The organism is Plebeiibacterium sediminum (assembly GCF_026013605.1).
Taxonomy (GTDB): domain Bacteria; phylum Bacteroidota; class Bacteroidia; order Bacteroidales; family Marinilabiliaceae; genus Saccharicrinis; species Saccharicrinis sediminus.
Map to the genome: position 1 here is coordinate 1 of NZ_JAPDPJ010000016.1, position 57671 is coordinate 57671.

Below are 57671 nucleotides of genomic sequence, written 5' to 3' on the forward strand. Positions count from 1 at the left end.
TGCAATATATTCTGGGGATTCTTTTTTCTTTTCTGCCATAAGTCACAATATTAATAATTTGTTGCTTACAGACAGTGTTTATTTTACATCCTCATTATTTTAACTTAACACCCTTATTATTATCCATTTCCACTTTAGATTCTTTTGTACCAGTAACTTTAAAGTTTTCAAAACTCCAGTCTTTTGCATATGATATTTTACCTGCATTTTCGCCGGTAAAGCTTACATCTTTAAAACGGAATTGATCAATTGTACTTTCTTCTAATCCTGTAACTTTTATACATGTTTTAGCATTAATTGCTTCCACATTTTCAAAATGAATATTCTTAAATTTAGGTAGTCCATCTTTTGGATCTACTTTTTCCAGAAGCTTTTTCCAATGAACGGGTAATTCCTCATAAACATAACCATCGGGCAATAATGAGTTGCTATATGTTGGATGCCAATTTAGGTTTACTACAAAAGGATCTCTGACTCCATCCATTTTAACATTATAGATGTAGATATTTTCAATGGTTCCACCTCGTTGTGATGTACTTTTAAAACGTAATCCATATTTGGTTCCTAAACCTTGCATATTATAGATTAATACATTTTTAATTCCTCCCGATGTTTCACTACCGCAAGTAAACAGACCATCTCCATGTCCAGCAACACAATCTCGAATAACAATATACTGACACGGCTTATTGACTCTTAAACCATCTGCATCGCGGCCAGCTTTTAAGCAAAAATTATCATCGTTACAATTGATATAACAATTTTGTACCAAAATTCTTTCAGAAGAATCAATATCAATACCATCAGTACTTGGTCCGCGAGCCTCAATATTATTATTAATTGTCATTCCTTCAACTGTAATATATTCTGAGTAAAGAATATGTACCGACCAAAATCCAGGACGATAAAGTACAAAATCCTGTAAAGTAACATCCTTTGAATTTTCAATAATAATTCCTCGCGGACGTTTGCAGTCATAATCAACTACCCAACGTAAACCTTTTGGATCATACTCCTTACGCATAGCCCGGTATTTATCCCAAAAAACTTTACCATCACCATCAACAACTCCCTCTCCTGTTATGGCCACATTCTGTTGGTCGATAATATTTATTAATGCAGCTGGCCACTCCATTTCAATTCCAGCTACTCTACCAGGAATTTCAGGATAATCCTTAATATCCTGACTACCTATTATTCTAACCCCTTTGGGAATATCCAGAATCACATTTGATTTTAAAAAGATTGATCCCGTTAAATAAATCCCTGTATTAAACCGAACTACACCACCGCCATTTTTCGCACACTGATCAATTGCATCCTGAATGAATTCTGTACACATGGTGATTCCGTCTCCAACTGCACCAAAATCTGAAGGATTATAGTCCAGACCTCTTGATGAAGGCATAGTACGTGCACCAACATCTTTAATCCACGTACAAGAAGTAAGATCAGGTTCAAAGCTTTTCTTCTGGGCAAAACTCGTTACAAAAACAAAGCTCCACAAAGCCAATAAAAAAAATATATTTCTGTTATTCATTTTTAATATCATTAATTCATTTACAATACCGTTTCAAGATGAAATTGCATAAACAATCATTATTCAATTTCTATCTTATCCTTTGGAAAACTATCTTCATATCCTGTCACATCTGATAGATCGCTGCCAATAATTTGTAATGCTGTTTTTACATTATTTGGATAAGAAATATTTGATAGTTTTATATTTTCTGCATTTTTTATGGTTATAACAGGTTCTTCTTCCGAAGTAAGTTTTACATTTTCTATTGTGATATTTTTTGATTCACAAAACTCTGCTCCTAACCTGGAAGTCATATTAATGTTCTCCAGATAAATTCCGTCGATTTTCATCTCCGGCAAACCATTAAAATACATTGACCTCCGTGAATTGCTCGATATTATGTCCTTAAAATGGATATTGCGAAAGCACGGTGTTTCTTCCGTTACAGGTAAAAGTTCCCTCTCCTTTGTCTTTTTATCACCCATAAGCAATTCTTCAGATACCGAACGTCCTCCATAATATAAATTGAAAGTTACTGCATCAGTTACAATGCCTTCCATAGTTACATTTGACACATAGATATTTTCAACCACGCCCCCTCGGCCTCTTTTACTTTTAAAACGTAGTCCTACATCTGTTCCTAAAAAGGCACAATGACTAACCTTAATATTTTTTACACCTCCAGACATTTCACTTCCAACAACAAATCCTCCATGTCCTTTGTAAACAATGCAATTATCAACAATTACATTTTTTGTAGGCCTACCTCTTTTTCGTCCATCCTCATCTTTTCCTGATTTAATACAAATACCATCATCACCAACATCAAACTGACTGTTGATAACCAACGCATTTTCACATGATTCAAGATCTAAACCATCACCATTTTGAGCAAAATTTGGATTGCGCACTTTAATATTATCAATAATAATATTTTTACACATTAAAGGATGTATATTCCAACTTGGTGAGTTTGAAAATCCAACTCCTTGCAGCAATACGTTTTCACATTCAATAAGACTAATCATTACTGGTCGAAGAAAATCTTTTACAGACTGCCAATCCTCTTCTGTTTTAAGATTCCGAGGCACATTCATATCACTAATAGTATCGCCTTTAAGTGCTTTGGGTGATGGAAACCAATAATCATCTCTTTTGAAAACACCACCTCGAGCAAGGAATTTTTTCCACTGACTTTCTGTTACTTTCTGTCTTTTAACCGGACGCCAAAAATCTCCTGACCCATCAATATAACCTTCTCCTGTAATGGCAATATTCTTTAAATTTCTTCCTGAAATTGGTGATTGACAACGACGAGTATCCAAACCTTCAAATATGGTTTCTACCAATGGATAATCATCATAATCCCGTGTAAACAATATTAAAGCACCTTTTTCAAGATGTAAATTCAGATGACTTGTTAATACAATTGGCCCGGTAAGCCAAACTCCCTGAGGAATAATTAATGTTCCACCACCTTTACTTTCCAAAGCTTTAATGGCTTTTGCAAAAGCCCCTGTATTTTTAAACTCCCCATTACCTTTGCCTCCAAACTCAGTTATATCAACTGTATATTCTGGTATTGTCGGTTCATTAACTTTCTCCATTTTAAAAGGAAGATCTTTGTATAAATAGGCGTATTTATAATCTTCGTTTTGAGAAGTATTGCAACTTATTACTAGTCCAAGTAACAAACTAAGACCAATATTCTTCAATAAGTTCTTCATAATAATCTAATTCTATTAAGCTATTTATAACTGGCTTCTATTTCTCTAACTCCAAACATCCCATAATAAAAGGACCTGTTGCTTTGGCATCATTATCCCGGATACGTTCATTCACATAATACTCAAAACTACCATCTCTATAAGGATTACCTCCTAATCCCGCAACGGCACAACATTTTGTCAAGGTCAATGTTCCATCTTCGTTTTCTACTATCAGATGATCCATTAATCCCTTGTATGCATCTAATGCCACTTTTTTATACTTTTTATCTATATATCCTTTGTTTACTGCTTTTGCATAACCATACATATACATTGAAGAAGCTGAAGCTTCAAGATAATTACCATCTCGATCACCCAGATCAATTACCTGGTACCATAAACCAGTTTTATCCTGATATTTAAGTAATCCTTCTGCAACTTGATTAATCATTTTTACTAAAGCAGGTCTTTGAGGATGTTCTTCAGGAACATAATCCATTACATCAACCAAGGCCATAAACCACCATCCAATACTTCTCCCCCAAAAATTTGGAGATTGTCCGGTTTCCTTATTAGCCCATTTTTGTTTTTTGCTTTCATCCCAAGCATGGTAGAATAAACCAGATTCCTCATCATACGTATGTTTTGCACAAACAATAAATTGATTGATAGCATCATCTAGCATTTCAGGATGATTAAAAGTTACCGCATATTCTGCATAAAAAGGAGCTCCCATATATAATCCATCTAACCAGACCTGGTGCTGATATATGAGTTTGTGCCAAAATGCGCCTTCATGAGTTCGTGGATGATGTTTTAACTGATCAATTAAACGATCCATTGCCAGCTTATATTTCTCATCACCAGTTTCTTTATAAACATCAAATAAAACCTTACCAGGATTGATGTAATCAATATTATAAGTCTCAACTTTATATTTATGTATTTCTCCTTGATCATTGATAATAGTATCTGCCCAATCAATAACATAATCCAAATACTTTTTATCGTTGGTCTGTTTCCAGACCTTTAGCATTGCTAAACAACCTAACCCCTGGGAATATCCAAAATACAACCTTTTCCCATGATCCAGTTGCCATGCTTCAGGAAAGCGTTTCATTTCTGAATCAGCAAATTTAACTGCTGTAGACTGAGCTTTTAATAAAGGTATGGCTAATAATAATATGCTAACAAAAAGTAATAGTCTCATCTTAATATCCTTTCTTTTATTAATGTTTAATATCTGACCTAAAAGGTGATGCCGGGAAACCAGCCCCATTAAATAAATTCACATTACAATACTTATCCCATCCATACCTTACATATTTAATTTGATGGACTTGATTGGAGGTTAACACCACTTTATTTCCTTTAATAGAAGCATAAGCCGGATAAAATTTTCCATCTTCTGCAGCAACAGTAAATCCTCTTATCGTCTTATCCGGACAATATAACCCTCCATGCGTATAAGCAAAAGAAAGTATAACATTACTGTCATTAACTTTCATCGACTTAAATAATGGTCCTGAATAAGTCACTTTTTTACCATAATCATTAGATAAAGCCCAGGCGGCTAGTCTTTCTCCCGGAACCTGTTTATTTCGGGGATGAATATTTGTAGAATCGCCAACATCAGTTATCACAACCATTCCTGTATGATCTAAAGTTTTCCATGTGTTAAACTGTGCTTCACGAATTTCTGGAGGTTGCTTATAATGTGGGGCTATTTGAACAAAGTAAAAAGGCAAATCCGGTTGCTCAAACTCTGTACGCCAACTCTCTATCATTTTAGTAAACACATGCTGATAATCCTGATGACGAACTGAATTAGATTCGCCCTGATACCAGATCACACCTTTAATTGAATAATCAACAATTGGGTTAATCATTGCATTCCATAAAGTTGAAAGTGCCTTTTTGTGATTAATCCCTTTAGGTTTTGAAGGTTTCTTAAATTGTTTTAGTTCTTCTTTCGATAAGCCTTCAACCTGCTTATCATATTCTTGTTTGAGAACGTTGTATTTTATTAAATCAGCATCATAGTTGTCTTTAGATGCATAAAACTCAGCAAGCAGTTCTTTATAAACAGAGTCATTATTCATCACATCTCTTTTAGTCCATGACTCTGCATGCGTTCCGCCATAAGCTGATTCAATAAGCCCCACCGGTGTATTTAATTCCTGAAAAAGTTTTCTTCCAAAATAATAACCTACTCCAGAAAATGTTTCAATTGTTTCAGGAGTACAAACTTCCCAATGCCCCTGGCAATCATATAATTCTTCTTCGGGCGACATGTTTTTTTCAACCTTAAATAGATGAATGTCGGGATAATTTGCTTTTTGTATTTCTTCTTCATAGTTGATTACTCCATTGTAATGTCGGGTCATATAACCAACTCCAAACTCCATATTTGATTGACCCGAACATAACCAGACTTCGCCAATCAGCACATTTTTAATTTCAATCTTATTTTCTCCTTCAAAAACAATAGTCTGATTTTTTAAAGCTTTAGGAGTTTTGATTTTTACAATCCACTTCCCATTATTATTAGCTGAAGTTTGATATGATTTTCCCCAACTTGTTTTGATGGAAACAGACTCATTAACACTTGCTTTACCCCAAAGTTTAACTTCCATGTTTTGTTGCAAAACCATATTATCGGAAATAATAGAAGGTAAAGAAATCTCTGCACAGATATATTGTGCAAAAAACAATAGTATAAATATATACGGTAAATAATATTTCATTTTACTTCATTAAGGTTAAACTCATTAAACCTACAACTACATCATTAGCTACACTTTCAACACAAATTGACTGGAGTTCTTTGGTCGAATTTAAAGGCATATCAATAATAATTCCTGCCCCGCCGTCAATCTCTCTGCCATAAACTTCTTCAGGATCAATGCCTAAATCTTTACCTAAATCCAGACTTATGGTGCCTGATTTAAAAGCTACCCGATAAGGAGCTGGTCTATCCAATTTAAAGGCATAATGATCTGTGTATAAATCTTGCTCTATAGGTACCCAATTTTCGGGATTAACCAGATTTAAAGAGTCTGTAGATCCATCCTCATAGGTAACAATCACTCTACCATTAGGAATATGACATTGCATATGATTCGTACTTCCTGCCATTAATAAATAAGCATGTTGTGCTTTACCATATAATGGAATTTCTACTTTATCAGGAAAATTATCCCATAACGTAGTATATGCTATATTAGACTTAGTTGTATCTCCTGTTGTTTTAAAAGGAATATTAAATGGTGTATTTAAAACTTCATTTTTCACACTCGCTCTTAATCCTGAATCATCAATATTTGCAGTATGAAGAGGATGACACCACTCACCAATGCCTTGCGTTGGAATTTGTAATGTAGTATATGGTGACCTTGGGAATAAATACTCTTGCTTAAAGATATCTGAAACAGATGCATTAAAATAAGAATCCAGAGACACCATTTCATATTCTGCATTTTGATTAAGAATATTCCAATTTGTTACACTTGGTTCAACTTTAAAAGTTTCATCAGCATTATGAATTTGAATTAAATTAGTTCCAAAAACAGATTTATTTTGAGGAACTTCAATCCAAACACTTGTTTCTGCTGCTGCTAATTTCAATGACTTGGAATAGTTATCGTTTACAACTACTTTTCCTACAAAAGGAATATTTTGATTATTCTGAATTTTAAATTTCAGTTGTTCTGTTTCCTGAGAATCAATTACGGTAAATGGCTGATTTATTTTAATATTTATTGCTTCCCACCATTTCATCTGGTCTTGTTTTAACTGAACAAACAATGTATGAAAGCCTGTTTCTCCATTTATTACACCCGATAATTTATTATTTGTTAATGACTGTTTTTTCAGAAGATTTTGTGGATCATAAATCTTTATAATGGAATTAGGAGAATTTAATTCCCATGTATTACCTCTTACTCCTGAATTTAGATACTCAGAAGCCTTCAGCGGGTTTCCTCCCCAAATAATTTGAATATCCGCAGCATTTGCTTTGCTACAAATAATTTGAATTAGAGGACTTCCTACATTTTCAATTAAATTCCATTTATGCGATTTCCCATTGACAAGAACATCTTTTATTTCGGACTTCTCTGCTTTAATTCTTAAATCAATATCAATATTTTCTTTTAATCGATTTTCGATTTTATAAACACTTGTTTTATCATCTTTTGAAAATTGATACAATATATCTGATGTTTCCAATTTGGCATGGTCCCATTCTGAAGGAAACCCAGGCTGTATTACCAATTTATCATTCAATAAATCTGGTATTATGCCATATAATCCCTGAATAATAACACGGGAATACATGCCTACCGGATCACCAAAATCACGATAGCACTCGCCTCTGGCTTTATCGTAATAACTAATCTGACCAATATTACCCGGACTGCTACCCAAATACATTCCATCAAGGACAGAACTTTTAAATAACTTATAAGCCTCGTCATAGCGACCTGCTTGCCAATAAGCCAAAGCTGTATGTGCCACTTCGGCAAACGCAACATTATTAATGGACCATGAATAAGGAAACCAATGTGTAGTTGAAATCGTTTCGTAACAGTCATCCTCTAATCCTTTAGCTTTTACGGGAATATGAGGAATTTGTGTATCTACATAATGAGTTGCCTGATAAGCCTGAAAAATATCTGCAATATCCGAATCTATTGAATGATAAATCGTCCATATACCAGCATCAGGATGGACATTTCCTGGTCCCATAAAATCAATATACTCTGCCCAATGCCCCTTATCCGACAACCACAATTTTGAATTAATAGCTTTTAATATCTTATCGGCCTGCTGTGCATAAGGTTCAGCATCCACCCCTATTTTAGTTGCTATTAATGCGGCCAATTTATTTGCCCTGTAATTATATGCAGAAGCATGAGTTACGGCTCCGCTATTGTAATACAAAGCGTCGCTGGCCCAAATACTTGCATAGGCATCATATAAACCATCATCATTAGGATCGTAATTTCGTTTTTCCCACTGAAGATGACGCTCAATAACAGGCCATACTTTTTTAGCATAATCCCAATCGCCGGTCCAGTTTAAATGCCACAACAGTTCATCGATATAACATTGATTCATATCGTAATGGTGCATTTTCGTATTTTGGTTTGGGTTGCGACAAATGTATCCATTACTGTACATCTGAGTTCCCCATATTTTTGCAGCCCTGGCAAAATGACGGGAAGTATCCTGTGCGGGGTGAGGAATAACCGGCTCCACTTCTGTAACCTGAGATGCAGCATAATTATCAAAATGCGTTCTGGCACGATCATGCCAACCAACACAATCTCCGGTATAAGCTGCACGCCAACCATTAAGCGGCATACGCCAACCAATAGCTCCATGAACCCAACAATCATCCCAAATAGCATCTGCTGCCGTACTTAACACTCCTCCCAACGGATTCATATACGCATCAGGAGTTTCGATTTTAACGGTATTGGCAATCTCACTTCTTCTTACCTCAGCTTCATTAAATACTTTTGTCAACTCATTTACCTGAAATTGATTTTCGCCTTTTAATTGGATAGCTACATAAGTATCTTTATCATTTTTCAATGTTACTCTAACTGCTAAAACAGGTTTTTCATCAACAACTTTTGAATTCCATACAGCAATAGGGGAATTCAAATTTAATGGTGAGCTTAATTTTAGTTCAGAACCTTTCGGAAAAACACCTTCTAAACTTCGCGGATTTTTAGTTGTTTGTCCATAATCCAAAACAAAAGTATTTTTATTGATATGGTAAACATTTCCCAGACAGGCATCCTCATGCAAATCAAAGCAATCAGGCTTATCGACTCCTAAATCTCCATTACGAGAAAAACGTTTATTACTGGCACCTCCATACATACAGAATAGTTCGGTGCCTTTAGGTAAATTCTTAGATGCAATTTGCATTACAGCTCCATCTGCATCACTCATTGCAAGAACTTTGATGTTAATTACACCATCTTGGATGAATGGATCTTTTATTTCGTAAACTCTTGTTCCTGGATAATAAGTTGATTTAATACTCTTGGCATCATTGAGCCATAAACTTTTATCATTTAGAATTAAACCCAATTGCAAATTTCCGCCCATATTTGGCATAAAGAAACCAAACTCCGGCATATCACCAGTTTCTAATCGAAAAGCAGTATTTGTTCCATACAAAGCCCGGGTAAATCTACTGTCACCATTCTCTATTATAAAACCTCCATTATGAGGTTTGTAACGCAACACTCTAATATTTTTATCATTTGCGGGTGCCTTTAGTTGAGCAAAAGCACCTACAACACACATCAATAATAAACCTGATATTAAAAATCTCATTATTTATTCTTAAAATTAAGCAAGATGTAAATCACCCCTTTACCGTTGTATCTTTTTCCTTGAATCCTTTTATTAAGGCATTGGTTTTAAATCTTCCCACATTACGTCCCATGTTCCGTCGTTAGGAAATCCCGGAGTGTCCACAGTATTTCCATCCCATCCGGCACACATCATAGCCACTGCTGTTAACAGACCACCATTTCCTGGTAAGTAAACTCTTAAGCGACTATCCTGATAATTATGTCCGTTTACCAAATAAGTATTGGTTCTTTTATCCATTAGTAATGCGCCAACAGCTTTATCAGGCTCTCCCAAACGAGCAGCACACATGGCTGTCATTGGATAATCCCATCCCCAGGTTTTACCCCAGTTCCAATTATCCCATATCCAATGCAAAGTATTTTTCATATAATCAGGACGAACCAATTTACATTGTGGCAGAATACCCATTGCTCCCAAAACAGCCGGATGATCAGACGTAAATCGAATATCTTTATAAGTATCCACAGCATCTTCCGCGGCAAGATATAATCCATCTTTTGAGGCCAATGGCGACAATTTATCTATCAACTCATCCCATTGCACATTTCGTTCTTTCCCTGCACGTTCTCTCCACTTTTGAGCCACTTCCATAGCATAATGCCAGTATGATAATTCAAAAGGTGGATTAACGGTTTCTGAAGCTCTTAAGGTTTCCTGAGCAGGAATTAACCCTTTTAGCACATAACGGATTTCCATCTCATCATAAGTAGCAAATGAAGCCATAAATTTTGCAGTTTCTTCAACCAACTTACCATATTTCTCGATGACTTCCTCTGATGGATGATCGCGATAAACCAACTCAGCCATATAAATAAAGTGAGGCTGTTGCCAAATTAAGAAAGAACCTGTTGATGAAGGCGCCTCTAGACCTGAAGGATCAGTCATTTTCATCCATCTTACACCATCAAATCCCTGACGCTTAGCTATAGATTTTGCCACCGGATAAGCCTTTGAATACCAATCTAAACTACGCTCTAATAAATCGATATGATTCCATAATGCAAAATGTACTGCATGCCACCAATGCATTTCAAGGTGAAATTTACCAAACCAACTGTTATAAGTTAATCCGGTTTCCTGTGGAGGTGTACTTCCTGCACATTGTATAGCCATTAAATACTGTGATAAAACAATTCTACGCTCCAATTCTGCAGCTCTTTCATCAGTACATTTTGAAAAATCAATAGCTCCACCTTCTTTCCAGAATGATTGCCAATAATTCGATGCATTTTGTATTACATCAGCCATCATTGATTTATTGTTGATTGGCATATCTTTAGAAAACTCACAAGTAAATTCAAACTGATCTGATTCCGGATCTAAAATAAAATAATGTGCAGCCTTTTCTTTTACTGAGGCTTTACCTGTCCATTGAAGTTTTACAAAATATATATCGTTATCCAATGTTCTTTTCAGAATGCAATAATCTTCACCGTTTTCTACAATCTCAGTTTTATGCTTTTCTGGAGAATTCCAATCCGTGGCATAATCTGCATGCTTACCTGTTGCATAAGGAAATCGAAGATTTATATTTAATTGATCTTTGGCGATAAGAGGAGATGAAATTTCAGCTTTAATCTCGTCAATTTTTGGATCACATGCTGTTTTTACAGATACAGAATCTCCTTCAATTGTATATTTAGTTTCAATGATACCATCCCAAAGCCTTAGTTTCTGATTGATTCCGGAAATATCACTTTGATCAACCAATTGACCATCTGCTGCTGTTAGTTCTAAACCAACATATCCTAAATGTAAACGATGTGGATTGCTTCTGTACCAATTCGCAGCATCATGATTTCTGTTTTCACCTTTAAACTGAACTGCATAAACTTCATCCTTACCCCTAAAGTCATATGTTTTTAAAGTTTCTTCAAACTTATAATTATTTGGATTAGTAAAACTATGCCATCCCCATTGCGACTGTGTTCCCAATGGCACTCCATTTTTATACGCTTCGGGAAAAGTCTGCAAACCAGTTGCATCAATAGTCATAGCAAAGTTTCCATTACCAACAGATAATGAACTTAATGAATCAAACTGAGTTACAATTGGACTATTTCTATTAACAACTTCAAATCGGTTGATTTTTTCTGGTACTTTAGTTTTACATGCGAATAATGCAGCGCATAATATCGCCAGAGCAGTGAGATTTTTTATCATAACATTTTGGTTTATCATCAAATATTCTATTTCTGTTCTTCATTTATTTTAAATACAAAACCCGTTGATGTTTCATATTTTCCACCTTGCATGGCATTAAACAAATATGCAGGCTTGCCATCTTTTAATAGGACTTGAGGTCTTTCAAATCTACCATATCTTTTCAGGTGTTTAGGTGCAGGAGGTTCTTCTAAATAAGCTTCAGCCTCGAACCATGCAATTTCAGGTTCAGACCAGGATATTCCATCTTTTGATGTAAAGATTAATCCAACATCATGATTAAAATATCCCATATCTCTCATCAACATTTTAAACTCCCCATTTTCGATGAATACATTGGCATCTTCAACTTGCTTATTATCCCCATGTAAGGAAAAATCAATAATTGGATTTTCTTTATACTTTTTAAATTTGCTATCTATATTTTTTGCGATTGCTAAACCATATTTTCTATTTCCTCTAATGAATCCTTTCTCTGATTTATAATTACCTGTATTCCATGATTTATAATACAAATAACATTCTCCAGAAGATGGAAAAACAACTGCTGGATTGGTTGTACAACAGTCATCCCAATTTCCTTCTTTTCCTGCTTCCAAAATGGGTTTATCTGATCGAATCCATGGACCATTTAACGATGTTGCAGTAGCCAGCCCTATACGTTTTGTAAAAACTGTTTTATCTGAATTACCCATATAAAACAGGTAATATTTACCATCTCTATATTTAATATGTGGATTATGACAGGTAGTGGCATCAAAATAACCATCTCTTGGTGCAATTACCGTTTCTACATATTGATAAGGACCTTCCGGTTGATCAGCTACAGCATGAGCTACTTCGCTCTGATGTATCCAACCTCCCATTCCGTATTTTTTAGGCCAGCGAGAATAAAAGACATGAACTTTACCATCCTTGTCAAATATGGGTGCACAACCCCATACATAGTATTCTGAAGTTTCTAATATTCTGCCTTTAGCTTCAAGCCGTTTACTAAAATTTGAAATTTTTTCTTTCGGATAGTGGTTGGTTACGACTGTATCAGTGCAGGATTTTAAAATAGTTTTATTGGGTTCCTTATCTGTTATAATTGAATTTAAATATACTTCTACATTTGTGTAATATTTACTTAGTGAAAATACACTTCCATCAAGATTTGAATTGGCATTTAAGCCATGTTCTTTTTCCCATTCATCAGGCATTCCATCTTTATCGGTATCTTCTGGTGCTTTACCTTTTTTTAATAATGGCCAACCTCCTACTTCTTCCTGTGAATCTATAATTCCTTTATTTCCTCCACCAAATATTTCTCCTCCTGAAACTTTTCCAGAAGCCACGTCTTTAATAATGCGAGCATCGTAGCTATCTCTATTTAAACTACATCCAGCAAATTTTAATACTTTTGCATAAGCTTCTTCCGGCTTATCTTGTTTTATTTTAATGAGCTCAAATGGAGAATCCATTTTTATAACAGGGTCTTTAGTTCCCACTCCTAACCAATTATTCCTACTTACAGAATCATTCCAAATCATTACATTATCTGAAATAAATAAGGATGTTGAACCATCTTCAGCAGGTTCGTAGAATGTAGAATTTATATTTTCAGATGTGGCTGGACCTGGTTTATAATAATTAGCCACAAAGTTTATTTTGCCTCCACGACCACCGCCATATGCAGCTTTATATCCCCAATTAAAAACTACATTATTTGTAAAATCAACTGGGCCATAACCATCTGAGGCAAACCTTGGATTACGACTACTGTGATGAGCTAATAAGTTATGGTGAAAAGAAGCATTGGAGCCACCCCATATTCCACCGAAACCATGCGCCCCCTTTGAATGTGATGATTTTGAAAGACTCTGTGTAATCATGCACCATTGCACCGTGATATTTTTTGATCGATAAACAGATAGGCACTCATCTACTGACCATGATACTGAACAGTGATCGATGATTAATTGCTCTATATCACGTCCACCCATCGCATCATCTTCAATTTTATTAATGTCTCCCAAGCGAGCACGTATATATCGAATAATTACATTATTTGCCTTAATATATAATGGATATCCTTTAATACAAATGCCATCTCCAGGCGCAGATTGACCGGCAATGGTAATACTATCATTATCTATAACTAACTTTGAGTTTAATTCAATGGTTCCGTCTACTGAGAATACCACAATTCGGGCACCCTGCTGCATTAATGCATCTCGTAAACTTCCTGGGCCTGAATCATTGAGATTATTTACATAAATAACCCTTCCTCCTCTTCCTCCACTAGTATATTTTCCACAACCTTCAGCTGCAGGAAATGATGGAGATTGACCAAGTAAATGGCTATTTATTAATAATAAAAATATGGGTAGGAATAAACGCATTATTGAAATAATATTGAATTTTTATGGAACTTGAGTAAGTATGATTTCTGCTTTGTGGTTACATTTTCTAAATTAACTATCTCTTCCAAATTTACTTTTCATGCCAATTATACAAATGTCTACACGTTCAAATTAATACAATTTTGTACATACAATATAATTCATCCACATGTAAAACACTAAATTAAAAGGCTTTAAAAATTATTGTCAGGAATGAATTTCAAACAAAAGATAATTTTATTAATCCTTTATTGGACAATAAATTTCCCACAGCATTTAGCTGTGGGAGTAATAATAATCACTTCTTATGCTAACAATTAATATCTATATTGTATGAATAAATAAAAACCATAATTACATTTAGTAAAGTGGATGTTGTTGACCTTCTAATCCTGGATTTACATCGATCATTTTCTGATTTAAAGGCAACAACTCTACCTTCTCTTTTTCTAAACCACGGAATAAAGATTCAATCCAAACCTGATCTGGTGTATATGCTTTTCCATTGGAAAGATCATCTGCACTAAACATATCTAAAACAACATATCCCTGAGCCTCTAAATCTGCTATTTCAGTTTCTGATAACTCAGTTTTGTAACTTATATAATCTACAGCAACAAGAGCGTCTTCAAAATCGGTTGCAGCAACTGGTAAATAAGCTCTATATAAATCAACATTTGTATAATTACCTGTATGATTAGCTATATCAATAACCTTTTGTTTTGCACCTGTTAATGTTTCATAATGAATACCCCAACGTATCAAATCTGTTCTTCTTAATGTTTCAAAACCAAGTTCCAGTTTACGTTCTTTTATTATGGCATCTTTAAAATTTGAATATGCTGTTGGAATAGTTCCTACTTTAGCCTCATCATTATTAAAAGCTCTCATTCTCACCTCTTTTAAAGCTTCTACAGCTTCATTACTAGGCGCACCATTTATTTCATTTTCAGCCTCAGCATACATTAAAAGCACATCTGAATAACGTAAAACAGGCCAGTTAATATCGCGTTTATTAACCTTTACTCCTAGTTCAGATGTCCAGTCAACTCTGAATTTACCAATAGTTAAACCTGAGAAAGTACTTAACTTTCGTATATTATCTGAACTGATATCATAATTACAAATCGTAACATCTCTACGTACATCACCTTCCTCAAAATCAAAATAGTATGATGGAATAGCCTGCATTGCTGGTTTTGCTTTTTGATACATACAATTTGGATGTGCATAAATTCCATTGGTATAACCAATACTGTAATCATTTACATTGGCTCCATACTGACCTAATTCTAAAATCGATTCATCATTATATCTGCCATTCATCAAATCTCTAAATACATCTTCATAATTTTCAACTAAATGATTCTGTCCATGCTGAATAATTTGATAGCAAGCATTTGATGCAATTTGATATAATTCTGCAATTCTATTTTGATCTTCTCTTTGTGCCAACCTGACAGAAGCTGGATCGTATGTATTCAAATCAAAACGCAAAGAATAACCTGCTGCATAAAGAGCGGTACGAGCTAAGATTCCATAAGCAGCATTTTTTGTAAATCGCTCAGGAGTTGTATAAACACCTTCATCTAACCAAGGTAATAATTCGGTTGCTGCTTGTAAATCTTTAATGATACCATCATAAATAGTATCTCGGGGTACTCTTGATGAAGTAAAAGTATCCATATCTTCAACCGGTTTTGTTGGATATGGAACATCACCAAAAAATCTAACAATATTAAGATAGTTCATCCCTCTTACTGCGTAAGACTCACCTAAAAGATAATCAATCTTTTGCTGATCCGCTTCACTACTACCAGTTTTCATTGCTGTTAACTTTTTTATACACACATTTGCATACTCAATTCCTGCATACAATGCATTATATGTTGAAGTTGGAATATTTGATGTAGTGTAAACATAATTTGCCATCTGATTTTTAGAGTTTGTATCTCCTTCGGTTGACATACATTCATCAGTTCCCATTCCTAACTGATAATACAACTCTCTGTTAAATGTATTTGTATAGCATGCCATCACAGCCATTTCTGCCCTGCCTACAGATTCAAAAACGGAACTACTATCATATTTTGATTCCGACGGCATATCTAACCAGTCTTCGCATGAGCTAAATAATAAACTTAGCAGCGCTAAACCTAATATATATACTTTATTCATCTTCATTTCTATAATTTTTAAGGAATTAGAATGTTAGGTTAAGTCCCACAACCACACTTTTTGCTCTTGGATAAGCTGAATTATCAACACCTCTTGTTAACAAACTAGAAGTTGCAGATACTTCCGGATCATATCCTGAATAATTTGTAAATGTGTGTATGTTGTTTAACGTACAATAAAAACGTAATTTATTAACGTGCATTCGTTTAATAATATGAGAAGGTAAGGTATATCCTAATGTAATAGTGCTTAGTCTTAAAAATGAACCATCTTCAATATAATAATCTAAGGCATCTGTAATTGCAATTTTATTATCTGAATGCAAACTCCACATCGCATCTTTATTATATTGTTGTGGGTTTAATGCCGCTAAACGCTGTAGATCATTAGTTTCCTGACCTGTTGTAGGATCCACTAATACAAAACGATCGGCCATCACTTTCATTGAAGTTTGATTTGGTAAATAAGGTCCGATAAAACGTTGTGAATTCATGTTGAAAACTTCGTTTCCATAGGAGAAACTCATGAAAATACCTAAATCAAATCCTTTATAGGTAAAGGTATTTACCAGACCTCCTGTAAAATCAGGTTCCGCACTACCAATAATGCGTCTATCATCTGTTGACCAGACAGGATTACCATCATCATCGGTGTTTCCTTCTTTGGTTATATACTTAACATCTCCTGGCTTAATAGAACTTCTAACCTTTCCTTTTAAACTAGCAACTCCATCTTTTAACGAATAGGTACCATCGGCATTTTGATTGAAATCGTCTGTTGTATAAACACCATCATATTCGTAGCCATAAAACTGACCTAATGGTTGTCCTTTTTCAACAATAAAGTCTATTCTACCATAGTTTTGAATAAAATAGTCATCATCTTCTCCATAAATATTTAACACTTTTGATTTATTGAAAGAGATATTAAAATCGGTAGTCCATGTGAATTTATTGTTTCTTACATTATAGGTATTTAAAACAAACTCAAAACCTCGGTTTCTGATTGATCCAATATTCTGAAACTGATAGCTATATCCTGTTGAAGTAGGAATAGAGTTTTTAATTAACAGGTTATCTGACACATTATTATAAAACTCTGAGGTTAAGTTAATTCTACTGTCAAAAAATGAAACATCTAAACCTACATTTGTAGATTTTGTTGTTTCCCACTGTAAATCAGGATTACCAACGGTATTACCTGGCTTCAAAGTTGATACCTGTTTTTTATCAATTGCATAATACCCTGATTGATAATCCGTAGCATACATATTATTACTAATATCACAGTTACCCGTAGTACCATATCCTACACGAAATTTAAGGTTATTGATTAAACTTAAATTATCCATAAATGGTTCTTCAGACGCCCTCCATGCTCCTGATACAGAAGGAAAATATCCCCATTGATTACCTTTTGAAAATTTAGAAGATCCATCACCTCTAATGGTACCTGTAAGTAGATATTTTTCATTTAAATTATAGTTTAATCTACCAAAAACAGAAACAATACCATTTGTACTTTTTCCTGATTTATAAGAGAAAACCTGTCCTGCCATACTCACATCACTCAAACCAAAATTATTATCAGGAAATTCGTAATAAGTATTATTCAGGTTCATAGACTCACTATAATAAGTTTCCTGACCAATTAAAACATTTACTTTATGTGCATTAAACTCGTGCGCCCAGTTCAATGTGTTGGTTACCTGCCAGGTAAACTTTTCACTATTATCTCTTGAACCAAAAGGTCCTCCGTTATTTTGAGCTTCTTTTGTTCTTCCATCATCCCAATAATCATTTCTAACTTGTTGCCACAAATAACTTCCTGCAGTTCTAAACGTTAAATCATCAGTTAAATCTACATCAAATGCTGTATTTACAGTAAAAAGACGTGTGTACTTTTCTTTTGTAACAGCATCATTCATAATTAATGGATTATAAATATCATACTGTGAATCAATATCCTGCATTTCATTACTAATATCAGAGTTAATTAACTCATCATTTGTATATCGGGCACCACCTGTTACCGGTTGCAAAATCGACATCTTTAAAGTACCGCCTAAAGAACCACCACCATCAAGTTCTGTTCCCATAAAACTTGTACCAAAAGATAATCTAATTCTATCATTCAATTCGTGATTTAATTTGGCTCTTAAACTATTTCGGTTATAACCTGATTTATCAAGCAAGCCTTCCTGCCCAGTATAGTTATAACTCAACATATATTGAGTTTTATCGCTACTTCCAGTAATATTTACATTATGGTTCGTTAAGGTAGCTGTACCCCCAAACACTACATCTTGCCAATCAATTGGAGCTACACCTCCATATTGTTGTTCAATTCTGTCATATGCTCCAGTATAGAAGTCGCTACTATTAAGATCTCCCCCATAAATATTAGCCCAGCTATTAATCTGTCCGTTTAAGGTTTGAAATTCATACTGATACTCTACATATTCCTGAGTATTTAGCAAGTCCAGCTTAGAGCCCAATTTTTCAAAACTAAAGTAGGCATTGTAATTAACTTCGGTTTTTCCTTTTTTACCAGACTTTGTTGTAATGATAATTACACCATTAGAACCTCTTGCCCCATAAATAGCTGTTGCAGAAGCATCTTTCATTACATCAATAGACTCAATATCATTAATATCAATATTTTTAAGTCCATCATCCATTTGAAAACCGTCTACAATATACAACGGAGATGACCCTTGGGTAATAGATGTACCACCCCTTACTACCACATTTATATCGGCACCTGGTGCACCACTTTGTGTTACCACATTAACACCGGCAATTTTACCGGTAATTGCCTGAGCTGCTGTGGTAACTGGCACTGTAGCCAATTCACCACCTTTAACAGAACTTACCGCTCCTGTTAAATCACGTTTCTTTGAAGTACCATAACCAATAACAACAACTTCATCTAATTCTGAGATTTCTTCTTTCAGTGTAATATTTATTGTTGTGTTGCTACCAACTAAAACTGTTTGAGAGTCAAAACCAATTGATGAAAAAACAATTTTAGCTTCTTTACTTGCAACTGTAATGGAATACTTACCATTTATATCAGTTAAGGTACCATTCATTGTACCTTCCTCTAAAATTGTAACACCCGGGATAGGATCTGTACCATCGGTAACTTTTCCTGTAACATTAATTTGTGAGCTTGCATAAATACTGATTCCAAACAGGAGAATCAGCAAAGTTATACTTCGCACGACTGCATGATTTTTTTTCATAGATACACTAATTTTAATTAACTAATTTTCCAGAATTAACTTTTATTAAGAAATTCGGATACCAAAATTAAAATCAGCATATTCTAATCACATACACTATTGTACTCTTCAATACATTATTGTACATACATAATCATACACAACCACATAGTGAATTGATTTATTGCATATTACAAAATTTAACATTACCTATTGTACACTAGCTATTGTAAGATTTAAAACCCTATTAATTATATTTGCTTTATGATTTATTGTACCAATAGACATCAATATAATACACAATTTATAGCCATAAGTAAATTGTTCTTCTATTTTTGTATACAGTTTGCACCATTTTCTGTGCTTATTAAGCTTACAACTAAATATAAATCCCTGAGAAAAATTCCGTAATGAGAAACCGACTATTATTCATTACAATTTGTTATTTTTTATTGTCATTTAATGCTAAATGTGAGAATATCTACACCATAGAAAACCTTACTACTAAGAATGGTTTATCGCAAAACACAATCACTTCGCTAGCACAGGATAGGCAAGGATTTTTATGGTTTGGTTCATTGAATGGCCTAAACCGGTTTGATGGAAATTCTTTCTTATGTCTTCAACCTGAATATGGTACAAATAATACTTTATCTGATAGTAGAATTAAGGATATTCAAATAGACGCTCATGGTTATTTATGGATTCGTACAAACATTAACAACATCAATTGTTATAATCCTGTTTCAGAAAGTTTTATGAATATTCATCCATGGAGTACACAACATGAAAATGTTTTGTTTACAAAGAATGGAGATATTTGGTTCTATGGAAATAGAACAGGATGTTTACGAGTTGTTCATGCTGAAAATAATATAAGCACTTACTTTTATGGTTTTAGAGAATTAGATGATTATGCTGTAAATTTTATTATTGAAGATAATGAAGGAAAAATATGGATTGGGACAAATACTGGATTATATATCTTTGACAATGAACATCCTAAGCTGGTTACAAATGGTTCTAATTTTCATTCATCCATTGAGGTCGATTCAACACTTTATGTTTTCACCAATAACGATAAAATATATACAATAGATAAAACCTCTCGAAAAGTAATTTCTGAAGTACCACACATTTTTAACAAACACGATGGTCATATTAACAGTACAACATTACTACCAGACAATAACATACTTATAACAACAAACAACACTCCATATATTTTTAATACAAAAACTAAATATTTTTCATCGGCAAAAAAAATGTTTAAAAATCAATCCATTTTAAATGCATTTATTCAATACGATAATAAAAACAATATCTGGGTCTACAATAAATCTGGAATAATATGGCAATACGACTACCAGAAAAACATATTTAAAGCCAATAAATTGATTCCACCATCAATCGTTTCTAATATTGATATGGAACGTTATTCTATTTTTCATGATTCAAGAAATATTATTTGGATAACAACGTATGGTAACGGTTTATTTGCCATTGATCAAACAGACGGTTCTATTAAACACTTTATCCATAATGAAAATCAACAGGAAGGACTAAAGACTAATTATTTATTATCAGTATATGAAGACAAAAGTGGAAATATATGGGTTGGATCGGAATATGCAGGATTATCGAAAATAACGATCTCAGAAAATAAGTACCCAACTTTTTATCCAGGAAGTGCTCCAATAAAGAAAGAAGATAAAATCATTAGACTTATATATGAAGACAGCGATAAAAATCTATGGATTGGGACAAAAAGTGGAAGTTTATTTATATACGATAGAGAAAACAATTTAATTGCTCATCATCACCTTAAAGGTGGTATGCCCTATACTATTTCTGAAGATAGAAATGGTAACAAATGGATCGGAACAAAAGGTAACGGATTGATTATTTTTAATAATAATGAATATCACATTTTTAAGTCTTATAACAAGGAATTTCTTCAATTAGATCCTCATGCCATAAATATTTATGATGCTTATTTAGATAATAAGGAGCGCATGTGGCTGGGTACTTATGGATATGGATTAATCTTAGCCGAAATAAGAAACAATCAGCTGGTTTTACAGGACTTTCCTAATTTATTAAAATTTCAAAGCCGAATAAGAACAATTGAACAAGATAAAGATAGCTTGATATGGATTGGTGGGAATAATGGAATTACTGTATTTGATCCGGATCTTTTAATCAAAAACAGAGCTAAAATCAAAAACTATTATTTTGATAACCAAAATGATTCCTCACTAAACAATAATGAGGTTAAAGACATTTTTAAAGATTCTTCAGGGCAAATGTGGATTGGCACTTCCGGGGGAGGAATTAATAAAGTTATTCAGGATGGTAAACTAAAAAATATCAGATTTAAACATTTAACAACAAATGATGGACTGATTAATAACATTATACAAGGCATTAAGGAAGACAATAGCCAAAATTTGTGGATAACGACAGAATCTGGTATTTCATTACTACAACCCCAGACTGGCTATTTTGAAAATTATCATCTCGCCAATAACTGGGAAGGTGATTTATTTTGCGAATCAGCTATTATAAAAAACGCATCAGGAAAAATGCTTCTGGGTAGTTATAATGGATTATATACTATTTCTCCTGATGAATTGAATTATCATATTAAAAAAGAAATCGTTACACTTACTGAGCTAAGAATAAATGGTATAAAATCAGTTCCCGGAGATGAAAATTCTCCACTAAGTCAATCTATTTCAAACACAGCGAATATAAAGTTGCCATATAATCAAAACTCCTTAAATATTAAATTCTCTGTTCTTAATTATAAGTCATCAAATTTATACACTTTTATGCTTGATGGATATGATTCTAACTGGAATTCATCAACTCAACATAACGAAGCTACATATCGCAATATTCCCCCGGGATCATATACTTTTAGAGTAAAAATAAATAATTCGGGTAATAATATTCAACAAGAAGAAACTGTTTTATATATCACCATTGAAAAACCTTTCTGGAAAACAACACTGGCTGTTATTATATATATCATTATATTATTAATGATTGCCTTTATAATCATCAGAACCAATAAAAAGATTTCAAGTTTAAGTACTGCCGTAAAATTAGAACAACAATTAACTGACTATAAACTACGATTTTTTACTAATATTTCACATGAATTCAGAACTCCATTAACCATTATAAAAGGAACAATTGAAAACCTTGTTTCTAATCCAGATATCACTAAACCGATAAAAAAACAAATCAACTATTTAGAAAGAAGTTCTAACAGATTACTCAGACTAATTAATCAGCTATTAGATTATCAGAAACTTCAACATGAAAATTTAGCTTTAGATTTAAAAGTGACTGAAATAGATACATTCTTTAGGGAGATTTATGAAAACTTTGAACAGGTTGCAACACGAAAAAATATTACATATCAGTATGCTTCAACTCATAGCTACTATCAATTAATACTAGACAGAAATAAAATAGAAAAAGTAGTGTATAATCTTTTGTCTAACGCATTTAAATTTACACCGGAAAATGGTAACATTCAATTACATATTGAAATTAATGAAGGCACAAATGAATTAATTTTTAGTATTATCGATAATGGTGAAGGAGTTGCTCCTAAAGACCAAAATATGTTATTTACTCGTTTTGCACAAATCAAACCTTCAGAATCCGGAACTGGCATTGGCCTTAACTATGCATATGAATTGGTTAAAATACATAAAGGTCATATTAAATATAAAGATACTCCTCAAGGTGGAGCTACTTTTATTGTTTCTATTCCGATTCTTAAAGAAGACGCCCTTCCAACTGCAGATCCAACACAAATAGATGAATCCAAAGCAAATGATTATAGAACTTTAGAGCACTCTAACTCAATTGACAAAAAAAGATTAGTACCTACAATAGAAGTTGGAGATAAGTATAAAAACTATAAAGTCTTGATTATTGAAGATGATCTTGAAGTTTCGGACTATCTTGAGGACTACCTGCAACATTATTTTGATGTTGAAACGGCCATCGATGGTCTTGAGGGACTAAAAAAATGCAGTTTAATTAATCCTCAATTAATTATTTGTGATGCAACGATGCCTAATTTAAATGGTTATGAGGTTATAAAACGTATTAAATCAGACTTTAAAACCTGTCATATACCAATCATCATGCTTACTGCTCATGCCACACCTCAACATCAGATTAAAGGTATAGAATCTGGGGCAGATTCATATATAACAAAACCCTTTGATTCTAAGTATTTATTAACCCGGATCATTAAATTATTAGAACAGAGAGAAATATTGCATCAGAAATTTGCGAATGAACCGGGTTTAGTCATTGAACCCAACCTTCCTGTTGATAAGGATAATGAGTTCATTAAAAAGATCAATCTTATTATTGATAAAAATCTTGACAATGCAGAATTTTCTATAGATGATTTTTATGAGAAGATGTCAATGGGCAGAACCTTATTTTATAAAAAGGTTAAGTCTTTAACAGGTTTTACACCTAACGAATATCTTCGTGTAATCAGAATGAAAAAAGCAGCTGAATTATTATTATCAACTGATTTAAATGTGTCTGAAGTGGCTTTTAAAGTTGGTAATAACAATCCGTTCTACTTTAGCAAATGCTTTAAAAATCAGTTTGGTGTAGCTCCTTCTGAATATGCTAAAAGCAGTAAAAACAAGCCCACTGAATAACATCCAACTACAGTTACCAATAATTAAAATCACTCCTTCTTATTCTTTTTTACATAGGCTGTTGGAAGCATGCCATATTCCTCTTTAAAATATTTACTAAAATAACGAGGACTATTAAATCCTACTTCGTAGGCAACTTCGGCTACATTCATCTGACTTTTTTCTAATAACTGAGCACCTCGTTTCAGACGAATGATTCGCATAAATTCAACAGGTGACTTACCTGTAATTGCCAGTAATTTTTTATACAAATACACCCTGCTCATACCCAATTCGCGGCTCAAATCTTCAACTGAAAATTTAGATTCTGCGATATTCTTTTCTACCAATGCAACCGCCTTTTTAATCAACTTTTCATCCATTGATGTAATTTGAATATCGCTAGGACTTATATCCACTGTTTTTTGGAATTTCTTTTGAAATTTACTTCTCTTTTCCAGTAGTTTATCGATACGTAAGAGTAGCAAATCCATATTAAAAGGCTTTGTTATATAATCATCTGCGCCAATTTCAAGTCCTTTTATTTTGTCTTCATCTGCAGTACGAGCAGTTAATAAGATTATTGGGATATGGGAGGTTCTGATATCTTCTCTAAGAGATTTGCATAATTCAAGGCCATCCATATTAGGCATCATAACATCACTAATAATCAATTCAGGATCAACCTTATGAACCATCTCTAACCCTATTTTACCATCCTGTGCTTCATATATTGTAAATCTGTCTTCTAAAGCTTCATGCATAAAAGTTCTAAAATCCACATTGTCTTCTACGAGCAAAATAACAGGCTTTTCCTTACGTTTTTCCACAACTTCTACCTGCTGTTCAGCTACTTCTTCCTGAACTTCATCTTGCTCTACAGCACTACTTTCAATCACAGATTGATCTAATGGAAGACTAACAATAAAAGTGGCACCTTCGCCTTTTTTACTTTCAACCCTGATGGTACCATTATGCAATTGCACCATTTCTTTTGCCAGATTTAATCCAATGCCACTGCCTGATAAACCAAGTTTTTTGTTATTCTCTGATTGATAAAAACGGACAAATATATTATCCAACTCGCTTTCTTCAATTCCCACTCCTGAATCTTTAACACTAACTTCCACAATACCTTCATCTTGCTTAATATCCAATTGCAAAACAACTTTTCCCTTTTCCGGAGTAAATTTTAAGGCATTCGACAGTAAGTTCATCATTACTTTCTGAAGCTTCTCCTTATCAAAATTAAACATGAAATGCTCTGTGTTTTTCTCAAAAGAATAAGTAATATTCTTTTTGGCAAATTCATCTTTAAAATGATTATTTAATTCTTGCAAAAAATGAACTACGTCACCATAGGATGGATTATAGCGAAGACCATGTAATTCTAACTTCCTGAAATCTAACAATTGATTTACCAATCCAAGCAAATGTTTTGCATTTCGATCTATGGTTTCAAGCAGCCTTTTATCTGTATCAGAATTATCCTTTTTAAGAAGTCTGTCAAGTGGAGTAAGAATTAATGTTAATGGAGTTCTAAATTCATGACTTACATTTGTCAGGAAACGCAATTTCATTTCATCCATTTCATGATTCCTTTTGGCCTGAATACGTTCCTGCTCAATGGTAAACTTTAAACGCTCTTTGCGAAGCATGGAATAGCGTAAGTAAGCCAAAATCAACAAAATAATGAGTATATATAATGAGTAAGCCCAGGGGGTTGCATAAAAAGGAGGCAAAACAATTACGTGTAATTCGGCATAATCATGATTCCATAATCCATCATTGTTAGCAGCTTTCACCTTTAATGTATATGAACCTGCATTTAAGTTGGTATAAGTCACTTCACGCAACTCTCCTGCTTCACGCCAATCATTATCAAACCCCTCCAGTTTAAACTTAAATTTCATCTTATTCGGAATAAAGAAATCCAAGGCTGAGAACCCTACTGTAAACACATTCATTGAATGTTTTAACTGAATGGTATCCGTTGACGTTAGTGATTTATTTAATAATACTTTATTATTGATTTTTAAATTAGGTTTTACTGTTTCATTAAATACCTGAAGTTTAGTAAATACAACTTTTGGCAACTCCCTGTTGTACTTAATATTTTTAGGTTGAAACATATTAAAACCATTGGCTCCTCCAAAAATTAGTTCGTTGTTAGATGTTTTATAAGCCGACTGTGTATTAAATTCCTTCCCTTGTAAACCATCGTCTTTGGTATAATCATAAATAGAAAATGAATACTCTTCTCCCGGTAAAGATTGACTTACAATAACCTGACTTAATCCGTTTGATTTACTCACCCAAATGGACTGATATTCATCCTCCAGTAAACATTTCATGATATCTTCAGGAAGACCATCTTGCGCTGTAAAGTTTTTAATAAAATCAGTATTAGGATTTAAAACCGTCAGGCCTTCTCTTGAAGCAATCCATAAAAGACCTCTGGAATCTTCCAAAACAGAATTAATTGACTTGATTGTAATTGGTAAAGCCTGTTTTAAATTTTTAACCGGATGATGTTTGTATCTTTTTTCTTTGACATCATAAAAGGAAACTCCATTAGCTGTTGCCATAAAAAAGTTTCCATTTTTTAGCTTATAGATTTGTAAAACAAACGGAGACTGAGCTTCAACTGTACCATTATTTTCAAGTGGTTTAAAAATCTCTTTTCTGGTATTGAACTCAACTACTCCTCCACCTAAAGTTCCTATTACCAATTGATTTGGTTCGCCCTGAACTATAGACCAAATATTATTATTTGGCAAACTGAATTTATTGGCTTCATTATGCACATAATGTTTAAAATTATCCCCATCAAAACGATCTAAACCTCCGGTAAAAGTACCAATCCATAAAATGTCTTCGTCATCCAAAAACAAACTTACAATAACATTATTGCACAAGGAATTACGATTATTTGTTTGATGCGTATAAACCTTATACTTATTCTTTTTTCTATCGAAATAGATTAAGCCTCCACCATTTGTTCCAATCCACAAATTTCCTTTTTTATCTTCCACAAAACAATTAACATCATTGTATGGCAAGCTGGAGGGATCAGAAACTAAATGCTGATAATGAGGAAACTTATAAATGCTTTCGTGATAATAACAGATTCCTTTTTTATAAGTTCCAACCCACACAATTCCTTTATCATCAAGATAAAGATCTGTAATTGAATTCTGTGACAAACTTTTCTCATTATCGGGTTGCTCTTCTAAAAGTTTAATTTCACCAGAATACTTGTTTAAAATATTGATTCCACCATGATCAGTTCCAATCCATATTTTTCCTTTTTCATCCTGAATAATTTTGGTGACAATATTACTGCACAACTTAATATTGGATGTTTGAGTATCGTAATGCTCCCAGGTATTTGTACGATTACGATAATGCTGAACACCATTATAATTGGCATAAAACCAAATATCGTTTTCGTTATCAACAAAAATACGAGTGCTCAGACTATCCACCCCAAGTTTACCTTTTAGATAATCATCTGTATTTAATAACTGGTATGTATCTTTATTAAAACTCTGAATTTCACCGTTACTAAATAAATAATAGAAAGCAGAACCTGCCTGAACAAAATCTACAATACTATGCTTGCTTTGCTTGTCCATAGGCCAAGGAAATTCCAATGCTTTCTTTTCGTAATTATAAAGTTCAGCATATTGATGCGAATACCTTTTTATCCATAGATTTTTTTGTTCATCAACATAAACCAATTCTATTTCCGGACTAATTCCCGGTATTCCTAAAACCTGATCTATATTGGTTATAAAGTGTTCCTGATCAAACAAATAAACCACATAACTATCTCGGGTTTCAATCCATAAATTCCCATTGATATCCTCCTGAATATTTTCAATATAGTTATCTACAATTGAGGATGTATCGCCAATAGAATGCTTATAATTAACAAATTCGGTTCCATCAAACCGGCTTAATCCAGCTGTTGTTCCAATCCACACAAAACCACGAGAATCTTTTAAAAAACAGGTTACCTGATTATTAACCAAACCATCAAGGTTATCTAATTTTAAAAACGAATATTGAGTATTGGCTTGTAGCTGAAATGAACTTATGGAAAATAAAATAATTATAAGGAATCTTAACTTCGACATGGGATCATTGATTTATGCTGAAAAATAACAAAAAAGGGATAGTTTTTACTATCCCTCTGTACATTATTGAATTTTAAGTTTCATTTTTTGAATGATGTGGTCTGAGGAATTACCTATATAAACCAGATAACTGCCTTTTTCCAAACTCCACTCGGATTGTGATTCATCATAAAACTGAAGTTTTTCAATTGGAATATCGATCATTACAATCTTACTTTCTCCTGCTTTTAAATGTACTTTCGCAAAACCTTTAAGTTCTTTAACGGCTCTGTCTACTTTTGATTTTGGCTTACCAACATAAACCTGAACAACCTCAGCACCATCCAATTTTCCAGTATTTTTAACTGTACATTGCACTTTTATTACATCTTTATCAGTATATAAAGTATTATCTAACTTAACGTCAACAATTTCAAAATTTGTATAAGATAATCCATATCCAAAAGCAAACAACGGCTTGATCTTTTGGGTGTCATGCCAACGATAACCTACAAAGATATCTTCCGTGTAATACTGATTTACACTATCACCTGGATACGACAATTCGCCGAAATGGTGCGCTGCATTATCTGTAAGTTTAACAGGGTACGAGTATGGTAATTTTCCTGATGGATTTACTTTACCGGATAAAATATCTGCCAAGGCATTACCAGCTTCACTACCATTATACCATGATTGAATTAATCCATTTATATTATTAATCCATGGCATTTCAACAGCGTTTCCACTAATTAATACCATCCCTACATTTTTATTAACAGCAATAATCTTATTGATTAATTCATCTTGACCGAAAGGTAATTTAAAATGTTTTCTATCTCCGCCTTCACAATCCTGAAAGTGATTTTTGTTGAGACCTCCAATGTATAAAACAATATCGGCCTTTGAAGCTGCATCTACAGCGGCACTAACCAGAGAATCTGCATCCAGACCGGATGGGATTTCTCTTCCATAAGCAGAGGGGCCAGAAGCATAACCCATAGAATGAATAATAGTAGCATTTTTAAATTGCTTTTTAATTCCTTCCAAAGGTGAGATTTCATATTTGGCTTTTAATTCTGAAGATCCGCCACCAACAGTCATTGAACGTGTAGCATTTTCTCCAATAACAGCAATGGTCATTTTTGTATCAGCATCTATTGGAAAGAAATTGTTCTCATTTTTTAATAAAACAATTCCTTCAGCTGCCACTTTTCTGGCCACATCTGAATGCTCCTGATTATTCATTTTACCAAATGAACGATTGGTATTCATATTTGTGCGCATCATTAAACGTAAAATACGACGCACTTTATCATCTAAGACTGATTCTTCAATTTCACCACTCTCAATCATTTTTTTAAATGGATTGGCTAAAAAATACTCATCATAAGCAAATTTAGCTGAAGCTGTTAATCCGTTAGTCCAGGTTCCCATTTCAATATCAAGTCCGTTTAATGCAGCTTCCTTTGTATCATGTGTTCCTCCCCAATCGGTAATCACAGCACCATCAAACGCCCAGTCCTCTTTAAGTATTTTATTCAATAAGATTTCGTTATGACAACAATGTTGTCCTCGAAATTGGTTATAAGCACCCATGATTGACCAAACTCCACCTTCCTGAACAGCAGCTTTAAACGCAGGTAAATATATTTCATGTAAAGCTCTGTCGCTTACATTAACATTAATATGACCACGCCATTCTTCCTGATTATTTAGTGCATAATGCTTTACACATGCAGCTACTCCGTTTTCCTGAACTCCTTTTATATAAGGTACGACCATAATAGAAGCTAAAAATGGATCTTCGCCCATATATTCAAAATTTCTTCCGTTTAAAGGTGTACGATAAATATTAACTCCCGGACCTAATAACACATCCTTTTTTCTATAACGAGCCTCTTCACCAATAGCAACTCCGTACTCATATGACAATTCTGGATTAAATGTTGCAGCCAAACAAGTTAATGCAGGAAATGCGGTAATTGAATCATTAGTCCAATTGGCATATCCCCAATCATCCCAATTGATTTCACCTCTGACACCATGAGGGCCGTCTGACATCCATAACTCAGGAATTCCCAATCGTGGTACACCCGGTGAACTAAACTTTGACTGAGCATGACACATTGCAATCTTCTCATCTAAAGTCATTTGTTTTAACAACTCGTCAATTTTTTGCTCCATCATCTTATCACTATTATTTTGAGCATTGGCAACAAAACCTGCTAAAATAAATATGCCTAATATCCATTTTCTCATTCTATACATTTTAATTCTTTTCTAATTTGATCTAACTAATCCAATATTAACAATTTCATTCTGCTTTAAAAATAAAATTAACTCATTGTCTGTAACTTTATATTTTGCACCATCTACTTTCATGTCATTAACAGAATAGCCATCACCAATGCTTACACTAATTTTCTGACTTATTTTTGAAGTTAATTGAACCGAAGCTTGTTGCTGATCCCATTTAATGCTATCAACATAAATATTTCCTCTTGCTAAAACACCACTTAATTCTCCTTCCTTCCAATCTTCAGGAGTTGCTGAAAAAAGAGAAATGTGACCAGGACGACTATTCACAAGCATTCTTATCATTAGGGATGGAATCCCTCCACTAATATCCATATTAAATAATTCCCCCGGATTGTGAGTTGTAGCCATGCTATTGGTCCAGTAAAAACGAGACAAATATTCCAAAATTTCTGACGCTGTTTCCTTATCCTCAATATTTACTGCTGCAAAACCCAGATGACACATTCCAAAAGCCATTTCTCCACCCTGTTGCTGTTTCCTGATTTTCATGCGTTCATTTATTGTTTTTTGCACTGCATTTTGCAATTGTTTTGATGCGAGTATTTCTGGATCCGGAACTTCATACAAACCATACAAATGAGAAGCATGTCGATGAGACTGATTATCAGTTAATCCTTTCCACATCCATTCTTTTAAAACTCCATCTTCTCCAATTTGATAATCGGGCAGATGGCTTAAAAAAACTTCCTTCTTTTTGATTTCATTAGAGCTAAGTCCTAATATTTTTGCTGCACTGATCCAGTTTCTGGTTAGTTCTTTAATAATCATTACATCCATTGTGGCATTAACACAATTTTGCCATCGGTGCTCAAGTGGATTATTCTCTGGAGAATAAGATGGAACAACAATATATTTTCCATCATCTCCCATGGTTAAAAAATCTTCCCAAAACATTAGAGCCTCATCCATAAATGGAAAAGCATGTTCCTTTAAAAATGATTGATCGCCCGTATATAAATAATAATCATAAAAATAAGATGCTGTCCAACCTGCACCACCATTCCAATATTCCATACACCATGTTTCATCGTAATGGTTATTTAAACCGTGAGTACTGGTATGCGAAGGAACATGAATACCTCTGGCTCCATAAAACTGCTTGGCATTGGTTTTATAATCCTCCATCATCCTTTCGTGGTAATTAAAATAAGCCATCATTAATTCTGGCATATTACCATTCAACAAATTAGAAATTGCCACTTCTACATTCCCATCATGCGTAAAATCAGAACACCACCCCGGCGTCCAAGTTCCACTCCATATTCCTTGTAAGTTAGGAGGGTTTGTACCTGTGGAACATAAAATATTATATCGGGCAGCTTCAAATTGGCGTTGTAAAATTCCCGGAGTACTTTTCTTTTTAACTGAACCTACTAAAGTCTCTGAGGTCATTTCTTTTTCTTCTTCGGAAGGATGCAAATTCAAATTCACCCTGTTATAAAGTTCTCCATGTGTATTAAGTTGATTTTGTAATAATTTCGAATAATCTGTACCTGCATTGTTTAATCTATTTTTTAACGCTGCTACAGTGTTTTCATTGTTGCCCTTATATAGTTCTATTGAAGTAAGAATAAGAACTTCATCTGCATCTGTTACTTTTATTCTGCCATTTATTTCTTCAACTTCACCGCCTTTTGTAATTACCTTTGACAAACAATCATAACCATCTGGTGAGTACGAATGTGACTTTCCGTATTCCACATGATATTGCATAAAGCCATCCTTAACCAAGGTTTCTGTAGTTTTTATGAGTTCACTAATCATTTGAGATTGCTCCCATGAATGAGGATATTTATGCAATAAAATCTCAGTATTAATTTTCTCCGAACCTTTAATTTGAGTCACAATAACTCCATCAGCCCGTGATGCAAATGTTTTTCTTGAAAAATAACCACTTTGATCTTTCCATTCTACAATAGCTTCTGCTGTTTGAAAGTTCACCAATCGCTGATAATCTTCAACATTTGAAAAAGGCATATCAATAGTTAACTCAGCTGAAGGAACATAAGGGTCGGTCCACTTTTTATCTCCATATCCGGCATCTTTCCATAGCTTAACGCCTAATTCGGCAACTTCTTTATATTTACCTTCAAGCGAGAGTCTTTTAATCTCTTCAAGATGAGATGTCATATCCGGAGGAATTACCGGAGTTTCATTAGGTAAGAACAATAATGCATGATTTAGTATAATGCTTTCTTCAAATGGATTACCCATCACCATGGCTCCAATCGTTCCATTTCCGGTTAATAAAGCATCCTCCCATTTAGCTGCAGGCAACCAACTAACAAAACCTTTTTCCGGCGCTTTTGAAAATTGAGCTTTACTATACAACTGTATACCAACTAACAAGAAGATTATTAATATTATTCTTACCATCCTCATATTATAACGCTTAAAAAATTAATCCCGGCAAACTAATGCCTGCCAGGATTAACCTTCTGCCTAACTTAATATTTCATTTTACATTTTAATTTCAATCGCTTCTCCTGAATACTTCACTTCTGTTCCTTTGTATTCATCAAAATTAAAATCCACTTTGTTATCTTTTGTAGCAAATACAATATTAAAAGTTCTTTCCTGAAGCATACCTTTAAATGCTCCTTCTCTGTTTCCAATGGTTAATTTTCCATCTTTTTCCGACCATGAAATTGGAATCGTACTATACTGCTCTTTTTCGTAGTTGTAATTCAATCCTTCATCTTCATACAATTCAAAATGAGCATCATCACCAGTGTATACTACTAACTTAATTGGTGCATGAAGCTTTTGATCTGTATATTCTATTTCTGGACCAATAGGTAAAATAGAGCCTGCTTTTACAAATAGCGGCATTCTTTCGTAAGGAGCACTTGCCGAAATAGTTTTACCTCCTTCAAGATAACTACCATCATATGCGTTATACCAACCTTTCCCTTTTGGCAAATATACTTCACGTTCACGAGCCTGGTACTGATATACCGGACATACCATAACAGCAGGACCAAACATATATTGATCATCAATATTTTCAACAGTTTTATCCTCGGCAAAATCCATGACCAGAGCCCTCATAATAGTATAATCATCAAAATACACATGTCCGGCAAGCGAATAGATATAAGGCATTAATCTGTATCGCAACTTATTGTAGTACACAATACTTTGATAAGTAGATTGCTCTTTTGGATCAAGATTAAACACTTCTCGGTATGGATATTGACCATGAGCGCGATACAAAGGAACAAACGTTCCGAACTGATACCAACGGGTATTTAACTCACGCCATTCTTTTAAATCTTCACTTCCTTCTTTTGCTCTTTCATATCTCTTTTCTACACAGAACCCACCAATATCCATAGTCCAGTAAGGAACTCCTGATAAAGCAAAGTTCATTCCTGCAGTAATCTGAGCTTTCATGTCTTCCCAACGTGTACCTATATCACCACTCCATGTTGCAGTACTATATCGCTGAAGACCTGCAAATCCAGAACGAGTTAAAAGAAATACACGCTTATTTGGGTCCACACTTCGTTGTCCGTTATAAATGGCATCAGCATTCATTAATGCATACGTATTAAAAAACTCAGTTGAAGATCCTATGGCTGTTGGCGTTGAAAGCTTTTTACGATACTCCAAACTTGCATTGGATAAGATATCAGGCTCAGAAGCATCCATCCACCAGGCATCCATTCCATATTTGTAGATATTATCCCGCATTTGCCCCCAGAATAATTGACGAGCGCCCTCGCTGTATGGATCATAGAAAGAACCAATATATCCTTTTCCAATCCAGTCTCTGATACTATCTTTTACAGCCTGCTGATAGATATATCCTTTTTTATCCAGCTCTTTATAATTATCAGTATTGATATAAAATTTAGGCCATACAGAAATCATACATCTGGCATTCATTGAATGAATATCATCCATCATTTTTTGTGGGTCAGGAAAACGAGAAGCATCAAACTCATGACTACCCCATTGATCTTCTTCCCAATAGGACCAATCCTGAACGATATTATCAATAGGAATATGACGCTTTCTGAATTCAGCTAAGTTTTCTACAATCTCATCCTGAGTTTTATAGCGTTCCCTACTTTGCCAAAAACCATAAGCCCAACGAGGAAGAATGGAAGCTTTTCCTGTAAGCATTCGGTAGCCACTAATTATTTCATCCATATTATCTCCATGAATAAAATAATAATCCATTTCCTGTCCCATTTCAGACCAAAGCGTTAACTTTTCCTGATCTTCCTGCGATCTTGGACTCAAAGCCTTTAAACTTATATATGAAACTCCACCATCCGGTTTCCAATCCAGTTTAACAGGCACTTTCTCTCCTGCCTCCAGGTGAATTTTAAACTTATAGGTATTGGGATTCCAGGCAGTTCGCCATCTTTCCTTAACCACCTCTTTTCCTCCGACTTCAACACGCGTATAACCCGCATAGTAAAGTTTAAAGAAATAATCTCCTGTTTCTTTTGCTTCAATTTGACCATTCCAAACAATCTCGGAATTATTAAATGGAAAATCTTGAGGAAATTTATTGACTGTTTCAAGATTTTCATAATCAATTTCAGCTTCATTTCTTTCTTCAAAAACATCACCTGACCCAGTAATATATGTAGCTGTTAATCCACCTTCTTTTCCATTTTTATCATACAGCTTAAACTGCGTTAATTCTTTATATTCATCCGGATTACCGAAACGTGTTAATGAATAATTATCCCACAATAATCCGTAATTTTTATTAGACACAACAAATGGAATAGAAACCTTAGTATTGTATTGATACAATATTTCATTTTTCCCTTTGTAGTTCCACTCATCACTTTGATGCTGCCCTAATCCGTAAAAAGATTCATCTTTTGGAGAGTCAAAAACCTGTTCAAAAGTATAACCTGAAAAACCATCGGCTGTAATAGGTGAGAATTTTTTACTTCCCCCCTGATCTTCTTTTAACAATGGATTACCTTCCAAATCAAAAAAGGCAACTTCTCCTGTAATTAAAGATACTTTTGCTTTTATGGCAGCTGTTGTTATTTCAACCTCATCATTATTTTCAACAACATTATACTTTACATTATTTTGTTTTTGAGGAACAATGATCAGACTTTTCCTTTCTGAAAAATTGTTTTCAGGGGTTGCTACTACCCGAATGATATCATCAGAAACAACTTCTAGTTTTACTAAAGAAGCATCAGTACTTTTCTTTTGTTTTAATTGTACAATAACTCCGTTATCTATGGTTTGATAAGTACTTTTATTGCACGATATTAAACTTGAAATAATCAGCAGTGATGCTACGAAATATTTGATTGTTATTTTGCCCTTCATACCTAAAATCTTTTATCCTTTTTTGTTACTCAACTCCTGACATAATTGCTTCAACAATATCAACATCTGTAACCTCTCCATTAGTTCTGTCGAATAATTTCATACCATTATTATCCCTTATACCAATATCCCAGGCAAAAGTGATTATGCCATTTTGTTTAGCTGCCTGATTAATTTTTTTGTAATAATTATATCTGGAAGTCTCTGCCTGTGTAAAAGCTTCACCAGAAAGGTTATCTCTTATCACAACTCCATACTCACCAAGAATTGCAGGAATTCCATTATCTACGTATTTTGATTTTACTTTACTAAATGCATCATCTATCTGGCCATCATCTTCCCATGTAGATTCGGCATTAGAACCTGTATTTAAACAGAAATTGTATGGATCATAATAATGGACTTCTACAAATAATCTATCTTCTACAACATCAGTTGACATGGTGTGATAATCATATCCCCAATAAATGTTGGTATTGTAGGTTTGGATCACTAGATTTCTATAAGCATTTTTGCCTCCTGTTGCTCTCACTGCATCAATAAAGGTTTGATTATATGATTCCTGAACCTCAATATTTTCAGAAGTTGGTGTGGTATACACGCCATCTTCGTGCACTTCGTTTGTTCCTGCAAATAGTAAATGCTCATCATAATCTCTGAAATACGTTGCTATTTGCGACCATAATGCATATTGCTTTTCGTTAACAGCTTCCTGATAAGAATAAAGAGGATAATTTTCAAGCCATCCACCGTCCCAATGGATATTCAGGACAATATACATATCTGCATTATAACAATAATCAATCACTTCTTTTACCCTGACAAGCCACTCATCACTTATCTTATACGTTTCTTCATCTACAATGTAGCTATTCCATGCACAAGGAATTCTTATGGCATTAAAACCAGCATTTTTTACGCCATCTATTAACTGTTGATTTACCATAGGGTTACCCCAATCTGTTTCTCCAGTTGGAACTTCCATGGTATTTCCGATATTCCAACCTACAATCATTTTTGAGGCAAGAGTCATGGCATCACTTTCCATACCTGTTTTATCTTCTGGAATAGAAATATCAACTCCGCCTTGTTTAACAATTGCAGTTTCAGTTATATCATTTAATGTAAAAGAAATTTTACCTACCCTATCAAGATATGAATTGTTTTCACTTACAGTAAATGTAATCGTTGAATCGGTTAATGCTTTCAGGCTATTTTGTACAATCCAATCCACATCAATAGTTACTGTAAAATCATCTGAAGTTTCTAATTGCACACTAATTTGTTGCTCCGATGATTCAATATTATACTGACCATTACTTATATTGATCAAATCAGTTTTATCCTGATTAATTGTAATTATTTTATTTATTCCGCCTGCTGTAACAGTTAACTCTGCAGTTCGTTTTTCTGTAGTTGTATTCTCATTCACAACTAACTCAATTTTATTTGTACCTGCAGTACCGGAAGCTGGAGTAATGCTACACCAATCGCCAGAAGACGAGATAGTCCAATCCAAATTACTCTTCACATAAAAAGATTGAATAACTCCTTCTTTATCAATATTAAGTTCATTTGTAGAAACAACTAATTCTGGTTCCACTTTAGAACTTTCGTTTGAACATGATAAGAGCACCAATAATGCAATTAGAAAGCTTGATATAAGGTGGTTTATTTTCATTACCTATTCATTTAAATTTTATTAATCCCGCCTCACTAAGGAAGCGGGATTATTAATTATTAATTTGCGGGAACATATACATAGGTGATTGCAAAAGCATCTTCGCCAGATCTTTCAGCATCACGCATTACCTGAAACATTAATACATTATTCTCTACTTTATAAATATCCAGATCTCCCCAGTTAAGCACATAGTAATCATTAGTCCATGGATGAACAGCTCCTACCGTCATCAGTAATTTATTATTATCCAGATCAATACTCCATGAACCTGTTAACGTAACAACTTCTTCCGAAGCCAAAACATCAGTTTCTGCAGGCATTCCATGTCTTTCTAATGTTTCACCAGATGTTTCATCTACATAAGTATATACTCGTTGACGTTGATTTACTGTTATTGTTCCATCAAGATTAAACTGCATAGTACCATAATCAACACCAGCTTCACCAGCAGCATAATGTTCTCCTGCTGCTGGATTCCATGCCCAGGTTGAGAAATCAGAGAAGATTACCGGACCTTGCTCAGCACCCCAACTTGTAGCTACATCATAAGTTCTTTCAGAGTCTAACTTCCAAACTTGAGATGTAAGCATTCCTTTTACTGCTTCTAAAGGATCTACACCACCACCTGCAATTTGAGGCTCTAGTTTAAAACACATATATTCAGGCTTATCTGTTGATAATGCACCAACCCACATTCCAGTAAGATTTCCTACAGCATCTTTTTCAATTGATAGAATACGCCATTGATTTTCTGCTGTTGTAGAAAGATTTACCCATGAACAAATATTAAATTCTGGCTTAACATCAGTAAAAGTATATATCCCTTTTTCATCTATAGCATAAGTACCTGCAGACTCTGTTCCATCTGGTAATACCATAGTTACTGAATTATCAGTAGAATTCATTGTTAATGAGAAATTTGCATAAGTCTCAGGAATGCTTGCATCAAAACCAGTCCAATCAGCATAAGTATCAGGAGATGTCCAACCTCCATTCATTAATGAACCATCTAAATTAGCCCAGTTAAACGGAGTTTCCGGAGATAATACCCATTTAATTGAAGTACTAACAGATTGAGATACATCATCAAGCCATCCTTCAGGAAGTGCTGGTTCCGGATCACCTTCCTCTTCCGGAGTCCAGTTATCTCTAAAATCTTTTGAAATATAATTGTAGCAAGCTCCTTCAGGAACTACTAAAATTTGAAGAAAATTTTCAGAAGCATATAAAATACGAAATTCTGTTGCTGAAGTCACCGCTGCATCTCTATTAGAGTCATGTACCGGAAATGCATCTGTAAATTTAATAGTATGCTTTTCTGTATCTAACATATAAGATCCATTCTGAACTGATCCTCCACCAATACTTGTTGAATAAGCTGTTTGATCTACTGTTAAGTTAGCGCCACCAATCAAATCAAAAGTCATTGTTCCAAAATCAGCGGCATCACACATCCATTGGTTACCTGCCCAATCTGCCGACCAATACCATACCGCTTCACCGCTCTCCTGAAGGTTTGGAAGAATCGCACTTTTGGCATCCCAAACATCAGCATCTATATAGTTATCACCTGCTGCATTATGCAGGTTATCCCATTCGTAAGTATTTGTAAAGAACCAGATAGGACCTCCAAAAAAGCGAGATGTTTGTTCCCCATCAAGATCTAAATACCATGTTTTAGATTTGCCTTGTCCTCCAGAAACTAAAGTCCAAAGTTCATCTTCTATAAAACCGGCATACATCTGATCTACATCAAAAGTAACTGTTTCGCCGTAAACATATCCACCACGAGTTTGAACTCCAAATTGTACTTCATAAGTTCCTGCAAAAGGAATTTTAAGTGTAACAACTTTATCCTGACTTCTTCCTTGTGGATGATTCCATAGAGGTGTATATTCCGAGCCCATTAAACTTGTTAAGTAAACGATGTTTGGGTTCTCGCTATCATGGGTGATTGTATATGCAATTCCTTCAACCAGTTCTTCTGGTAGAATATCAGTATCACCCAAATTGTATTCTTCAGGAGTACATGCTCCAACCAAGAATACTATTAGTATAAATGACAATATATTATTCAAATGTTTCATTGTTGTTTAATTTAAAATTATTCCCAACCAGCATTTTGTTTTAACACTCCATCAGATAAGGTAATTTGAGTATTTGGAATCTGCATAAAACCCTGAGTTGTGGTAATGTTACCAGCATCAATGGTTACCTGATCATCAGCATTTCCACTTAATACTGCATAATTTGAAACAGCAATAGCAGATGCAGCTACTGAAACTCCCTGACGAAGTAAATCCCAATATCTTAAACCTTCAAACGCAAACTCATAACGACGCTCATCCATTATATTCTCTTTACTAACTGTTTTTGTTGTTAATCCAGCTCTTGTTCTTACCTGATCATAATATGATTGAGCATTTGAACTACCTAACTCGGCTGCCATTAACAATACATCTGCGTATCGTATAACAATGAAATCCTGATATTGTGAATGTTGAAAATTACCATCTCCAAGACCTTCTAATACCGTAGTTCCATCTGGTAAACACATTGGTGTATACTTTTTATTAGTATATCCGGTATACTCACGTTGATCTTTTAAATCAAAAGTGGATTCAATTCCTTCTCCTACAATGTCAATGATCGATGCTTTTTTACGTGCATCATTAGTGTCATAATCTTTCCAAAGTTCAGGATTAACAGTACATGCTCCCCAACCTTTACCATAAGGCGAAAAGTTTGTATTACGCATTCCCATCATAACTAACCAACGGTTACCGTCAGCATTTCCATTATAATCCTGTGTATAATTAAACTTCTGAGTAAATACTGCTTCTTTGTTTCCTCTTCCTGCCCAAGTTGTTTCAAGCGTATTATTTTCTACATTAGGCACTGAAGATGCAGCTTCCCATAAATTTTTATATTCTTCAACCAATCCAAAGCCACCTTCACTAATCACATTTTCAAGGCCTGCTAATACATAAGCATTATCAACAACTCCTTCAATATTTGATTGTCCGTAATAACCAGTATAGAATAAAAATACTCTACCAAGAAGTGCTTTTGCAGCCCATTGAGTGGCTCTTCCATCATTTTCGGCAGCCCACTCTGCTGAATAAGCAGGAGCATCAAGATTTTCTGATGCAAATTTTAAATCTTCTGCAATCAATTTATAAACTGCTGCAGGTTCCGACTGAGGGATATTGTCAGTTGAAGGCTCTGTTAGCAATGGAATTCTATTGAATAATCTTACTAGATCGAAGTACAATTTGGCTCGTAAAAAACGAGTTTCACCTTCAATTCTAACCTGATCATCTTCATTTCCTTCCCAATTCATTTCTGTCATCTTCTGAAGTAATTTATTACATCTGAAAATACCTGCGTAATAGTCGCTCCATGTACCATTGAATATGTTGTTATCGGAAGGAGATTGCGATAAATCAAATCTGTCAAGAACCTGATAACCTCTTCCATCTGTATTACCAGTACCTCCAAAGCAGTTGTCTGACAAAACCTCAGAAGTTACATAAAATGACTGATTTCCATTTGATGTAGTTACCTGATAACCATCGTAACATCCAACAAGAGCCATTTCAAAATCTTCAACTGTTTTGTAGTAGTTACTATCAAAAATTGATGTTTCTGGTTCTACGTCAAGGTATGATTCGCTACAAGAAAACATCCCCAGACTCAGAACACCTATTGCTAATATATTTCGTTTTAACTTGTTCATAAGAATAATATTTTATTCATTAAAATTTAAGATTTACACCTACCAAATAAGTTCTTGGACGTGGATAATATCCCAAATCAATACCTGATACCCAGCTTGAAGTTCCATATCCAATTTCAGGATCCATACCATTATACTTTGTGAAAGTGAAAGCATTTTGTACAGCTGCGTAAACTCTAAACTGACTCATTGGCGACCATTTGATTAATTTACTAAAGTCATAACCAACAGCCACATTGCTGATTCTTAAAAAGTCTCCATCCTGAAGATATAAGTCAGAGAATTGCCAGTTAATATTGGTTTCTGTAACTCTTGGCATTTTATTAGAAGTTCCTTCTCCAGTCCAACGATCTAAAATAGCTGTTGTATAGTTGGCTTGTTTATTGGAGTGATTACGGTAAGACTGTACTATTTTATTTCCAATAACACCATTTGCTGTTACTGAAAAATCAAAGTTTTTATATCCTAAATTTAAATTAAGACCGTAAGTAATATCAGGAATACCTGATCCTAAATCTACTTTATCATCGGCATTTACAACTCCATCATGTTTTTGATCTACAAATTTTACATCTCCGGGTTTTACATTTGACTGTAAAATTCCATTTCCTGCAGCTTTCCAGTTTTCAATATCTTCATAGCTTTGGAAAATACCTGCTGTTTCATATCCCCAAAAGTATCCAATTTCATAACCATTTTGAGCTCTGTAAAATTCTTCACTGTTATCATACAACATGTTAGTTGAACCGTGAATAATTCCATCTTCTGTTGGAATGCTTCCTACTTCGTTTTTGTTGTAAGCACCATTAACCCCAATTGAATAAGTAAAATCTCCAATATTATCATTCCATGAAAGTGCTAATTCAATACCTGTGTTTTTAACATCACCTCCATTTATATAAGGTGCTCCTGCTCCCGCTGTAGCTAAAATTGGTGCTTGTACTAACCAATCTTTAGTTGTTTTAATATAAAAATCACCATTAACACCTAATCTGCTGTTTAAAAAGTAAGCATCGAAACCAATATTAGTTTGTTCTGAAGTCTCCCATTTAACATTAAGATTTGATAAACGACTTGGGTAAGAACCTGGAGTATTAACCAATGAAGTACCAAAAACATAGTTTGCAGCAGGGTCACTCGAAGAATAACTTGTGGAAGTATTCATTGGTGATGCATATTGGAAATCAGAAATATTCTGGTTACCAACTTGTCCCCAACTTACTCTTAATTTTAAAAAGCTCATCCATGATGAAACGCCTTCCATAAATGACTCGTTACTTACCACCCATCCGGCAGAAGCTGATGGGAAATATCCCCAACGATTTCCTTCTGCAAATTTTGAAGACGCATCAGCTCTTAAAGTGGCATTAAACATATATTTCTCTTTATAATTATATGCTAAACGACCGAAATATGATAATCTTCGCGATTTTACAGATGGTCCACCACCTACTCCTTTTGTTTCAACAACACCGGTTGCATTACCATCTTCATCTTTTTGCAAAGTAGCCTGACCTGTTGTATTATCGATATAAGCGTGAGCAAAATCATTAAACTGACTTAGCAAGTTCCAGTTAGAGGCTGAAAGGTTTGTTCCTTGATAACGAATGGCTTCCATACCTGCTAAAACATCAAATTTATGACCGCCATCTAATTCAAAATTATAACTAGCAGTGTTTGTCCATGTCATTGTATGACCTTTACTCATACTTTGATTTACTGAAGTATGGTCATTGTTATATGCATAGATAGAAAACTGATATAAAGGGCTAAAACTTCTATATTCGTTTGCATAATAATTAAAACCAAACAATGTTTTAACTTTCAAGTTTTTAATTGGCTCTAATTCAGCATATACATCACCTAAAAGTCTTTGACCATCATTTTCATTATTTGTGTTAGTCATCATTGAACCATAAGGGTTTCCATCACCTTTAAACCAAGGAGAGTTTGATGTATCGTTATAAGGACTATCATAAATATTATTATCACTGTAAACCGGAGCTAACGGTGATGTTGTAAATGCACCTCTTAATGTATTATTGTATTGATTACCTACACTTATACCAGTATTTTTGATGTAGTTAAAATTTAAATGTTGTCCAACTTTTAACACATTATCATATAGTTTATGCTCTGTATTAATTCTGAAACCATAACGCTCATAATTTGAAACATCTGGTCCACCAACAATACCTTCTTGTCCTGTATAATTCATTGACATTGCATAAACTGAACTTTCTGTACCTCCATTAATACCTAAAGAATAATTTTGAGTAACCGCATCATCATAAAACATTTGGTTAACCCAATCCGAATTAGCAGCTCCTTCAAAAACACTTGCATCATATAATGCTGATCCCGAATTCAAAGCTTGTTCCTGCATAATAGTAATATACTCTTCTCTATTAAGCATGTTGGTAGTACTCATTACATTTTGTACACCATAATAAGCATCAAAAACAACTTGTGCAGAACCTGCTTTACCTTGTTTAGTGGTTACCAAAACCACACCATTTGCTGCCTGCGAACCATAAATTGCAGCTGAAGCCGCATCCTTTAATACATCAATACTTTGAATATCACTGGCATTTAAAGTCGAAATATCTCCCTGTACACCATCTATAATGTAAAGAGGGCCTGAATTACCAACTGTTCCTAAACCGCGAATAGTTACTTTCATATCAGCTCCCGGCTGGCCTGAAGTGGAAGAAATATTAACACCCGGAGTTTGTCCTTGCATTGCTTGTAAAGGACTGGTGGTGTTTTGCTTTTGAATTTGATCTCCTTTTACCTGAACTGTGGCTCCGGTAACTAATTTCTTTTGCTGAACCCCATAACCAACAACCACTACTTCATCAAACTGTGAAATTTCTTCTTCCATTTTAATGGATAGTGTGGTTTGATTTGTTACAACAATCTGCTGGGTTTTTAGTCCGATAAATGAAATAATCAATACATCATTTTCATTGCAATCAATACTAAATTCACCATCCACATTTGTAATAACACCATTTGTAGTACCTTCTACAATAACACTAGCACCCGGAATGGCTTGTCCATCTGCTTTTGAGGTTACAGTACCTGTAATTGAGCGAGAGCTTTGCCCAAAGACTATCGTTGTGGAAAACAACATTAATACTATTCCGGCATAAACCAAGAGCAATCTTGGAATTGATTGTACCGAAATTCTTTCATTAGATTTTTTAATATTCATAGAATATAGATTTAAAATAAAACTCGATTTATGAAACACATGACAAATGTATTTATGGCGAGTCTAAACTTCCTTAATAAATGTTAATACAATAGGTTAAAATGATAATCTATATGTACAAATTGATATTAAATGACAGTCATTTTGTTAACAAAATACAACTACATAAGTCCATATATTACTATAATACTGCACATTACACATATTTGATAAAATATTTAAAAAATGTTATAATTTAAAAAATAATCAATACTATTTGATCAAATAAAAACGCCTGAATATTTTTAACATCCAGGCGTTTTTGAAATATAAATCAAGGTTAACTTAATCAAAAACCTTAAGATCTAACTGATCATATTTTAAAAGTAAACTCTTTAATCTTTGGGCGATTTTCAGAACACCACCTTTAATATTTGATTCTATATTAATTGGAATCATCGGATCATGTAAGGATAAACGCAACAGAAACCATCCATCCTCATCCTCTGATGCACATTTTACTCGTATGCCTTCATAATTTTTAGGAACTTTAGTCCAATCAGGTAGTAAGTTATTCTCTAACTCTTCAATAATCTTTTGTCCATAAGCTACAAAATCATCTGTTTTAATAGCAATCCTTATTTCTTTACTTTCCTGTGGTCGTGGAAGTTCCTCTATTAACTGAGCTAAAGTCTTATTTTCAAGTCTTAAGTCAGCTAGCTTAATTAAAAGTTTTGCAACTAAAAAAGCACCATCATCTAAAAAGTAATTTTCTTTCAAGGCTGCATGGCCGCTTGTTTCAATGGCTAACCAAGACTCCTTACCTGCTTCATTTAATCGAATAGCTTCATTGATTACGTTTTTATATCCTCTTTTAAAACGGTGATGTTCACCCTTTAAATGCTCTTCAATAAACCATGCTAAGCCATCTGATGTAATTGAATCTGTAACAATTGTGCTATCTGGATGCTCATCCAAAATCACGGCTGAAATTAAGGCAATTAATTCATTTCTATTAATAGGATTTCCATCCTGATCAACCATTGCAGATCGATCCACATCTGTATCAAAGATGATCCCCAAATCTGCTTTTTGGCGAATCACTGCCTCGCAAATAAATTGCATTGCTTCTTCATCCTCTGGATTTGGTACATGATTTGGAAATTTTCCATCTGGTTCAAGAAACTGACTTCCGGATATATCTGCGCCTAACTCTGCAAGTACTTTATCTGCAAAAAATCCTCCGGCACCATTGCCTGCATCCACAATTATTTTTAGTCCTTTTAATGGATAGGTATTATCAACACCTGTTTTTACTTTTGATCTTATAGTAGATACCAGTAGCTGAGAATAAACAGAGATATAATCCAACTGTTTTACAATTCCTTTCTTATCTGAAGTGACAAACTGATTTTGTTCCGCAATGGTAAGTATTTCTGTGATATCACTTTTGTTTGCTCCTCCTTCACAGGTAAAAAATTTTAATCCATTTCGGTTAAACGGAAGGTGACTGGCTGTGATCATCACTCCTGCATCAATGGAATAATTTTTATCCACAGTTGTCATAAACATTGCGGGTGTGGATGCAATACCGCAATCGTAAACATCAACTCCCATTGCTGACAAGCCACAGGCAAAAGCATCTTTCAGATCAGGGCCTGTTAAACGAGAGTCCATTCCAACCGCAACAACATAAGTTGATTGATTGGGCCGTTTTAAGCGAATCCATTGAGCAAAAGCTTTCCCTAATTGCTCCACTACATCTTTTGATAAATTAACCGACTCCCCCTGAATCCCCTCCATCGCCACACCTCTGATATCTGAGCCGTTCTGAAGTTTTTTCCAATTTACTGTACCTTCCATATTTTTAGAATTTAGAACTATTAAGTTAACACAATCCGAAATATTTAAGATATAGATCAGAGCCTTACATTTACAAAAAAGGGGATTTAACACTTTTGCTAAATCCCCTTTTTTACATTTATTTCTAAAAATCTATATCGTAAATTCCTTTAGCATCATTCTCAAACCACTCAACACTTGTATCTGTCATTGGGTGACTTCTAAGTCGCTCTAGTATTTCAAATCCCACGGTAGCAGCCTGACTGCCCATCATACTAACACGATGCACCTGATCTACCGTTTTAAAACTAGCGGCTAACACTCCGGTATTTAAATTATATCTTTTAATATTTTCTACAATATTGCCAACAACTTCAATACCATGAGATGAAATATTATCCAATCGATTCACATACGGCGCTACCCAATCCGCTCCAGCTCTTGCAGCAACTAATGCTTGCTGTTGAGTAAATATTGCTGTAGCAGTTACATTAATTCCTTTATCCTTTATCATAGGCATGGCTCTGTAACCTTCTTCAGTAACAGGTATTTTAGCAAAGTAGTTATCACCTAAATCATACATTTTTTTATAGGCAACAGCTTCTCTTACCATATCTTCAGCCTTATTGCTAATCATTTGCACATGTAACATCTTATCTCCAACCAACTCAACCAATTTGGGCATTATTTGGGACATTGGTTTCTTTTCTGCAGCAAGAATTGTTGGATTTGTAGTTACTCCCTCCAATGGAAAGTAGTAAAACAGTTTTTTCAATTCTTCAACATTTGCAGTATCCGCTAAATAAATCATTTTGATATTTTTTTAATTAGTATTGCAACGCTCCTGCATTTGCCAATAATAATTCTTCTGCTTCGACACTCCACAAGCCATTATTTTTAGCACACACATCAGCGAGCATGCAATATACGGCATTATTTTTACCTAACTCCTTAAAATCAGCAATAGCTGTTAATGGCATCTCTACATGATTGTAAATTAACTTTTTACCCCCTGGTATATTGGGTAAATCCAAGGTTGCATCAATCACTGCATTTAAACCCCCAACATGTGTTACCAAACCTGCCGGATCCAATCCTTTGGACATAATATCCAAAGCCTCCTTCATATCATCAGTATTACCACCACTGGTTCCTACCACATGAGTATAGGCATAATGCACATTATAAAAATTCATTTGTGCTTTAAAATCCTGCTTTGAGGGACCTGCAAAAAAGTTTAAGCAACCATCAAAACCTAAAATAGCATCTGCCTGCTCTACTACAGGAGCTACCGGAGCAAAAACAAACACATCATTAAACCCATCTTCTCCCGAAATGGCCTTCAATCCAGCTATAGGATCCGCCATTTCTCCAGTATTGATATATCGTAAATCAATACCTCGTGAAGCAGCAAAATCAACAGTATACAATAAAGCAGCCCTGTCTAAACGAGTTTGATCAATATCTGTCACAACTAATAAAGATGGTTTCCGATCTTCACGATGTAACACATAATTAATGGCTGCTAATCCCATAGGACCAACACCTGCCAATAAAGCCATCTTACCATCCTCAACAATTTCCATATTATGAATGTATGAACCCGGGGTAGTATGATAATTAGCATGAATTGCACCTATAACACAAGATAGTGGCTCTGATAACGATGCAGGATAAAATCCATCACCTTTATAAGGTAATAAACAGCCCAACTCCATTACCTCATTTGGTATTACAACATAAGTTGAATCGCCACCAATATGATGATAGGAATATCCTGGAGCACTCAATACCCCAACCGGTCCCTCTTTATAATTTAAAGCAGGCTGAATTGAAAATTTATCTCCTTCCTTAAACTGAGAACTCCATTTACTACCCACCTGAACCAATTCACCGGCAAATTCATGCCCGATAATCACCGGATTATCAGCCACATCATTAGGAACCCGTTTATGATCTGTTCCCTGGTTTGAGGCTTTATAGGATGACATACAAAGACTATCGCAAACTACCTTTGCTAATATTTCATCATCTTTAATTTCAGGCAAATCAAATTCTTCTAAACGAAGATCTGCCTTTCCATATAATCGTACAGCTTTAGTTTTCATGCGTTTAATTTTTTATCGTCGCATGGAACTCACAAAACTCAATCATCCTCAGGTGTGAGAAATCTTTTATTCTGCTCGTTTCATATACTTGTTTTAAGTTTAATGTTAAAATGAAACTTGCTCTCTATTTTGAAATAGGATAAATCATACTTCCTTTATGCTGGTTTCATTTATATTATTTTCCACAAATTCTAATATTTCCAGAGGCTGATTGACAATTTTTAAACAATCCCCTTCAATGCACGGCTGCCCATAACCCCAACTCACGCCCATTGGCATCATACCTGCAGCTTTGGCTGTTTGTATGTCCACAACAGAATCACCTATCAACAACACATTTTTTGGATCACAGTTTACTTGTTTTGCAAAATGTAATGCTCCTTTGGGGTTTGGTTTATGAGGAAATGTGTTGCTATGACCAATGACACATTTAAACGGCCATTTTTTTAAATAATAACCCACAACCTCATCTGTAAGATGCTGAGGTTTATTCGTATTTATAGCCATGGGTATTCCTTTTTCAGTTAAAGCATCAAGCACTTTATCAATACCAGAAAAAACCTTGCTTTTATGATGTGTATTTTGTTGATAATAGCTGTTATACTTACTTAAAAACCGAGCTATATCACCACCTCTTTCCTTCGGAGGTAGAGAGGCTTCAACCAATAACCGGGCTCCATTACCAATCCACTTTATATATTCTTTCACTCCATGAACAGGAAAACCAAAATCACTCAACATCTTATTGTTTGCATCCGCAATATCCTCAATTGAATCAATCAACGTTCCGTCCAAATCAAAAATTACAGCTTTTACTTCCATACCAATCCCTATTCCCTCTGTTATTATTACTATTTTAACATCTCTTGTCCACCAGTAACAGGTATAGCCTGCCCTGTTTCATACTCCTGTTCCATCACATAATAAACCGCTCTCATAACATCCAAAACAGTACACCCTCTGCCAGCAGGAACCTGAGCTTCATAAAAGGCCTTTACATCTTCTATTGTTTTAGCTCCCTTTACTTTGCCTGCATTTAAATATTGCACAAACAAACCTTTTTCAGGGTCGCTCCATAACGGACCATCAAAAAAGTTACCAGGACAAATGGAATTTACTTTTACACGACTTGGCATTAATTCCAATGCAAAAGATTGGGTTAAACCAATACCTCCAAACTTTCCGCCTGCATAAGCAAAATTTCTGTTACTACCTTTTAATCCTGATTTTGAATTAATTTGTATGATATCTGCAAAATAACCGGGTTTATTAGCTGTTTGAAGTTTTAATACAGGCGATGCACTTTTGGCGCAATTAAAATACCCGGTATAATTTACCTTTGTCATAAATTCAAAAGCTTCCGGAGTCATTTCATCCAAACCTCCAGCTCTTAGCACACCCGCATTTGATATAAAAACATCAAATCCTCCAAACTCACAAACCGTTTCATAAACAAGATGGTCTACTGAAGCTAAATCTGAAACATCGACTTTTACAAAATGCGCTTTATTATATTTTGACTTCTGATTTAATGCTGCTGCAAATGCCTTTCCTTTTTCCTCGTTTAAGTCAGCAATAACAACGTTTCCTCCATCTTTAATTATGCTTTCCACCAGGCCGCCACCAAATCCCTGAGCTCCACCTGTTATGATAGCCGTTTTACCGACAGCTCTTCCTTCTGCAACAATATTTTCATCAAAGGCCTGATTTAGCAATAATTGCTCTGTTTCAAAACTGGTTTCTGCAACAGCCACAAGACCTATTCCTTCTAAAAGTATAACCTTTGGAAGTACTCCATTCTGTTGTTGAAAAAGCTCAATTTGCGCCTTTAACTGATGAATTGTTTCTGAAGAATCATCAGAGACCTTAACTTTTATTTGAGGTTCAACTCCATTTTCACTGCCAGATACCTTAGCAACCTTAATTTTATCTTCAGATAAAATCATCCGGAGAGCAGGTAAGATCTCAACTATTTTTTTATTAATTGCCATATTATTAATATCAATCCTTATTATCTAAATTTTGTTTGCAGTAGTCTTTATCATGATGATCTACTGCATGTATTTACTAATTACAGTATGTCCCAGTTCAACAAAATAATCAAGACTTTCCTCATTACGATCACCATTTGCTTTTACAAATCCATCTTCGCCCTTTGCAACCAGATGTTGATGTGCAGCCACAACACAAGCTCCTTTATAGGATAACTCTCTTAATTCTTCATCCAATGGAATACCCCCTCTTGTTTCAACAGTCATTGGGATCATATCTGGTGCATTATGCTCTGTTCCAAACGTAACCAGATATCCATTATTCCAAAAAAACATCGCATATTCCTTTAGTCTGTTTAATTCATTACGATTAGGAATAAACTCTATTGAATACACGTTTCGAGCTTTTAACTCTTCCAATAAAACTTCTTTATTTTGCTCAAACCTGGTATATTCTCCTTTAGGGTTATCTGCCAACAAAGGATAAGTTGGAATACCTCCTGCATTTAAAATGATATCTTTTATTACAGATACTTCCAGAAATGCTTTTGAGTTTTCCTCCACAAAGGCTTTTTTTCCTGCCTTGAGCAACATATTTCTGATTTCATTTTCAACCTCTGCATTGCTTTCTAAATTAGCAGATGGCTGATTACCTGAATATAATTGTTCAAAAAACTGATATCGCTCTTCTACTGTATTATACTTTTCAAATACTTTTACACGAACAGCCTTAGCAACATGTCTTTCTCTCACTAAATCAATGGCATACTTTTCTAAAATCTCCTCCATGTAAATCCGAATATCCGAATTGATTTCTTCAAAAAGCTCATTGATTTTTTCAGCCATCTGACCTACTCGTTTTACAATTTCTTCTTTTATTGTTTTAACCTGGGTAAAATAAGGTTCATCTAATTTAGGAGGATTACTTAATCCTTTACCAGATAAGTAAACCCGTCCCGGATTACCTGGATCATTTAGTCGGATACCTTTTTCTTTATCTTGTAAATTAACTCCTATAAACTCAATATTAAAAAGAGGAAAGATCTTATACTTTAATGCCAGATCGTTAAATTGTTCATATCCATCAGTTGAATAAAAATCGTTGATTCCTAAAACCCGAACATCTTCTTTTGCTGCCAATTCAAATATTTCCGGGATATCTTTAAATGCACTGAATGAATATGGGCTATGAATATGTGCGTTTACATTTAATATTTGTTCGTTTTTTAAATTAATGCCAACACTTGCTCCTGCAAGTTGTTCTGATTTTTCTGGAAGTGTAGATAGATTTTCCATGTGTAATTTAGATAGATTAACTGATGAAAACAGTCGCTCTGCAGCCAAAGTCTTTCATCTATTTCAAAGATTTTTCATTCGTAGATTTTTTTGACAGAGACTATTTATATAGTTGGAACATTACACTTTAACTTGAAGAAGATAAAAGTTCCGGATACATTCCCAAACATGTACCCGGAGCAGAATATAAATGTTAAATACCTAGTTTTCCTCTTCTTATAATTTCAGCATTGGTAAAGTTATTTTTAACCACATGTCCTTTTAATGGAACAATTTTTTCGTGAATGGCATCAATAATCCAATCCTTTCCAGGGAAAAAGTATTGCTCTAATTCGTATGCAGGAGTAATCCAGTTACGAGAACCTACTACTACCGGTGGCGCATCCAATTCATCAAATGCCAACTCGGTAATTCGCTGAGCCATATCTTTTAAGAACGAGCCTCTTTCATTAGCATCACTGGTTAAAATAATTCTTCCGGTTTTCTTAAGCGACTCAATTACCGGTTCATAATTAAACGGAACAATACTACGGGCATCAATCACTTCAGCCGACATTCCATATTTAGATTCTAATTCTTCGGCAGCTTCCAATGCTCTGTACACAGTTGCTCCTATTGATAAAATAGTAATATCCTTACCTTCTCTTTTAATATCCGGTTCTCCAAAAGGAATTTCGTAATACTCTTCTGGCACCCCTTCTTTATGGAACTGCTCACCTACATCATAAATTCTCTGACTTTCAAAGAATACAACAGGATCAGTTCCTTGTAAAGCCGTATTCATTAATCCTTTTGCATCGTATGGTGTTGCAGGGAAACACACTTTTAATCCAGGAATATGTGCTACCAATGAAGACCAGTCCTGAGAGTGTTGTGCACCATATTTAGATCCTACAGAAACACGAATTACAACAGGCATTTTAATAACATTACCTGACATTGCCTGCCATTTTGGTAATTGATTAAACACCTCATCTCCACAACGACCTAAAAAGTCGCAATACATAATTTCAGGAATTACTCTACCTCCACACATGGCATAACCAATAGCTGTACCAATAATAGAAGCCTCAGAAATTGGCGAGTTAAATAATCGCTGATAAGGCAAAGCCTCTGTTAATCCACGATACACCGCAAAAGCACCACCCCAGTCGCGGTTCTCTTCACCATAAGCCACTAAAGTTGGATCTTTATAAAAACGGTCTACAATGGCCTCGAACAAACCATCTCTTAACTGATACTGCTTAATCTTAGAAAATGGCTTTCCATTTGCATCGAAGGCATATCTTTCTTTTTTTGCAATTTGCTGTACTCTTGGATTCTCTTCCATAGGATGATTCACCTCTACTGGACGATCTTCCATTTTATCAACACTTTGGTTAGAGAAAATCATATCTCCAATTAATTCAGGATGTTTTTCAAGATCCATGCGAGGAGAAACTTTTTCATCAATAGCTAATGTCATGGCATATTTCATCAACTCCACAATATCAGCCTGAATGGCATCTAATTCCTTTTGTGTTGTGATACCGGCCTTAACCAATTCATTTCCATAAGAAACAATACAATCCTGATTTTCCCATGCTTCAATTTCTTCTTTAGTTCTGTACGAAGAAGCATCAGAAGGAGAGTGACCACTATATCGATAAGTAAGGACATCTAATAAGATTGGGCCTTTTTTATCTTTAATCAATTCCATTTTTCTTTTGTAAGCATCAATAACTGCCAATGGATTGTAACCATCAACGCGTTCAGCATGCATACTATCTCTGTTTACGCCAGCTCCAATACGTGCTGCAATATCATAACCCATAGTTTCGCCACAAGTTTGGCCTCCCATTCCATACTGGTTATTCATGATATTAAAGATGATTGGCAATCCGCCTTTATAGGCACCTTCCCATAACTGCTCAAACTGATCCATTGAAGCAAAGGCTAAACCTTCCCAAACTGGTCCGCAAGCCATTGATGCATCACCAATATTTGCGACAACAATACCGTCTTTTTGATTTACTTTTTTATACAATGCAGCTCCCACAGCAATATCGCCGGAACCACCAACAATAGCGTTGTTTGGATATACTCCAAGTGGTGTAAAAAAGGCATGCATGGAACCACCAAGACCTTTATTAAATCCTGTTTCTCTGGCAAAAATTTCAGCCAGAGTTCCATAAACTAAAAATCTGCGTGCCAATGATTTCATATCACCCTGATGCCCATCTGATACAATTTTTAGAATGGTTCCACCAAAGAAATTTTTCATCATGTCATTCAACTCCTCATCAGACATTTTGCTGATAGCTGACATACCTTTGGCCAAAATTTCACCATGAGATCGGTGCGAACCAAAAATAAAATCATCAACACCAAGATGATAAGCCATACCAACAGCGGCTGATTCCTGACCAATAGAAAGGTGAGCAGGGCCAGGATGATTGTATTCAATTCCCTCATATTCACCACGAATCTTAATTAAGTTAATCATCGTTTCAAAATGGCGGATTAATGCCATATCATGATAAATTGCAATGAATTGTTTCTTCGAAAAATTAACCTTTTCATCCTCTATGGATTTATCATATTGGTTAACCGGAATGTCTTTAAATTCAATTTTTCCTGATTTTCTGACCTGCTTAGGATCAATAAATTGTGACTTTGGCATATTATTTAGATTTTTAGATCATAGACAACAGACAAAAGATGATTTTTTATCTACACCTTTGACAATCACCTAGTACTCTTGATTTTTTTTACAATTACTAATTTTAAGATACTTTGATAGCGGTACTTTTAGCGTTGCTCGTTATATGTCCGAAATCAAACACCGTTTCTTTAAATATTTCTGAAACAGTTGGATGAGGAAAGACAACTTCCTCTAGTTCTTTCAATGTAAGTTCAGCCTCTATAGCCATACAAGCTCCATAAATCATTTCACTGGATGGATTTCCAAGCATGTGGACACCTAACACTTCTCCGTATTTAGCTCCCACCAATACTTTACACAACCCTGATCCTCCTTCATTTTCAGCAATAAATCTACCGGCATAAGCCATCGGCAGTTTAGCTACTTTATAAGCAATTCCTTTTTGCCTGGCTGCTTCTTCTGTTAACCCTACTCCTGCTATTTCAGGATTGGTATAAACAACTCCGGGAATGGCATTATATCTCATTCGGTCTTCTCTGCCACAAAGATTATTCACAACCACCTCTCCTTCACGGCTGGCAGTATGTGCTAACAATGAAAATCCAGTAACATCGCCAGCTGCAAATACATTAGGTACGTTGGTTTTCATCTTATCATCCACCTTAATGCCTCCACGGAACAACTCTACTCCAAGGTTTTCCAATCCAAATCCAGTAGTTACTGGCTTACGACCAACACTTACTAATATTTTATCTCCGGATAGCATAGTCTCTTTCCCATCTTTTTCAAAGGTTACCACATTACCTTCCACCTTTGTAACTTTTGAAGATAAATTGAATTCAATTCCTTTTTTAGCATACATCTGACGTAGCATAGCGCTCATCTCAACGTCCATACCACAAAGAATCTCATCCAACATTTCTATTATTGTAACTTTTGTTCCCAAACTATTAAAGAAACTGGCAAACTCCATCCCAATTACCCCACCTCCAATAATCACAAGTGAATCAGGCTTTTCTTTTAATTCAAGAATTTCACGATTGGTAAGAATAACATCACCTGGTTCTCCCAAACCAGGAATAGGTGGAATAAAAGCTTCAGATCCTGTACAGATCAGCAAATGAGCTGCAACAATCTCTTCTTCAGAAGTTGAAATTTCTATTCCCTGCTGAGTTCGTCCTTTTATATAAGCAGTATCTTTAATTGTTTTTACATTAAACATTTTCATTTTGGCACCGACTCCACCTACCAGCTTTTTCACTACTTTTTGCTTACGGCTCATCATTTTACCAAAATCAAAACTTACCTCTTTCGACTCCACGCCATATTTAGAACCTCCAACCGCATTATCATATATTTTTGCACTGTACAATAACGTTTTGGTTGGAATACAACCTTCATTTAAACATACACCACCAAGTTCTTTTTTTTCTATTAAAACTACTTTTAATCCTTTAGTGCCAGCCCTTTCTGCAGCTACATAACCGCCAGGACCTCCTCCTATTATTGCTAAATCATACATAAGTATTTGTTTATTTAATCTGAAGAGGTTTTCAGAAAGGAACGCCAACCTTAAAAACATTCCTTTCTTCAACCCATTTTCTAAAAACTATCTAAAACTCAATCTCTAAATTCTCAATCTCAATGGCAATCTGCTTTAAAAATCTGGTAGCCATTCCACCATCTAAGGCTTGATGATCGTATGTTAAACTCAGTCCCATGTAAGGCACAAATCCATAAACCCCACCCCCAATATCTGCCGGACGTGGAACAATAGTATTTACACCTAATATGGCAACCTGAGGTAAATTTATAACCGGAGTAAACATTTCAACACCGTAATTTCCAAGGTTTGAAACGGTAAATGATGCAGCCTCTGAAGACAATAATTCAGGATCAATACTTCCCTTTCGACATGACTCTGCAATTTCTTTAAACTGTCGGGATAAACCTGAAATCGATAAATCATCCGCATTTTTAATAACCGGAACCATTAATCCTCGATCTGTATCAACTGCCAATCCTAAATGAACTTTATTGAAATACTTAACACTATCACCTAAGAAGTGGGCATTTGCATCAGGGAATTTTTGTAAAGCTTTAATTACTGCAAAACAAACCATATCATTAATCGTGATATTTGCAGCTCCTTCTTTGGCTTTCACCAGTTTTCTCAACTCCATAATTCTCCGGGCATCAGCTCCTAAATGGTGTGTTAACTGAGCTGAATTTTGCAAGGATGCATGCATTGCTTTAGCAATCAACTTTCTGATATTAGGTAACTTTTTAATCTCATAATCATCTGCATAAACCGGATTTACAGAAGTAAGATCTGTCGCTCTAACCGATCCTCCTAATCCTGTTCCCTGTTCTGCTACAGCTAAACCTTCCTGCTTCATTACTTCCTTAGCTAATGGAGTAACTTTTGGTTTAGACGCAAGGTATGCTTCAATATCTCTTTCTATAATCCTATTTTCTGGTCCAGTACCTACAATACTCTGATATATTACACCCTTTTCTGTGGCAAGCCTTTTTGCTCTTGGTGATATTTTAACCTCTGCATCAGAAACAACTTCCTGTAGTTGAACTTCAGCAACTGGTTCTTCTTCAGTTACCATTGAAACATCTGCTTCAACAGTATTAGATATATCTGTAGTTTCTGAGGAGGCTCCTCCTGGTCTAAATTCATCAATACTTTCTCCTGGATTTCCAATTACCGCAATATTTTGCAATACAGGAACCTCATCTCCCTCTTCACAGAAAACCGCTAAAAGAATTCCATCTTCAGCAGCTTCTTCTTCAAAAGATGCTTTGTCTGTTTCGTAGGCAAATAGAATATCACCTTTTTTTACTTCATCTCCTACCCGCTTAAACCATTCGGTAAAAATGCAGGATTCAACGGACTGCCCTTGACGGGGCATTATAACAACTGTAGCCATAGAAAAATTATTTTACATCAAACTTATATATTTCAACTTGTAATTACAAGTTGAAAGTTTATTTTTTTAATAAAAATTTTCTTAACTGCTAGTTTTCTTTACTTTACATACTTTTAAAATAAATTTATTGTATTTACATGTAATAGCGCTTGTAATTACATGTATTTATTAATAGATTTATATCTGGAATACCAACAGTATAGAAAT

The 57671-nt window shown here is 34.6% G+C and carries 27 protein-coding genes; 1 reads left to right on the plus strand and 26 read right to left on the minus strand.

Going from position 1 to position 57671, the window contains the following annotated elements; translation table 11 throughout:
* Positions 1–94 precede the first annotated feature (94 nt).
* The 9 genes from OM075_RS08880 to OM075_RS08920 form a co-directional block, all read right to left on the minus strand.
* Complete coding sequence (locus tag OM075_RS08880) at positions 95–1540, minus strand: glycoside hydrolase family 28 protein (protein WP_301190144.1); 1446 nt, start codon at positions 1538–1540, stop codon at positions 95–97.
* Between the two features lie 59 nt (positions 1541–1599).
* A complete protein-coding gene (locus OM075_RS08885; RefSeq protein ID WP_301190145.1) occupies positions 1600–3249 on the minus strand; it encodes a glycoside hydrolase family 28 protein in 1650 nt (549 codons plus the stop codon).
* Between the two features lie 37 nt (positions 3250–3286).
* Positions 3287–4441 carry a glycoside hydrolase family 88/105 protein gene (locus OM075_RS08890; RefSeq protein WP_301190146.1) on the minus strand — a complete coding sequence of 385 codons (1155 nt, stop codon included), beginning with the start codon at positions 4439–4441 and terminating at the stop codon, positions 3287–3289.
* A gap of 19 nt (positions 4442–4460) precedes the next feature.
* Positions 4461–5978 carry a sialate O-acetylesterase gene (locus OM075_RS08895; RefSeq protein WP_301190147.1) on the minus strand — a complete coding sequence of 506 codons (1518 nt, stop codon included), beginning with the start codon at positions 5976–5978 and terminating at the stop codon, positions 4461–4463.
* Between the two features lies 1 nt (position 5979).
* Complete coding sequence (locus OM075_RS08900; protein WP_301190148.1) at positions 5980–9588, minus strand: DUF4450 domain-containing protein; 3609 nt, start codon at positions 9586–9588, stop codon at positions 5980–5982.
* A 72-nt stretch (positions 9589–9660) separates the two neighbouring features.
* Positions 9661–11793, minus strand: a complete 2133-nt coding sequence (locus OM075_RS08905; protein ID WP_301190149.1) for a hypothetical protein — start codon at positions 11791–11793, stop codon at positions 9661–9663.
* 26 nt (positions 11794–11819) lie between these two features.
* Positions 11820–14177 (minus strand): family 43 glycosylhydrolase, encoded by a 2358-nt coding sequence (locus tag OM075_RS08910; RefSeq protein WP_301190150.1) that lies wholly within the window; start codon positions 14175–14177, stop codon positions 11820–11822.
* Positions 14178–14537: 360 nt separating this feature from the next.
* A complete protein-coding gene (locus OM075_RS08915) occupies positions 14538–16361 on the minus strand; it encodes a RagB/SusD family nutrient uptake outer membrane protein (protein ID WP_301190151.1) in 1824 nt (607 codons plus the stop codon).
* Between the two features lie 19 nt (positions 16362–16380).
* Positions 16381–19602, minus strand: coding sequence for a SusC/RagA family TonB-linked outer membrane protein (locus tag OM075_RS08920; protein ID WP_301190152.1), 3222 nt, complete (start codon positions 19600–19602; stop codon positions 16381–16383).
* Positions 19603–19991: 389 nt separating this feature from the next.
* Here OM075_RS08920 and OM075_RS08925 point away from each other — a divergent pair, with 389 nt between their 5' ends.
* A complete protein-coding gene (locus OM075_RS08925) occupies positions 19992–24287 on the plus strand; it encodes a hybrid sensor histidine kinase/response regulator transcription factor (RefSeq protein WP_301190153.1) in 4296 nt (1431 codons plus the stop codon).
* Positions 24288–24316: 29 nt separating this feature from the next.
* On the opposite strand, the gene OM075_RS08930 is transcribed toward OM075_RS08925, so the two are convergent.
* The 17 genes from OM075_RS08930 to OM075_RS09010 all read right to left on the minus strand — a co-directional run bounded on the left by OM075_RS08930 (position 24317) and on the right by OM075_RS09010 (position 57464).
* Positions 24317–28408, minus strand: a complete 4092-nt coding sequence (locus tag OM075_RS08930; RefSeq protein ID WP_301190154.1) for a hybrid sensor histidine kinase/response regulator transcription factor — start codon at positions 28406–28408, stop codon at positions 24317–24319.
* A gap of 63 nt (positions 28409–28471) precedes the next feature.
* Positions 28472–30649 carry a beta-glucosidase gene (locus tag OM075_RS08935; protein ID WP_301190155.1) on the minus strand — a complete coding sequence of 726 codons (2178 nt, stop codon included), beginning with the start codon at positions 30647–30649 and terminating at the stop codon, positions 28472–28474.
* A gap of 21 nt (positions 30650–30670) precedes the next feature.
* Positions 30671–33091 (minus strand): glycosyl hydrolase family 95 catalytic domain-containing protein, encoded by a 2421-nt coding sequence (locus OM075_RS08940; protein ID WP_301190156.1) that lies wholly within the window; start codon positions 33089–33091, stop codon positions 30671–30673.
* A gap of 78 nt (positions 33092–33169) precedes the next feature.
* Positions 33170–36025 (minus strand): TIM-barrel domain-containing protein, encoded by a 2856-nt coding sequence (locus OM075_RS08945; protein WP_301190157.1) that lies wholly within the window; start codon positions 36023–36025, stop codon positions 33170–33172.
* Positions 36026–36050: 25 nt separating this feature from the next.
* On the minus strand, positions 36051–37706 hold the full coding sequence (locus OM075_RS08950) for a cellulase family glycosylhydrolase (protein ID WP_301190158.1): 1656 nt from the start codon (positions 37704–37706) through the stop codon (positions 36051–36053).
* Positions 37707–37765: 59 nt separating this feature from the next.
* Complete coding sequence (locus tag OM075_RS08955) at positions 37766–39796, minus strand: hypothetical protein (protein WP_301190159.1); 2031 nt, start codon at positions 39794–39796, stop codon at positions 37766–37768.
* Positions 39797–39813: 17 nt separating this feature from the next.
* On the minus strand, positions 39814–41448 hold the full coding sequence (locus tag OM075_RS08960) for a RagB/SusD family nutrient uptake outer membrane protein (RefSeq protein ID WP_301190160.1): 1635 nt from the start codon (positions 41446–41448) through the stop codon (positions 39814–39816).
* A gap of 19 nt (positions 41449–41467) precedes the next feature.
* Positions 41468–44665 (minus strand): SusC/RagA family TonB-linked outer membrane protein, encoded by a 3198-nt coding sequence (locus OM075_RS08965; protein WP_301190161.1) that lies wholly within the window; start codon positions 44663–44665, stop codon positions 41468–41470.
* Positions 44666–44989: 324 nt separating this feature from the next.
* Positions 44990–46507, minus strand: coding sequence for a phosphohexomutase domain-containing protein (locus tag OM075_RS08970; RefSeq protein ID WP_301190162.1), 1518 nt, complete (start codon positions 46505–46507; stop codon positions 44990–44992).
* Between the two features lie 124 nt (positions 46508–46631).
* A complete protein-coding gene (locus OM075_RS08975) occupies positions 46632–47297 on the minus strand; it encodes a transaldolase family protein (RefSeq protein WP_301190163.1) in 666 nt (221 codons plus the stop codon).
* A 16-nt stretch (positions 47298–47313) separates the two neighbouring features.
* Entirely contained in the window at positions 47314–48594 is a 1281-nt protein-coding gene (locus OM075_RS08980; protein ID WP_301190164.1) for a zinc-binding dehydrogenase, read from the minus strand.
* A gap of 144 nt (positions 48595–48738) precedes the next feature.
* Positions 48739–49416: an HAD family hydrolase gene (locus tag OM075_RS08985; protein ID WP_301190165.1), complete on the minus strand. Its 678-nt coding sequence runs from the start codon at positions 49414–49416 to the stop codon at positions 48739–48741.
* A gap of 29 nt (positions 49417–49445) precedes the next feature.
* Positions 49446–50585 (minus strand): SDR family NAD(P)-dependent oxidoreductase, encoded by a 1140-nt coding sequence (locus OM075_RS08990; protein WP_301190166.1) that lies wholly within the window; start codon positions 50583–50585, stop codon positions 49446–49448.
* 60 nt (positions 50586–50645) lie between these two features.
* Complete coding sequence (locus OM075_RS08995) at positions 50646–51881, minus strand: PHP domain-containing protein (RefSeq protein ID WP_301190167.1); 1236 nt, start codon at positions 51879–51881, stop codon at positions 50646–50648.
* 193 nt (positions 51882–52074) lie between these two features.
* On the minus strand, positions 52075–54543 hold the full coding sequence (locus tag OM075_RS09000; protein ID WP_301190168.1) for an alpha-ketoacid dehydrogenase subunit alpha/beta: 2469 nt from the start codon (positions 54541–54543) through the stop codon (positions 52075–52077).
* A 103-nt stretch (positions 54544–54646) separates the two neighbouring features.
* On the minus strand, positions 54647–56047 hold the full coding sequence (lpdA, locus tag OM075_RS09005) for a dihydrolipoyl dehydrogenase (protein ID WP_301190169.1): 1401 nt from the start codon (positions 56045–56047) through the stop codon (positions 54647–54649).
* 91 nt (positions 56048–56138) lie between these two features.
* A complete protein-coding gene (locus tag OM075_RS09010; RefSeq protein ID WP_301190170.1) occupies positions 56139–57464 on the minus strand; it encodes a dihydrolipoamide acetyltransferase family protein in 1326 nt (441 codons plus the stop codon).
* Between the last annotated feature and the right edge of the window lie 207 nt (positions 57465–57671).

What these genes read in the sequence shown, in the direction of transcription:
- OM075_RS08880 (WP_301190144.1), bottom strand. Translation starts at nt 1,540, where the DNA reads ATGAATAACAGAAATATATTTTTTTTATTGGCTTTGTGGAGCTTTGTT.
- OM075_RS08885 (WP_301190145.1), bottom strand. Translation starts at nt 3,249, where the DNA reads ATGAAGAACTTATTGAAGAATATTGGTCTTAGTTTGTTACTTGGACTA.
- OM075_RS08890 (WP_301190146.1), bottom strand. Translation starts at nt 4,441, where the DNA reads ATGAGACTATTACTTTTTGTTAGCATATTATTATTAGCCATACCTTTA.
- OM075_RS08895 (WP_301190147.1), bottom strand. Translation starts at nt 5,978, where the DNA reads ATGAAATATTATTTACCGTATATATTTATACTATTGTTTTTTGCACAA.
- OM075_RS08900 (WP_301190148.1), bottom strand. Translation starts at nt 9,588, where the DNA reads ATGAGATTTTTAATATCAGGTTTATTATTGATGTGTGTTGTAGGTGCT.
- OM075_RS08905 (WP_301190149.1), bottom strand. Translation starts at nt 11,793, where the DNA reads ATGATAAAAAATCTCACTGCTCTGGCGATATTATGCGCTGCATTATTC.
- OM075_RS08910 (WP_301190150.1), bottom strand. Translation starts at nt 14,177, where the DNA reads ATGCGTTTATTCCTACCCATATTTTTATTATTAATAAATAGCCATTTA.
- OM075_RS08915 (WP_301190151.1), bottom strand. Translation starts at nt 16,361, where the DNA reads ATGAAGATGAATAAAGTATATATATTAGGTTTAGCGCTGCTAAGTTTA.
- OM075_RS08920 (WP_301190152.1), bottom strand. Translation starts at nt 19,602, where the DNA reads ATGAAAAAAAATCATGCAGTCGTGCGAAGTATAACTTTGCTGATTCTC.
- OM075_RS08925 (WP_301190153.1), top strand. Translation starts at nt 19,992, where the DNA reads ATGAGAAACCGACTATTATTCATTACAATTTGTTATTTTTTATTGTCA.
- OM075_RS08930 (WP_301190154.1), bottom strand. Translation starts at nt 28,408, where the DNA reads ATGTCGAAGTTAAGATTCCTTATAATTATTTTATTTTCCATAAGTTCA.
- OM075_RS08935 (WP_301190155.1), bottom strand. Translation starts at nt 30,649, where the DNA reads ATGAGAAAATGGATATTAGGCATATTTATTTTAGCAGGTTTTGTTGCC.
- OM075_RS08940 (WP_301190156.1), bottom strand. Translation starts at nt 33,091, where the DNA reads ATGAGGATGGTAAGAATAATATTAATAATCTTCTTGTTAGTTGGTATA.
- OM075_RS08945 (WP_301190157.1), bottom strand. Translation starts at nt 36,025, where the DNA reads ATGAAGGGCAAAATAACAATCAAATATTTCGTAGCATCACTGCTGATT.
- OM075_RS08950 (WP_301190158.1), bottom strand. Translation starts at nt 37,706, where the DNA reads ATGAAAATAAACCACCTTATATCAAGCTTTCTAATTGCATTATTGGTG.
- OM075_RS08955 (WP_301190159.1), bottom strand. Translation starts at nt 39,796, where the DNA reads ATGAAACATTTGAATAATATATTGTCATTTATACTAATAGTATTCTTG.
- OM075_RS08960 (WP_301190160.1), bottom strand. Translation starts at nt 41,448, where the DNA reads ATGAACAAGTTAAAACGAAATATATTAGCAATAGGTGTTCTGAGTCTG.
- OM075_RS08965 (WP_301190161.1), bottom strand. Translation starts at nt 44,665, where the DNA reads ATGAATATTAAAAAATCTAATGAAAGAATTTCGGTACAATCAATTCCA.
- OM075_RS08970 (WP_301190162.1), bottom strand. Translation starts at nt 46,507, where the DNA reads ATGGAAGGTACAGTAAATTGGAAAAAACTTCAGAACGGCTCAGATATC.
- OM075_RS08975 (WP_301190163.1), bottom strand. Translation starts at nt 47,297, where the DNA reads ATGATTTATTTAGCGGATACTGCAAATGTTGAAGAATTGAAAAAACTG.
- OM075_RS08980 (WP_301190164.1), bottom strand. Translation starts at nt 48,594, where the DNA reads ATGAAAACTAAAGCTGTACGATTATATGGAAAGGCAGATCTTCGTTTA.
- OM075_RS08985 (WP_301190165.1), bottom strand. Translation starts at nt 49,416, where the DNA reads ATGGAAGTAAAAGCTGTAATTTTTGATTTGGACGGAACGTTGATTGAT.
- OM075_RS08990 (WP_301190166.1), bottom strand. Translation starts at nt 50,585, where the DNA reads ATGGCAATTAATAAAAAAATAGTTGAGATCTTACCTGCTCTCCGGATG.
- OM075_RS08995 (WP_301190167.1), bottom strand. Translation starts at nt 51,881, where the DNA reads ATGGAAAATCTATCTACACTTCCAGAAAAATCAGAACAACTTGCAGGA.
- OM075_RS09000 (WP_301190168.1), bottom strand. Translation starts at nt 54,543, where the DNA reads ATGCCAAAGTCACAATTTATTGATCCTAAGCAGGTCAGAAAATCAGGA.
- lpdA (WP_301190169.1), bottom strand. Translation starts at nt 56,047, where the DNA reads ATGTATGATTTAGCAATAATAGGAGGAGGTCCTGGCGGTTATGTAGCT.
- OM075_RS09010 (WP_301190170.1), bottom strand. Translation starts at nt 57,464, where the DNA reads ATGGCTACAGTTGTTATAATGCCCCGTCAAGGGCAGTCCGTTGAATCC.